Raw genomic sequence first — 57,671 nt, 5'->3', positions numbered from 1 at the left:
CTTCATCCTCTGTGCGTGGTTCCTCAAAAGCTCCCATCTCAGCTTCCTTTATTCCTTCGAAGTGGTATCCTGCCTCTGCACGCCGCAGATTGTACACAGCCTGGTTCCGCTTCCTGCGACGGTAACGGACCAACACAACAACCAGAAGGACTACCAGCAAAAGAACGCCGCCCATAATTAGATAATCCACCCATCCAAGGGGTGACATTGCCTGGTCTGCGTAAAGGGGAATCCCCTTGATATAGGTACTGCCCGAATACACATCCAGAGTTCCAATTTGCTGACCCTCTGTAATGGGGGCTAAAATCCGGACATGGTTACCCTTTTCCGCCAGCAAACGGTCGTCCCACTTTACCTGGACCGAATAGCTATCCTTTTCGGTGGTCAGTACTGTGGATGCTGCATCGCCCTTTGTGGATGCACTGATGCTAAAACCATCTAAAACACTGGCAAAGCTCACCATGGTTTTCACATAAGGACTCTGCCCGTCACTCCAGAGGATATGGGAATAATCCTTCAATGCGGTGTCCAGTGCTCCATCGGCCTGGGCGTAAATGTCCCTTTGGTCACTGGCTTTAAAGATCACGCCCACCAAGTGCATTTCCCCATTTTGTCCTGAAAAGACTAAGCAACGGCCAGCAGCTTCATCGTATCCTGTTTTCCCCCCCTTTGCATTGGGATTGTAGTAAGGATTCTCTGTTCCGGTCAAGTTCATGGCTTCTACCTGGCTGCGACTGATTTCTGAAACGGTTGGGTGGATCAGGATATTGCTATTCTCCCATTCATGGGCCTGTCCATTGCTGCTGACACAGGTGTAGGAGGGGGTGCTGGCCACTGCATTGATGGTCGACACCCCAAAGGCCGCCTTTGCAATTTGTGCCATTTCCCTGGGTGTCGTATAGTGATTGGCATCCACCAATCCGTGGGGATTGGCAAAATGCGTTTTTGTCAATCCTAAATCCTCTGCCTTTTTATTCATTAATCCAATGAAAACATCCAAGGCCGCATTCGTCCCCAGAGCTGGGTCATTTTGGGCCAAACGCCCAATATTGACGGCCATGGTCATTGCAGCGTCATTCCCCGATGGTAAAAGCAGTCCGTATAGAAGCTGCTCCCAGGTGTAGGTATCTCCCGGGGCCAAATCCGCAACGCTGCTATCAGCATCGATTTGGGTAATTTCTTCCCCCACCGTGACCCTTTCATTCAGTCGGTCCTTAATATAATCCATGGCCACTAAAGCGGTCATCAACTTAGTGGTGCTGGCCGGATTGTACCTGGAATCTTCATTTTGCTTGGCAAAGGCATCCCCGGTATCGGGGTCTAAAAGATAAACCCCTTCACCAGAGCCGAAGCTGGGCATTGCAGCCAGAACACTACCCGTCGATATAAAAAGAATTAAAAAAAGCAGGAGGGTGGCCAACGCCACCCGATTTTGTCGTTTAATCATTTAATATATTTTACCTCATTGAAATACTGGGCATTGGCCTCGACCATTTCTTCTCCACCAATAACACAGAGGATTTCTTTATCCATGGCTGATTTGACCATTTGGCTAAAATGACGTAAATCCTCCATTGTCGTCGCCAAAATTTCATCCCGTTCCTGCTGGAGGTCTTCCTGATCCGTTTGGTTGAAGTACATGGTATCACAGGCATCCGCCCATAGTGCTGCCGATAAAGGCGTATCCCGCCCACTGATGGTGCCAATAATATATTTTTCCATTTCCCGGTTAGAGATATCCAGGGATTGAATGTACTCCCAGGCACCGTTATAGGCATCGAAGGTTTTTCCAATATTAGGATCTCTATAGGAGGCAAAGTAAAGCTCTCCTGATTTATTCACCCCAAAGGATGCCCCATAGGCCCCACCTTGAACCCGTACCTTATTCCATAGATAATCCATGGACAAAACAGACTTCAGCACCAGCATGCTGCCACTATAATCGTAGCCCAGATTTCGAATATTAAATCCCTTGGAAACATATTGGACCTTGGCCGCAGTTTTAAAACCCTCATTCTGGATGGCCACTGGAAAGTGATAATCGTACAGTGTTGCCGGGGCATCCCGAAGGGCTCCTAAGTAGTTTCCCACCGCCTTTAACGCCTGGTTTTTATGTTTTTCTTCACAGGTTAGACTGATCGTAACCTGGGTCCGATTAAAGATCTGCTCCATGATAGTGGACAACTTGGCTGACAGCCCCTGGGCCTCTGCCTTAAAGTGATCATCCAGTTCTGCCAGAAAATGATAGAACTCGATCCCGCCGATTTCCTCGAAGAGACGGGCGGACTGGGAGTAATAGGATTGAAGGCGCTGGGTACTGATGACATGCCCTGCGGTCAGGAAGCGCTGCTCCTTGGCCATCCGGATTTCTCCAATAATATCAGACATCAGCTTATAATCGTCAAAGCGGGTTTTCAGGCTGATATTTTCCATTAAGGCTAACAGCTTCGGTACATTGGCGGCGGTTGCCTTTCCTTTGATGGTAAATTTTGCCGCGTACTCACCCAAGCCCTTAGTGCTGTCAAAGGTCTCAATGTTGGTGGCAATCCCCCCGGTGTAAATCTCAATTTCCTGATTAAGGGCATCTTCTGTATAATCCGCTGTTCCAAGATGACTCAGAAATTTATTGAGCACAGAGAGGTATTTTAAATCCTCCTGGGGAATACTGTGGATATCGAAAATCAGCTTAATATAGACAATTCCATTGGTTTCTCCCGGATGCCAAAGCAGGGGTACCCCTTCGTAAGTTTCCTCCTCCAGGACAATCTTCCGGGCCTCTGACTTGATTTCATCAATGCCCAGCTTGGGAATGGTGGCAAGGGCTTCTGGAGAATCCTCGGCATTCTGATGTTCTAAAAGATCCTGGGATGCTTTCACTAAATGCCCAAGCTCCTCTTCATTGAGGCTTGCCTTGAGTTCTGCCAACGCCTTAGCCATCGCCTGCTCATTGCGCTCAGAAAGCTCAGGATCCGGGGTAATGGCCACCAATGCCTGATGCTCATTCATCAGCAAATACCGGCTGATCATACCTTCAAATCCCCGGTTCAAGCTGCTCTGACGCAGACGCTCCACCACCTCGGTATATTTAAGATGAGACAAGGGATCACAGCCATATGGCCAGGTTTCCATCATTTCCAGGCCATACATCAGACCCCTGGGATAGGTTCCGAATTCCCCTTCCTTCAAGGTGAATTCAGCGCTGTTAATCCCAGCCTCCACATCCCTGGGATTGAGTCCCTCCTTTACCAGAGCTTCCAGGGTTTCCCTCACCGTTTTTACAAAAAGATCCCCCTGGGATTTATTTGTGTTTTTTAATACAATGGCAAAATAAGGCTGCTTCATGGAGCTGGCAAAGGAATAGTCCACTTCTTTACAAATATCCAGCTGAAGTAATGCCTTTTTAAGGGGTGCACCATTATGTCCCAGGAGAATATGTCCGAGGATGTCCATGGCTAAGAGATCATCAAAAGCGGTGGCTGCATCCATAACGAATCCAAGGGCCAGATAGTCCTTATCTGCCCCCTCTTCTTCTGCGGCAATGGGGTAAAGGGCCTCTGTCCGAACCATATCTTTAAAGGGCGGCTGGATCGGAATGTGATTATCCACCACCTGCTTTTTATATTTGGAAAGGTATTCCTCATCCAGATATTTCAGATGTTTCTCCATATCCCCATCTCCATACAGATAGATGTAGGCATTGGAGGGATGATAGAAGGTCTGATGAAAGGCCTTAAAATCCTCATAGCTTAACTGTGGGATACAATCCGGATGTCCCCCGGACTCCCCACTGTAAATGGTATCGGGATAAAGAGCCTTAAACAGCTCATAGTGGAGAATTTCCTCGGGGCTGGAATAAACACCCTTCATCTCATTATAGACCACCCCATTGTAGGTAATGGGATCCTCTGGGTTTTCAAGATGATAATGCCAGCCCTCCTGCATAAAGGTCCGGGGGCTATCGTAAATGGCAGGATTAAAGACCGCATCCAAATACACATCCATGAGGTTCATAAAATCCTTCTCGTTGGTGCTTGCAATGGGATAAACGGTTTTATCCGGGTAGGTCATGGCATTGAGGAAGGTGTTCAGGGAGCCCTTGGCCAGCTCCACAAAGGGTTCCTTCACCGGGTACTTCTTTGAGCCGCACAAAACAGAATGCTCCATAATATGTGCCACCCCAGTGCTATCTCCTGATGGGGTTTTAAACCCGATTTGGAACACCTTATTATCATCGCCATTGGAAATATAAATCAGTACCGCTCCGGTTTGCACATGGGTAAAAACCCGGGCGGTACCACCCACTTCCCTTATCTCTTCTTCACGGTCCAAACGGAATCCGTGGATTATTTCATTCTTTTTCAACGTATCCTCCAAATGTATTAATTTTCGTGATGCGAATCATCAAGGCTTTCTAAATAAGCACGAATCCGGGCTTCATCTCCCAAATCCGTGGGATTATAAAATTGGGTACCCAACAAATCGGTGGGCAGGTATTGCTGGGGAGTATAGTGCCCCGGGTAATCATGGGGATATTTATAGCTAATCCCCCGACCCAGTTTTTCGCTTCCGGAGTAATGACTGTCCCGGAGATGCATGGGCACCTCACCATCCGATTGATGGCGGGCAGCCTGGGCGGCGGCATCCAAGCCGGCGTAGCTGGCATTGCTCTTTGGCGAAGCCGCTATATAGGTGGTCGCCTGGGCCAAATTGATTCTTGCCTCGGGCAGGCCGATCATTTCTACAGCCCGGGCTGCTGCCGTCGCCACCAGAAGGGCCATGGGATTGGCATTTCCCACATCCTCCGATGCGGAAATCACCAGACGCCGGGCAATAAACTTTGGGTCTTCCCCGGCTCCCAGCATTTTCGCCAACCAAAATAGTGCGGCGTCAGGGTCTGAACCCCGAAGGCTTTTAATAAAAGCTGAAATGGTATCGTAATGATTATCGCCCTTCTTATCGTACTGTATTGCCCGGACCTGGATACACTCCTGGGCTGTCTCCAAATCAATGTAGATGGTCCCGGATTCATCCTTGTCCGCAGTGAGAACCCCAAGTTCAAGGGCCCCCAGGGCCTTGCGCACATCGCCCCCAGAGGCATTGGTCAGATGCAGCAGCGCATCCTCCTCAACGGACACTTTCATGCGCCCGTAGCCGTATTCCACGTCGGTGATGGCCCGGCGAAGAAGGGAAATGATATCCTCCGCCGACAGCTTTTTAAACTCGAACACCGTAGACCGGGACAGCAGGGGTGAATTGATTTCAAAATAGGGATTCTCTGTGGTCGCACCGATTAGGGTAACTAATCCCTGCTCCACACTGGGCAGCAGCGCGTCCTGCTGGGCCTTGTTAAAGCGATGGATTTCATCGATAAACAAAATGGTCTTTCGGCCATAAATCCCCAGGTTATCCTTTGCCTTATCCAACACCTCAATGATTTCTTTCTTTCCTGAGGTGACGGCGTTTAGTTCAAAGAAGGCTGCCTTAGTATGCTTGGCGATGATCTGCGCCAGGGTAGTTTTTCCTGTCCCCGGAGGGCCGTAGAACACCACGGATGATAGCTTATCAGCCATAATCAGTCGGTAGAGCAGTTTTCCCTTTCCGATGATTTGCTGCTGACCAACAAAATCATCCAGGGTCCGGGGGCGCATCCGTACCGCCAGGGGAGCGTTATCCTCAACGGTATTTTCAAAATTCATATCAAAAAAGGTTTTTTGCATTATTAATCCCATTCTTATCCAAAGAATGCTTGCTCCTTATGAGTTTACTTTTAAGATTATTATTATACCATATGCCCTTTATATTATAATGCGTTTAAGCCAAAAAATGAAAAAAGCTGTAACCCGAAGGCTACAGCTTGATATTCTTAAGAGAATAAATTGATGAACAGCGGTGCGAACACCAGAGAAACGATGGTCATCAGCTTGATTAAAATGTTGATGGACGGTCCAGAGGTATCCTTGAAGGGGTCACCAACGGTATCCCCAACAACAGCCGCTTTATGAGCATCAGAGCCTTTACCGCCATGAACACCGGATTCGATGTATTTTTTAGCGTTATCCCAGGCACCACCAGAGTTAGCCATCATAACGGCTAAAACGACACCCGTAACCAAAGACCCAGCCAATAAACCACCTAAAGCTTCAGGTCCTAAGAGAATCCCAACGGCTAAAGGTGCAACGATCGCCATAACTCCAGGCATGATCATCTTTTTCAGGGCAGCACCAGTGGAAATATCCACGCAGCTCTTGTAATCAGGCTTTGCGGTTCCTTCCATAATCCCAGGAATGGCCTTAAACTGGCGACGAACTTCTTCAATCATATCGTTGGCAGCATCGCCCACAGCTTCCATGGTCATTGCGGAGAACAGGAAGGGCAGCATCCCACCGATGAGTAAGCCAATGATAACCATTGGATCCAAAAGACTGATGTTGCTCAGGCTCACAGCCTGTGCATAGGAGGCAAAGAGTGCCAATGCCGTCAAAGCGGCAGACCCGATGGCAAAACCTTTACCAATGGCAGCAGTGGTATTCCCCACGGCATCCAACTGGTCGGTAATCTCCCGAACGTTTTCTGGCAGTTCCGACATTTCAGCAATCCCACCAGCATTATCAGCGATGGGGCCATAAGCATCGACTGCGATGGTCATCCCACAGGTGGAGAGCATCCCAACGGCTGCCATAGCAATCCCAAAGAGACCACCATCAGCCATGAACATGTTTCCTGCCCAATAGGCCAGGAAAATTGCTAAAGCAATACACAGTACCGGGAAGGCAGTGGAACGCATCCCAACCGCTAAACCAGAGATAATCGTCGTTGCAGAACCCGTTTCAGATTGCTGGGCAATATGCTGAACTGGCTTGTATTTTTCAGAGGTGTAATATTCAGTCAGCTGACCGATGGCTAAACCAACCACTAAACCAGCCACGATGGTTACAAATGGATAAATACTGCCTAACATATAGGTTGAAAGGAAGTAAGCAGCGATAATCAGGATAATCCCAGACACATAAGTCCCCATGTTGAGGGCTTTCTGAGGATTCCCACCTTCTTTGCCGCGAACGAAGAAGGTCCCAATAATGGAAGCAACAATCCCGATGGCAGCAATGAACATTGGGAAGAGCACCCCATCGGTGCCACCCAGGAGTACAACGCCCAGGGTCATGGCAGAGATGATCGAGCCCACGTAGGATTCAAAGAGGTCAGCGCCCATCCCCGCGACATCCCCAACGTTATCCCCAACGTTATCGGCGATAACAGCAGGGTTACGGGGGTCATCTTCCGGAATACCAGCTTCAACCTTACCGACAAGGTCAGCCCCAACATCAGCTGCTTTGGTGTAGATCCCACCACCCACACGACCAAAAAGCGCGATGGAGGAAGCCCCTAAACCGAAACCAGTAATAATAGCAGTACTCTGGAAAATCATATACACGATGCTCAGGCCGAAAAGACCAAGGCCGACAACACACATCCCCATAACAGCACCACCGGAAAAAGCGGTCGCCAGGGCTTTGTTCATGCCATCCTTCTGAGCCGCATTGGCCGTTCTGACATTAGCCCGGGTTGCAACCTGCATTCCAAAGAAACCAGCCAAAACAGAGAAAATCGCACCGACTAAAAAGGCGACAGCAGTCTGCCAGCCTAAGCCTGGTGTGACACATAAGACGACAAATAAAACAGCAACGAATACAACTAGCATCTTATATTCGCGGGTCAGGAAGGCCATTGCTCCTTCGTGGATGAAGGAAGCAATTTCTTTCATGCGTTCGGTACCAACTTCAACTTTGTTGACCCGATTGGCATAAAAAAGCGCTACCAATAAAGCTACAACTCCCACAACAGGAGCTATCCATAAATTCATCTGATTTTTTTCCCCCTTTACGGAATAAAAATTTCTCGATTAAGCAAAAAGTGAGTAAATGAAAGCGGATATCATAAATACAATTGCTGAACCAATGGTCACTTTTTCCAAAATGGCGTAAATGCCCTTTGCTTTCTTTCTGCCAAATAGTGTTTCCGCACCACCTTCGATGGTCCCCATCCCTGCTGACTTAGCCGGTGACAGTACAATACTGATGATCAGTGCAAAACTTGATATAATTAGCAGAACGATTAAAAATGTTTTCATTATCTCACCTCCGTTTTAACCGTGATTGTTATTTTATCACAGGGACATTGTCTTTTCAATATAAAAATGCACTGAAAATGTAATTTTTCAGTGCATTTTTGATGTGTAATCGAGTTTCACCCGCAGTCCTAGTTCAACTTCTCAATCAACGTTTTTCCGGTCATTTCCGCGGGAACAGGCATGTCCAGCAGGTCTAAAATTGTCGGAGCGATGTCTGCTAAACGCCCCCCATCCCGTAAGGTAACATCCCCCAGGCCAGCGATGACACATTCAACTGGATTAGTCGTGTGGGCTGTCCAGGGCTCTTTGGTTTCATAATCGACCATTTTTTCTGCATTGCCATGGTCGGCTGTCAAAATCACATTCCCGCCCTTTGCCAAAACAGCATCGATGACCTTAGCGGCACAGGTATCCACCGCTTCCACAGCTTTTTCTGCCGCAGGAATCACACCGGTATGTCCCACCATATCGCAATTTGCAAAATTGAGGATAATGGCTTTAAAGGCATCGGAATCAATGGCTTCCAGCACCTTATCCGTTACTTCGTAGGCACTCATTTCAGGCTGAAGATCATAAGTGGCCACCTTGGGGGATGGCACCAGCGTCCGTTCTTCCCCTTCATACTGCTTTTCGACACCACCGTTGAAGAAATAGGTCACATGGGCATATTTTTCCGTTTCCGCAATCCGCAGCTGAGGTACCCCATTCTTGCTCAAGTACTCACCCAGGGTATTCTCAATGGTTTGGGGCTTGAAGGCAATTTCAACCCCCTCAAAGCTGGCATCGTACTGAGTCATGCTAATCATAAATACCGGGAAGAAGCCTTTCCCCCGTTCAAAACCATCAAAATCGGCATCGATGAAGGTTCGGGTCAGCTCCCTGGCACGGTCTGGGCGGAAGTTGAAAAAGATCAGGGTATCGTTCGCTTTGATGGTTTTATCTTTTTCCGGAGCAATCACACAGGGCAGGATGAATTCATCGGTCACATCGCCGGCATAGGATTTTTCCATACAGGCCCCAGGGGTACTGGCGGTATCTCCTTCTCCAAGGACCAGGGCGTCGTAGGCCTTCTGAACCCGTTCCCAGCGATTATCACGATCCATGGCGTAATAACGGCCATCGATGGTCGCAATCTCACCAACACCCAATTCTGCCATTTTGGCTTCCAGAGCAGCAATGAACCCCGCGCCACTCATGGGTGCCGTATCCCGGCCATCCATGAAGCAATGGACATAAACCTTTGTGAGCCCCTCTTTCTTTGCCAGTTCCAACAGTGCAAAGAGGTGATTCAGATGGCTATGGACACCACCATCGGAGACCAGCCCCATGAGATGAAGTGCAGAATCGTGTTCCTTGCAATTCTTGATTCCAGCTAAAAAAGCCTCATTTTCAAAAAAATCCCCATCCTGAGTGGATTTGGTAATACGGGTAAGTTCCTGATATACAATCCGTCCTGCACCCAGGTTCAGATGCCCTACTTCGGAATTTCCCATTTGCCCATCGGGTAACCCAACCTCCATACCGGACGCACCGATAAAGGTGTGGGGATTGTTGTCGTAAAACGCATCTAAATGAGGGGTTAGTGCTTCCAGCACCGCATTCCCTTCAGTATTTTGAGTATAGCCAAAACCATCTAAAATAATGAGCGTTGTTAAATTTCCTCTCATAATACTCCTTTTCTTAATGCTTTAATGATCACCACTGATGATCATTACCGTTCTAATGAAAAGAGTGCAGAGCCAATCCCCCGCACTCTTTTTTTCAATTATACGCTAATCGCTCTGCGCATTCAATTACTTTGAATTGATTTTAAGTTAGTATTTAACAATTTTGGAGAAATCCGCAGTTAAGCTTGCGCCGCCGACTAATGCACCATCGATATTCGGCATCGCCATAAGTTCTGCCGCGTTGGCGGGCTTTACGCTTCCACCGTACTGAACACGAACCGCTTCTGCAGCGTCTTCACCATACATTTTTGCAATGGTCTTTCGGACCCAGCCACAGGCTTCATCCGCTTCTTCTTTGCTGGCAGTTTTGCCAGTGCCAATGGCCCAAATCGGTTCGTAAGCAACAACCACCTTGGCGATATCATCAATGTCTGCAAGGCCCTTTTCAATCTGACCCACGACCTTGGCTTCAGCCTGTCCGCTTTCCCGTTCGTCCAGGGTTTCGCCACAGCAAACGATGGGAACGAGTCCTAATTCCAAGGCCTTAATGGCCTTTTTATTCACAGCTTCATCCGTTTCGTTGTAGTATTCACGGCGTTCGGAATGGCCGATAACCACATACTTCACCCCAATGGCAGTCAGCATTTCACCGGCAATTTCACCAGTGTAGGCACCACTTTCGGCATAGTGCATATTCTGGGCACCAATACCGATATTCGTTCCTTCGGTCAGTGCGACGGCTTCCGGCAGATCGACATAGGGGGGGCAGAAAACAACTTCTGCCTCTGCACCGGCCACCAACGGCTTTAATTCTTCGATTAACGCCTTGGCACCTGTTATATCCTTGTTCATCTTCCAGTTACCTGCAATAATTGGTCTTCTTGACATTTTTTCTCTCCTATTATATAAAAACTGCTTATTTATCTTCCAGAACAGCGATTCCAGGGAGGACCTTGCCTTCCATGAATTCCAAGGAGGCACCACCACCGGTGGAAATATGGCTCATGCCCGCTTCAAAACCGAGCTGCTTCACAGCTGCTGCGGAGTCGCCACCGCCAATGATGGTAACAGCATTGGAATCTGCCATAGCCTGAGCCACTGCAATGGTTCCCTTGGCAAAGGCCGGGAATTCAAAGACACCCATGGGTCCGTTCCAAATGACGGTGGCTGCATCAACAATGGCATCGGCAAAGATTTTCTGGGTTTCCACTCCAATATCCAGGCCCATCTGATCGGCGGGGATGGCGTCGGCTTTAACATTGGTGGCAGGCGCATCGGCTGCGAATTTCGGTGCAACCACAACATCCACCGGCAACAAGAGCTTCACACCACGGCCTTCGGCCTTACGGATCAGCTCTTTAGCTAATTCCACCTTATCCTCTTCCAATAAGGATGTTCCAATTTCATAACCCTGTGCTTTTAAGAAAGTAAAGGCCATCCCACCACCGATGATGAGGGTATCCACCTTTTCCAGGAGATTATTGATCACGCCGATTTTATCGGATACCTTAGACCCTCCGAGGATGGCCACAAAGGGACGCTTGGGATCTTCTAAAGCCCCACCGATGAAGTCGAGCTCCTTCTGAATGAGGAATCCCGATACTGCGGGAAGATAATCGGCAACGCCTGCGGTGGATGCATGGGCACGGTGACAGGAACCAAAGGCATCATCCACAAAGACATCGGCCAGGCTGGCCAGTTCCTTTGCAAAGACGGCATCATTTTTCTTTTCCTCTGGTCTGAAGCGGGTGTTCTGGAGCAGTAAAATTTGACCGGGCTGCAGCTTTGCTGCGGCGTCCTTGGTCACTTCACCAACCACTTCTCCGTCATCGCTAAAAATAACCTGCTTACCCAGTACTTCTGATAAACGCTTGGCTACTGGCTCCAGGGAAAACTTAGGATCGGGCTCATTTTTAGGGCGTCCTAAATGGGACATGAGGATCAGAGATGCCCCTTGATCTAAAATATATTTGATGGTGGGCAATGCTGCCTGGATTCTGGTATCATCGGTGATCTCCATGGCCTCGTTGAAGGGCACATTGAAATCAGCACGCATCAGGACCTTTTTACCCTTTAAGTCGATATCTTTTACTGTTTTCTTCATATTGAACTAACCTCTTTCTTGTTTCTGGGGCTTTTAAAGTAATAAAGGGGCTCCAAAGGAGCCCCCGGTTAAATCCGCCGGTGGGCAGATTTGGTGCTATTGTTCTTTCTAAATTATGCTAATTCAGCAAAGTATTTAATGGTACGCACCATCTGGCTGGTGTAGGAGTTTTCATTATCGTACCAGGAAACAGCCTTGACTAAAGTGGTGCCATCGCCCATATCCATGGTGGTTGTCTGTGTTCCATCGAATAAGGAACCGAAGGTAATGCCGACGATATCTGAGGATACCAGTTCATCTTCAGTGTATCCGAAGGAAGCGTCAGAAGCAGCTTTCATGGCAGCGTTAACCTGATCAGCTGTCACAGTACCTTCAACGACAGCAACTAACTGGGTTAAGGAACCAGTGGGAACGGGCACACGCTGTGCACAGCCGTCTAATACACCGTTTAATTCCGGGATAACCAGACCAATGGCCTTAGCAGCACCAGTGGTATTGGGGACAATGTTAACCGCAGCAGCACGGGCTCTTCTTAAGTCACCCTTTGGATGAGGGCCATCAAGGGTCATCTGATCACCGGTGTATGCGTGGATGGTGGTCATATAGCCTTTTTTAATCTTTGCTAATTTATTCAGTGCATTGGCCATTGGTGCTAAGCAGTTTGTGGTACAGGATGCAGCTGAGATGACGGTATCATCAGCAGTCAGGACATCTTCATTAACACCGAAGACAACCGTCGGCAGATCGTTGCCGGCAGGTGCAGAAATAACGACCTTCTTGGCACCAGCTGCCAAATGAGCAGATGCTTTTTCTTTTGATGCAAAGAAACCGGTACATTCCAGAACGACATCAACATCTAATTCACCCCAGGGTAAATCCGCAGGATTCTTCTGAGCATAGATTTTGATTTCCTTCCCATCCACAACGATGGAATCTTCTTTGGCTTCAACAGTACTTGCTAAAGCGTAGGTTCCTTGTGCAGAGTCATATTTCAGCAGGTGTGCTAACATTCTAGGGCTGGTTAAATCATTGATTGCGACAACATCATATCCTTCAGCACCAAACATTTGTCTAAATGCTAAACGACCAATTCTACCAAAACCATTAATTGCAACTTTTACAGACATTTTATCTGCCTCCTTAAAAATAGAATACTTTGAAAACACAATTCATAAAATGCTTCATTTATAATTTTCGGATGATTTCCTTTGCGGCACTTTCATCCGTCATTAACACCATATTCGGTTTAACCCGGCTGACGCCGATAATGGCATCTGCCTTAGACACACCACCTGCCACTGCAATGGCGTGGGGGATCCGTTTATAGTTTTCAATACTGATTCCAATGGAGCTGGATGGTGAAATAACCTTACCATTGACATCGAAATAGTGTCCGAAGGCCTCTCCCACAGCACCCATATCCAGTATTCGTTGTTTTTCTTTTAATTTCAGGTTTCGCCAATCGGCTAATACATCCGCCCGACCAATCCCAAAGACAAAAACATCAATCTCATTCATTTTATCAAACACACGCTTGATTTCCGGATAGTCCTTTAACGCATCCAGCAGCCGATTATCAATATTATCCGGCAGGTGAAGGAGCTCGTAGTTGGCATGGAGCTTAAGCCCCATTTCTGCTACGACATTATTGGCTTGGGTCGAATGGCTCTTTCCAATCCCACCCCGGGCCGGGATAACATAGACATCCGGATAAATGGATTCCTTCATCTGCTCAGCCACCACGGCTGCACTGGCTCCGCCAGTAAGTGCCAAGGTATCTCTGTACTTAAGAATGGACAGAATGTATTGGGCGGCTGAACGGCCCATAAATTTAAGGACCTGATAATTCATATCCATATCTCCAGGAGATACGACCACCTTTTTAAGATGAAGTTTTTCTTCCAGCTCATGCTCCAGCTGCTCCAAACCATTATACGTGTATAACATTCGTTTTAGCTGAAGAATAATCTTTTTCCCCAGATCCGTCAGAACGACACCCTGACGCTCTACATTTAAGAGCTTCTGGTTTTGGAGGAACTCTATTTCGTTGCGCACCTGACGCTCACTCATATCGAGAACAAAAGCTAAATTCCGCCGACCGATGGGTTCCTCACTCTTGATGGTTGACAGGATGTTGTACCGCATCTCGATTAATGCACCGATTTCAGGCACGACCAATCGCTGCAAATCCACGAGATCTTTACTGATTTTTAAATTTTCTTCCACTGATCATCCACTTCCCATCCTCAGGTGAAAGGCCTGTTCAAATTTGTTCCCACCGGGACAATGTCATTATATCTCATTCATTTGTATAATACAAGACCTGCCCACAAAAAACAATACGAATTTCTTTTATCTTAAAATTCTTGTTAAACCTTGTGTTTTAGCCGCTTATTCATTAGTTCTCCTTTATTTTTACAAAAAAAAATGACAAAATTTTATCCCTTCTTTATCCATTCCCCCGTTTTTTCCGTCCCGCCGCATACAAAACCGATCCAATAATCTTCTGGCTCTAATCCGTCCCACAATCCTACCACTGCCTTCCACAAAGCAGCCCTTCGCCGCCAACAAAAATAATATTTCCTCTAAAAAACCAATGCGGCTTTAAAGGGTCGTGTTTCTGTGTTATCCTATTTATCAACAGACCCAATGCAGAAATAAAAACCAATCGTTTGAATCACACTATCGAGGCTATTCTATGAAAAACAACACGCGTAAAAGCACCAGCAATTTAACCGCTATTCCATGAATCGGAAAAAAATTGAACAGCATTTACTAAATATTGGGATTAAGACCATCGCTGACCTAAAGGGAAAAGACCCCGAAACATTATTTCAACAGGATTGTTCCTATAAGGGCTTTCAAGAGGACCGATGCCTTCTCTATGTTTTTCGGCTGGCTGTATATTATGACGATAACGAAACCCACGAACCCGAAAAGCTAAAGTGGTGGTATTAGATTACCCACGCTGTGACACCCTTTTAAAATAGGCTAGGGCACATGCCCCTATAAGGGTTTTATGGGTGTGCGAAATAGTATTGATAGCGGCTAAAAATGCTATTTTTAATATGCAAAAAGCCTCTTAAACTTTAAATTTTCCTTACCCCGCCCCCATGATACCATTTTATCTACGCTCTGCCTCAAAATCCTTTTTGAGTTCTTCCAGGTTTTGATAAGATAATGTCCCTCGTTTGTTCTTATGAAACATTCTTTCTCCAACTTATCAATTGATTAAATAGTATTATCAGAGTACTATAAATTAATACAGGCTCAAAAGGCAATAATTGTTATCATTGCAAACTTCGAAAAAATTCTACAAAAACTCATTGACAATATTTTTTAGTTGCTAAAATACAGGAGGCGATATTAAAATGAAGCAATACCATGAAATCTTAGAAAAGGTAATAGAGCTTACCAACGTTATGAACAAAACCAGCAAATGTGCTCGAGACTTTGGCGTGGGGATACTGTTGTATCCTGCTGAAATCCACACCATTGAAGCCATCGGAGCACATGAATCTATCAATGCAAATGCGCTTGCCAAATTATTGGGCATTACAAATGGAGCTGTAACACAAACCACGAACAAGCTCCTTCAAAAAGGACTTGTGGAAAAATTTAAAGTAGAAGGCAATCAGAAAGCTGTATATTTAAAACTAACAGCTCTTGGCAGAACCGCAGAACAGGCGCACGACCACTTCCATGCACAGTCCTACCAAAATGTAATAAAATATTTAAGCAGTCTTTCCCAAGAACACCGCGATGCTATTTTAGCATTTTTAGATGTGTATATAGAAAACCTACCCAGAAAATAAATAATACTTTAACCGTTCCCTCTAGTATTTTATTTAGCAGCTAAATAAAACTTGACGTTTTATTATTTAGCTGCTAAAATAAAAGCAAATAAAAATACTTACTAGGGAAGGAACTGATCCATTATGGAAATGAACGCACAAGTGAAGCCTCGCATTGATCTACACAACCGAGAGGAACTCAAGAATGTACTTCCACTTAGAACACCCTACATCGTCCATATTGACCCCTGTGATACATGCAATTTTCACTGCAAATTTTGCCCATCCGGTAACATTTCACTTTTGAAAAAAACACCAGGACGCGGTCATGGTCCAATGGACTTTGACTTATACAAATCCTTGATCGATTCAATGCACGATTTTAAAGATAAAATACAGGTTATCAGGCTCTACAAAGATGGGGAGCCGTTGCTCAATCCATACTTCCCAGATATGGTACGCTATGCAAAGGAGTCTGGTTGTTGCGAGCGTGTAGATACTACCACCAACGCATCGCTACTTACGCCAGCCTTAAGTCTAAAGATAATTGACGCAGGACTTGACCGTATTAATATTTCAGTAGAAGGAATCAATTCCGCACAATACGAGGATTTTTCACGATACAAACTTGATTATAACGCCTTTGTGAATAATATTTCTTTTTTCTATGAACACCGCAAGCAATGTGAAATGAATATTAAAATTAATGGGGATATTTTGACTGAAGCACAAGAGCAACAATTTTACGCTACCTTCGGAAATATAACCGACGGTATTTTTGTGGAACATATCATTGACTATTGGCCAAAATTCGAGCAAGAGCAAGTCGCGATCAACAAAGCCGTTGGGCTGTTGGGCGATGAAATTAAGGAGGTCCGTGTTTGCCCGTATGTGTTTTACGAAATGGCAATCAACTCTGATGGGTCTTATGGCCTTTGTCGCTTTGATTGGAACCACTCCATGCTGTTGGGTCGTGAACTCGGTGCATACATATCACCCCGACGCGTTTGGGATAGTACCCTTTTATGGGAGTTTCAAAATATGTTTCTGCGTGGTGAACGCACCACTCGTACCTATCTGCTGTGCGCAAAGTGCGGATTACTCAAGCAGGGAGCACCTGAGGATATTGACGAATTTTCCGAATTATTGCTTGAGCGCATGTAAGTCAGCAGCATTCTAGTAATCGCTGAATTTTCCACCATAGACGACCAAAAGGTATTATCTCAGTAGATATTTTCACCCAGGTTTCAATTAATCAAAAGCAAATATTCATTGATTCGGTGCAGTCCTAGATATAGAGGAAAAAACATTGAAATGCGTAGAATGAAAATACCCTCTATAATTTTGGATCAGCTACCCAGCGAACTGCTCTTAAAGGGTATTATATCAAGTGGTGGACAAAAAGAAAAACCTTGGACAATTCCAAGAAGAAGGGCAGCACAGAACGCCGGTAGCGAGCCAACGGGCCATGGCCTAGGCCTTTACCCTAGGATATATCCGCACCAGTCCGGCCGAAAGTTACACCCTCCCAAAGAAAGCGAAATACGACCCTCGGTAAGAATCTGTAAATGGTACGTTAAAGGGTAAACCTCCCATAATTCCAACATATAAAAAATCCCCTAAATCCTTATGGTTAGGGGCTTTCATTCATTCTTTGTATGGTGCCGAAGGTGGGACTCGAACCCACACGGTATTGCTACCAACGGATTTTGAGTCCGTCACGTCTGCCAATTCCATCACTTCGGCGAAACACATATGCTTTACGCTACGAACATAATAATAGCATACGTGATTTCGGATTTCAATCCCTAAATCTTATTTTTTTATGGTCGCCCTTCATGGTATTACATATTAATGCCCATGGATTTACGCATACTGCGCACCTCTGACACCGATAATTGACCCGGCGCTGTGGAATCCACCACAGTGGCAAAGCTAAGCGATCCCCCGGTATAGTCTGGAAAGATCCGGGTTATCCCCCCCATCGCCCCCATCAAAATACTGATTATAGGTGCATCGTGGAAGGCTCCTCCCCGAATAATCGCTGCTATCGCCTGTCGGACATCCTTTTGTGTTTTTGGCATCATGGCCAGCTTCAGAATGTCGGCACCATCCTGTACCATATCGCTGAAAATCGCTTCAATAGCTTCCTCTGATACACATTCGTCAAAGTGATGCCGGGATAAAATCAGGCCACCTTCTTTCTCAACCAGAGCTTTTTTTACCCCCGCCTTAAAAGCCGCAGAGCTATCCAGCTCAACATCGATATAATCTGCTCCATCACAGGCAATACAAGCTAAAATACAGGCCAGCCGATGGGCTTCATCCACTTGGGTGACGCCCCCTTCTAAGGGACTGCGGTAGGTATAAATCAACCCCACGCCTCCCCGCATCCCTTTTATTTTTGACAATAATTCTTGTTCTTCATTAAGGGTAATCGGTTCAAAATAATCCCGACGCCATTCTATAAAGTCGGGCTCAGCGGCTATGGCCACCTGAACCTGCTCCATCAACTCTTCAGCATTCCTCGGTGTGATCGGAACGCAAAGTGCGAAGGTATCTTTTTTTATCACCTTCATCATTTCACCGTAATGAGTTCATAGCTTTGACTCCCCAGACCAATTTCCTCCCCATGGGCCAGACATACCCGCCAATCAGTATCCGGGTGAGTGGCACAAAATCGATCACCGGTCACATCATGACTGTGGTCATGCTCTTTTAGCTGGTCATCCAAATAGCTTCCAGAGATGACCGGTGCCGCATTACAGGCATCAGCACAGGCCTGGTCCAGAGCCACAGGATCGGTGGATGCAAAGATCCCCACATCCTGAATAATTGGTAAATCATTTTCGGCATGACAATCACAGAAGGGAGAAACATCCATGACGAAGCTGATGTGGAATTGAGGGCGATCCTTCACCACGGCCAGGGTGTACTCAGCCATTTTTTTGTTAAGAATATCAAAGCTTTCATCATAAGGCGGTACGATGGCATCGAAGGCACAGACCCCCATACATCGGCCACAACCTACACAGACAGCGTGGTTGATGGCGGCATACCCATTGTCATAGCTGATGGCCCCAAAAGCGCAAATTTTACCACAGGCCTTACAATCCCGGCAGCGTTTAGCCAGCACCGACGGCTTCCCGGCTGCGTGCATTTCCATTTTTCCCCGACGGGAGCCTGAGCCCATTCCAATGTTTTTAATGGTCCCGCCAAAACCTGTATTCTCGTGACCTTTGAAATGGGTCATGGAAATCAGGATATCTGCATCCATAATGGCCCGGCCAATTTTAGCTTTGGTGACATATTCCCCGCCCACGGGGACCTCCACATCATCCGTCCCCTTTAGTCCATCGGCAATGATCATCTGGCAATGGGTGGTAAAGGGATTGTAACCATTTTCATAGGCCGCATCCAAATGCTCCAAGGCATCCTTCCGACGGCCGACATAGAGGGTGTTGCAGTCTGTCAAAAAGGGCTTTCCCCCTGCTTCCCGCACCAAATCAACAATCACCCGGGAGAAATTCGGACGAAGATAGGCGACGTTGCCAGGTTCCCCAAAATGAATTTTAATGGCCGTAAAGCGGTTTTCAAAATCCATTTCCATCAATCCGGCTTTTTTAACCAGCTTTTCCAGCTTCTGCAGCAGGGTTGCCCCGCCGCGGGTACGTAAATCTGTAAAATATACCTTACTCTTACTCATTCTGGTCTCCTCTTTATCAATTAATAGTTTAATTGTAGCGAAAAATTGTTAATTTGACCAGTATTTCCGTCAATTTCTGCTATCCCTGTATAATAGCGCTGGTATCGGCCATAACGACACTCCATAATAAGGCCGCATTGGGTTTCGGAATTTTTTTGAACCAGGATACGGTAGGTCGATCCCGCCTCACCGGATTGTAGCCCATCCGTCCCTTGATAATCGGGGTCCGTCGCTAAGGCCCAGCGACATTCCTCTGCCACACTTTTTCCAAGAAAAACACAGTGTTGATACTCCTGATAGGCGATGCCGTCCCTTAAATCCACCTGCATCCTGGTCAATAAAACAACACCCGTTCCCATCACTAAAGCAAGGATTACCAGCACCAATACCAGAACATAGCCGTCCTCATTCTTTTTGAAGGATGGCCTTTCCTCCTCCAGGATACCCAAAGGCCGCGTCATAGACCTGCTCCTTCCCATCCTGTTCCAAAACCAAATGCATTTCAATGATACCGGAAAATCCTCCGGTCTTATCCCTTTGAGCCTGTAACGTAAAATCGACCACGTCCCGGGCGAGCTGGCTATATTGACCTGGACCGATATCCACCAGATTACTTCGGTGGACCTTGCAGCGGTAGAGTGTCCCACTGGTGGGATCATGCCGATAATAATCCATATAAAGGGTTGGATTCTCCAAATCCATGAGGTAAACCCGTTCCCCCTTTATATAAAGGACATCGGATCGCTCAATTTGTTTTTGAACAACCAGATGAATTCGGCGAAAGGTGACTTCTGTCTCTGCATCGTATCGTAGTCCCGAGGCAATCTGATTAAAGAATGCCAGAGTAGACAGTGAAAGGAGCATCACCATTGCAATAAGGGCCAGGCTGACCATTAGCTCCACCAGGGTAAATCCAGAACTCGCTTTTCGTTGCCTAATCCGTGAATATTTTCCCACGATAACAGTGCGCTCCTCCCTCATGGGGGTAGATAAACACAACGGTAACCAGTCCACGATCCACCCCTTCTACCCGATAGGTCCAGGGTGGATATCGGCCTACTACCGTTGCGATGGTGGTCACGATCAATGTTTGATCCCTGGTGCTTAACTCCTGGAGGGCTGCCGCCGACTCATCCCGAATGGTATTGAGCTGGGTTCCCTCCTGGATTACGATCTGGCCAGCTCGTCGTCCGGCCAGAAGTACCCCGGTGAACGCTAACAATACCGTTATGACACAGCACAAAATTCCAAGGGCTACCACTGCCTCTACTAAAGTACTCCCTCTTCTACTGCGGCTTTTCATCGGACAAGTATACCCTCCCGCCACCAGGCTGCACCACCAGATAACGACTCTGTCCTCCCCTTCCTTTAAGCCAATAGGAATTGGAGATACTATTGGTCCCATCGGGAGAAAAGGCAATTTTAACCGCATCGGCTACTTTTATAGTCAGATGTTTAAAGACCATTGACCGCTGCTTCAATACGCCATTTTCATAGGTGCCTAAATATACTTTATTGGTATACAGCGTCACCGTCGCTCCCTTTCCATCTCCAGACATCATCCCCATCTCTTTCGTGACTAATATTTCTTTGAGTAATTGCTCACACTCCGCCTCAAATTGCTGATTTGTGAGATGCTTCCATACACCCACACCTATTCCCACCGTTCCCACTGTTAACAGAGAGAGGATGGATAGTGTGACAATGACCTCGGAGAGGGTGTAGCCAGAGTGATTGTCACGCCTCATTTTAAACGGTCGGAGTTGGGTTCGCACCCGCTTTCTCCACCGTCACTTTTCCTGTTTGACTATTATATTTAAAAACATTGTTGTTTTTAGATGTGATAGAAGACATATTTAAATACTCTTTCCCAGATGTTGATAACGTTATTACCACTTCATCAAAAGCCTCTTTTGTCCCACTTGCAGCTGTTACACCTGGCATTGCCCCCGTATCCGCCACATACACCTGTACCGCACTTTCTACCATGGCGGCATTGGTTTCATCCGTTTTCTGCTGGGCAGCGCCCAGGGCCTTGCTGTAAACCGGCACCGCAATCCCCGCCAACAGCCCGATAATGGCAAGGACAACCACCAATTCGGCCAGGGTGAATCCTCCCTTTTCCTTTAAAATACCTTGAACTCTTTTCATTATATTTCCTCCTGCTTTTATTGATAAACACGCCACTTGTTCACATGAACTCCAAGTAGCCTTCATACACTTGATAAATTGGTGCCATGAGTGAAACCGCAAAAAACATCACCATTAGCCCTAAACATAAAATGAGGGCGGGCTCCAACACTGTGGATAAATTCTTCATCCAGCGTTTGGATTCCTGGGTATAATAATCTGCCGCCCGATAAAGGGATTCCTCCAGGGTGCCCGCACGTTCCCCCACTGCCACCATTTGACAGAGGGCTCCCTTAAACAGTGGGGATTCATCAAAGCATTTCCCCAGGGCATGCCCCCGTCGAACCTTCTCCTTAATCCCTTGAAGCTCTGCTTTAAACAGACGATTGGTGAGTACCTCTGCCACGGTATCCAGACTGCTTAACATATCCACCCCATTGCCTAAGAGAATCCCAAGGGACTCTGCCAGCCGAAGACCCTGCATATAATAGATCAGCCGCCCAATAACAGGTACCTTAAGCACCCATCGATCCCACCAAAACCGAAAGCCTTCGTGGCGACGCGCTGCAAGGATGCCACCCACTAAAACGATCATTAATAAGAGTAAAACAGGCCATCCACTGGAGACAAATTCACTCATCCCCAGAAGCATTCGCGTTGGTGCCGGAACCTCCCCATCCAGTGAAACAATGGTCCCGATAATCGCCGGGAAAACCGTCGTCAGCAAAAACACCCCAACCGCCACTGCTACAACAATGACAATAACAGGATAAAGCAATGCCTGAATTAATCGACTTTTGAGATCCGCCTGATGATCATAATAATCGGTCAGTCCCTCTAAAACACGATCTAATCCACCACCACGTTCGGCTGCCTTTAGCATATTGATAACGAGTGGCGGGAAGCTTTTAGGGCTGGAGGCCGCACTGTCGGACAAACTGTTCCCCTGGCGTATTTTATTCGCTACCCGCCTTGCATCCTCTCCCAATTGGCGTCCCCTCCGTTCTGCCGCCAAGGTGTTAAAGGCATCCACTGGTGCAATCCCGGCACCTAAAAGCATTTGTAGCTGCTGACAAAAAAGCCCGAGGGCACGGGAAGAGGTGTGGGACCAAAAAACTTTGCCAGACCCTTTATCCGGCAATGCAACGCACCCCCTCTTCCAGGGAGGTGACACCTTGAAGAATCAGTGATCGTGCTCCCTGTCGAAAGGCGCCGTGTCCCCTGGATACACCACCTTGACCGTCTTCTCCAATCCCCCAAAACCCTGGATCAATGACCAGCAATTCAAAAATACCAATGCGTCCCAAATAGCCTGACCCTCCACAGCATTCACACCCCTTTGCACGATACAAAGACAAGGGACCCTTACCCTTTAGGTAGTGGCACTCTTTTTCTGATGCCAAATAGGACTCCTTACAGTAAGGACACAGCCGTCTTACAAGGCGCTGGGCCACCGCTCCCCGAAGAACCGCCCGAATTAAATACTCTGGAACCCCCATATCAAGCAGCCGTTCCCGGGAAGACCGGGCATCCATGGTGTGGAGTGTCGCCAGCACACGATGACCCGTTAATGCTGCCCGCACCGCGGTCATGGCCACGACATCATCCCGAAGCTCTCCAACGCAAATAATATCCGGGTCCTGGCGCAGTACGGACTTAAGGGCTTCCTGAATTGTCAAGCCGATCTCAGGATTAACTGGGATTTGTGTCACCCCCGGGATATTCATCTCCACAGGATCTTCAATGGATAGCATATGAACGCCCGAATCATTAAGCTGGGACATTACCGCATATAAGGTGGTTGTCTTCCCGCTCCCCGTCATTCCATTGAAGAGAATGAGCCCAGACTGATGGGTCAGCATCCGTCGTAGCCTTCTCTGATCCGCCCCCAGCATTCCAATCCCCGAAAGTGTATCCAGACCCTCCATACACCCCAAAAGACGCAAAACAAGGTTTTCACCATATTCTGTTGGCATCGTAGAGACTCGGATATCAATTCTTTTCTCCCCAAAGCAGTGACGGAATGCACCGTCCTGGGGTAAACGGGACTCCGTAATATCCATCTTTGAAAGAATCTTTATACGGGTAATCAATCGATCAAAATACTGACGGGGTTCTTCCTCTACAACATATAATTGCCCATCTATACGGTACCGAATCCGCATTCGATCAACAGAAAAGGGCTCCAGATGGATGTCTGAAGCCCTTCGATACACGGCATTTTCTATAATGGCATCCACACGCTCGATATAATAATCATCTGCATCCCTTGGATTTTTAGTCAGATTTGACTGCCATATTTTCTTTTCCATTTCATTCCCCTTTAAGTACTCCTGTAACTTAAGAGAATTATAAAACAATTTCCTTCATTCGTCAAGCGTTTTCATGTATAGTTCCGAATTTCAACTTTTTATGTCCATACCTATATACTAGCATCACTAGAGTTGGTTTTATGAACAAGTCTGTTTCCGCGACGATTGTAACTGCAATCCTGTTGGCGGCAATTTTAGACAATGTTCTTGGGATATTGGGCCTTGCACAGAGAGTGCTTGCCTTTGGACTCGTCAATGTCCATAATCTCCGTTGCTTGAGCTCTAGGAAAATCTCCATGGTCAAAAAGATGTGTCAGACGATCGGCGTTTACGGACCAACAGCACAATCGCCTGATGACGGATCACGCCCGCTAGCACCTTCTGTGTCCGATAATCATGGATACAGGTTGTCTGGGTATGCCAGGAGGGACAGATATGGAGTTTTTTTCCATTTGCAGATGGATGTGAACCACTCATGCTCATTTTTTCAAAAATAATAGATGCTGGGGTAGTTCTACCCCAATATTTACTATAAGACAAAAAAAACACCAACCCAAAGGTTGATGCGTAATATACGATGGCGGAGAAGGTTCGTCATATAAAAGCATCTCGCATTCAGCTTTTCCATTTTTTTCAATTTTTCAGACCCCATGTATCCCATGCTAAAAAACCCAATGCTATTAATCAAATCAACATCTGCCATTCCCTTCTATAATAAAGTATACGCAATACTTTAACGGTTTTGGGTTCTTCATTGACAGTATAAAATATAGTATAATTCTCTACCTGGATCTTACGGATTCCTATCATTTTAAATGGTTCTTCCGCTATAAGCGTATGCCGAAATGGAAAAGTTGATAAGGCTGAAATATTTTCCCTAAGCTTTATAAATAGCCCTTTCGCCGCTTCTGGTGCATGGAGATCATTACAGATATAGTTGAAAATTTCATCTAAATCTCGTTCTACAGAGGCTTCGATTAAAACCTTATAGTGATCCGAGGTCATATTTTTCCCATAAAGCATCAAACACATCGGCGGCATCGCGTTCCCGTCCCGCCTGTACATCTGCGATTCCCTCATTTAATAAACGGTGAAGGCTTTCTTTGGCCGTTAACCGTTCATATTCCGCATTGGATAAAACGACGAGATCCCCGGTACCATTCTTAGTTATGAATACCGGCTCATTATAGGTATGGCAGAAAGCAGATATCTCATTATATTTGTTCCTCAAGTCTGAACTTGGTCGTATTGTCGCCATAGTGGCACCTCCTCACCTTACTTAATATCAATATTATAGCATATTTTTGATATTAATCTTAAACATTTTACAATTATTATTCAATTTCTGATAACACCTTAGTCTTTTCTCGCCCGACAAACAATCCAAGGAGGGTAGCTATCTGGTTTAATACAAATTCCAAAGCAGTGAGACACTTCCTGTCTACCTCAATAGCGTACAATAATGTCACACCGGCTGAATAAGGAAAAATCGAGCGGTGGAAGGAGGTGATGCATCAAATTCATATCGACACGGTTATCGATCATAACCCATTCAAAATCACTTTATGTTTTTAATGAGAAAGGACTGAATCCATGAAAAAATTTATGCTCTTTTGTGTTGGTCTGTCAATCCTCGGAGTATTGTCCGGCTGCGGGGATTCAACCACAAACCTGAATCCCCCTTCCTATTCGGTCAATGCCGGCACCTATGCAGCTGCCCAATCAGTGGTTATGAACAAGCCCGAGGGCGAGGAAATCACCATCTATTATACGACGGATGGCTCTGATCCCACGGATCAAAGCACCCAGTACAATGGCAAAGCCATTCCCATCGAGAAGACAACTACCCTAAAGAGTATTGCCAAAGACAAAAAAGGGAATCAAAGCGCAGTGGCCACGGCCGATTATGTTATCAACATCCCTGTGGCGACACCGCAGCCGACACCGGAAACACCGACAGCGGCAGTCTCCACAACCTATGAAAATATTGGTGATATCTCAGGTCGTTATATTTCAAAGAAGAATACGGATTATGTCTATGAAACCCAAGTCTTTCTGGATCCCCAACACAATTATTTCGAATACTTCAATGGAGCGTTGGCGCAATACGTCAAAGGGACGGTGGAGTATGTTTTCCATGATACCTACCATCCCATGATTGAAATCAAGAATGTGGATACCCACGGAGATTTTTCCTTTGACACCATTCAAATCGAACCGGGTTCAAAGGGCGATGGTCAAATTGATATTTCCAACGTCAACGGACGCTCTTATCATTTATATTTTCTGGATAATAGCAGTATTGAGTATCTCATTGATAAATAAAAGTTCAGTTGATGATGAAAAAACGAGTACTTCAAGTCAAAAGTTTATCCCAATTCGAAAAACACCTAATCCGTAAATATCGCCAGCTAAACCATGAAAACAAACTCCGTGTCCAGGAACGGATTCAGGTATTATTGGAAATCCAAAGAGAGGATTCTAAATGAAAGTATTTGACCGTTGTTTTTGTAACGTCCCCAAAAGCTTGTCCGCATGTAAGCCCTATATTGAAGATGAGGTCATCCGAATGTTCCTGCTGGATTCAACGAAAATCAAATTCGTCATCATCGCGGAAACACTCCTTATCACCCTCCTCATCGGCGTATTAGCCCAAAAGGCTCATTTCTATGTCTACCCCATCGTTGATTATCAGCTTCTGGCCCTTTTCATCGTAATCATCGCCCTGCTGATCGTCCAATTCTATTTCATCGTCAGCGGCTTTCTGGTTTTTCAGTCCACGGGGATCTTCAACACCATCAATAACCAGCCCAAAGCACTGTTAACAGATGAAAAACAAGCGTGTCTCGATGACTTAATGAAAAACCTCAAAACCTTATGCCATCAGGTCGGCTTGAAAATCGCCACTGCCGAAGAATAATGCAAAAAACCCTCTGGTATCCGTTAAGGTGATGCCAGAGGGTCTGCTTTTTTATTTTTTTATCCGTTTGATATCCAATAAGGTCGCCATCCGTTCGTCCAGACGAATCTGGTCATCCTTGGGAAGGATACGAAATCGTTTAATGAGTTCCATCTCCTCATGGGTGATGCGGGTTTCATCCACCATGGGATTTTCAACATCAGAATAGCCAATGAGGTAATCAATACTCACCTGGAAAAGCTCAGCCATTGCCCAAAGCATGGCAAGAGAGGGTTCGGTCTGACCAGTTTCATACTTTGAAACCGCCGCAGACTGAAGCCCGAGGCGCTTTGCAAGTTGGCTTTGAGTTAGATTATTCTTTTTTCGAAGCTGCTTTAATCGCTGTTGAAAATCCATGGAACACCTTCCTTTATACTTTATAATAACAGAAGGTGGTCTAAAGGTTAACCAAGTATCTAAACCGGCAATTTATTTAATTTTTTATATCTTTTTAGGATTTTAATCACTTGTGTATATCGTTATTAGATTATATAATAGTAGCGAAGAAGATTACTCATTTTCATATAAGCTCGACATCATGTGGATGGTTTCCACCATCTCCTCCCGGTAAGCCTTGGGGCTCAACACTTCCAGGCAATCCTTTTGGGATAAAAGCCATCGCTTCACCCCTTCACCATAAACCTCAGCTTTGATCACGGCTTTACCCTCAGCCTCCTCAATAACCCGGGCCGTAGGGAGCCGATCTAGGACCGCCTCCAGGCTATCCCCCCAAAAAGCGAAAGTAATGGTGGTAAGCGGTCCTGTGTACATGAATTGAATGCGCTTGCGGAATTCCCCTTCCTGGAACCGATTGGTATAAGGGACACGGAAGGTTTCCTCCGTCAACACATACTCCCAAAAGCGGTCAATACGATAGATGGTGGTTTGTTTCTGGGCACCCCCTACCCGATGGGCAATCAAATAAAAGTAGTATTCACTAAAAATAAGCCCCAAGGGTTCAACGGCATAGCAGCGTTCCTTTCCATCCTGACGAATATAACGAACATTGGCAACCTGATGGTTTTTAATGCTCTGGGAAATTTCCCAGATAAAGTCGATAATTTTTTTACCATGACGGGGTTCGATGTAGTGGAAGCGCTCGTTCTCCAATAAGTATTTGATGGTGGCCTGATCCTCCGCCCCCATTAAAAGGGTGTCTAACAGACGGGACATCTCTTCCTTTGAAAAAGCCCGGGATTCCAGCAGAACCTTGCTGATAGCATAAATATCATAATCGGAAAAAGCCCCTTCCCGGATGCGGCGAAGCTCATAGGCTTTCATCCCTGTATTATAGCGGATTTCCTGCTCACCCCCTTCTTTAAAGAGGTAATCATTGAGATCCGCAATATCCCGCTGGATAGACCGCTTATCCACATCGTACAGCTCTGCCAGATGCTTCTTGGTCAGCTTCTCTCCCCGGCGAAACCGTTCATATAGGTTGAGCAAACGGAAGCTTTTATTGTCACCAATACTATTTTTCATTTCTTGCTCCTTTGGTGGGATGATAAGGGTATTGTAATAAATGGAGGTGGACAGGATTTTGTTTTTTTGATTCTTTCCTTTGATTTTAGCGTAATGGACAGGGATTGTCCATCCTATAATTATAGAATGATTCCAATAAAATTGATTAAAAGAGTGTAAAGTTGTGCAGAAATTCGATGAATCAAGGTAAAGTATGTTTCATTAACCCTAAATCATATGGAGGTCAAAATGGCATCACCAAAAGATACACATGGTCCTACTGTTAAAACTGGTCCTACTGCAGGGCAAAACCGTTCACGCGCTCAAAATGGTCAGTGGCGCAAAAAAAGGAATGATGCAGGAAAGAAAAGAAATACACCCGAAAAGTAAACGATTGGAGAAATGATTACATGAGTTTTTTAAATAAGGTAGTCAGTGGTCTTTTCCGATTTATTGTTAGTGGATTTGAACAAAACAATCAAACAATAAAAAACGAATTAAAGAAACAATCGAAAAAGGATCTGTCCGATAGTGACCGCGATTGTTTAGATGATTATGAGAATAAATTAGACGAATTCGAATATGTCACGCAAGATTTACGCAATCGAAAGAAAGCATTTGACGAAAAACACCGGAACTAATCGAGACGCATAGCACAACTGGCATCGTGCTTATTTCTGGCAACTTTATACTCTTTTAATCAATTTTAGAAATATTGAGCTGTAGATTATATCACTAAAGCCCATCTCCTCTCACAAAACAATCACTTGAATTATACCCATATACATTGAGCATATACAATCACTAATATTATTATATGTATTTTCTTATGTAAAAACAGGAGTTTAAAATGATTGGACTTGAGCAAAAAGGACTCTCCTAATCCAGATTTTTTTGTTAGAATCTGATTTTTTGAGCTGGTGATAAACAATATTGAGTTTATAGTTTTTTAGTTTAGTATGTATAAGTGATTGTAAACCTTTATCAATTAAGCTATAATTGATAATACAAATTTATCTCGATATTTCATAAATGAACATTACAGTGTATAGATAGACCAACTAAAAAAATCAACCTATCTTCAAAAAAGATGAGCAGAAGGTAATAGATAAAAATAGAAAAGAAGGCATCATGGATTGTCAACAGAAAACTAAACAACTTTTTTAAGGTTATTCAACCGGTACTCAACTGGGGTGAGATAGTCAAGAGAGAAATGAATTCTGTGTTTATTGAACCAATTCACATAATCAGCAACTTGAGTCTATCTAAATTCTTGAAGGTTTGATTTCTAACGAATTCGGTCTTGATGATTTTGAACGTTGCTTCCGCAACAGCATTGTCAAAAGGACACCCTTTATGGCTTAAGGATTTGGTTATATCAAAAACTTCCAAAGTTTCATCAATGCGCTGATTTTTGAACTCATTATATTAACCTAAATACAATACGGAGGAATAAATCGTGTCAAAAGAAAATGCTGTTTTATCTAAGAGTGACACTCTTGAAGATGAACTAATTAAATCGTATGATCTTAACGAATTAGAGGAGATATTGCAAAATGATCTCGAAAAAGAATTATCAGATTTGGAGTTCCTTAAGGAGGAAAAAGAACAGATAGGAAGTCCCGATGCTCTAGGTGAAACAATTAAAAATATTGTGTGGGAGCAATTCTTGAATCAAGTGGGTGTAACCGCAGGTGAAGATTTTATTGAGGAAAATAGAGGGTTAACACTAGATTTGCGTTCGGAGGCCCACATTCAAACAACAGAGAATTTTGCCGCTGGAAAAATAGCATCTCATAATACGGAGATTGACTATCAAAAACGTCATGATGATTGGCAAAGCAATTTTCAAAAAGATCCTAAAACTGAACACAAAACGGCTAATTATAAATATGATGAAGATGAGAAGGTATGGGAAAAGCATGATCCAAGAAGTGATTCTTGGAAAAAGGTATTAAACAAAGATGCTCGTGCTGATTTCGACAAAAATAGACCTACAGGAAGTAATACTGCAAATACTAATATGGATCATACAGTGTCAGCGGGAGAAATAATTCGTGATCCAGGTGCCAATGCCCATATGACACGTGAAGAACAAATATTATTTGCGAATAGTGAGAAAAATCTAAACTTGATGGACTCTGCAGCAAATCAGTCTAAAGGTGATTCTACAATGTCAGAATTCCTTGATAGTGAAAGAAATGGTCAAAAAGCTGCAGAACGTTTTGATATAGATGAGGAGGCGCTTCGAAAAAAAGAAGTTGAGGCCCGTAAAGAATATGAAAAACAGAAAAAAGAAGGGGAAGATCGCTCTATTAAAGCTGGAAAGAAATCACAGAAAGAAGAGGCTTTTCGTATTGGAGGAAATGCCCTTCGTGCTGTTGCAATGCAACTGTTAGCTGAATTAGTTAAAGAAATGATTGAAAAACTAATCAACTGGTTTAAGATGGCTAAAAGAAATATTGACTCTTTAATTGATAGCATAAAAATAGCTATAAAATCTTTTGTAAGCAAACTAAAAACGCACATGGTAAATGCGGGTAATACATTATTGACTACTGTTGCAACGGCAATCATTGGTCCTGTTGTGGGAACAATAAAAAAAGTTTGGATGATGCTTAAGCAAGGATGGAAATCTCTAAAAAATGCTGCTGCGTTTCTACTAGACCCTAAAAACAAGAGCATGCCGATGAGCCTTAAGCTACTTGAAGTTGGTAAAATTGTGATGGTTGGATTAAGTGGTGTAGGTGCATTAGCCTTGGGAGAAGCTATCGAGAAAGGGCTGCTAACTATACCAGTCTTTGCTGTAGAAATACCATTATTGGGTAGTTTAGCCAATATCGTTGGCATTTTCATGGGAGCAGTTGTTGCAGGAATTACCGGGGCAATTGTAATAAATTTGATTGAAAAAGCAACAGAAAAGAAAAGGAAACACTTAAATTCAGAATATCAAGTTGAAAAAAAGAATGAAGTCTTAAAGACGCAACAGGTACTTCAAGTTATAAATGAAACACAATTAAAAAATGAAAAGGTCAAGATCAGTTCAATTATTTCTGATAGACATAAAGATGCTGGTAATATTATGAAAGATGCATATAGCAACATAATGGAAGACTTTATTACTGACTTTTCCGATAGTGATGGATTAATCGTAATAGAAGAAGATATCAAAACAACTAGCGAAATTAATCGGATAAGTGATGATTTAGATGATTTACTTAATAGTTTAGATTAAAAGGGAGATGTTAATGATGAAAAAACAATTAGTATGTGCTGTAGTCGCAGGAGTAGCTGTAGGTACGATTTACTTGCTTTGCAAAAGCAAAAAGGAAAAAAATATATCCTTGAAGTCAATGGAAGAGGTAATAGAATCTGAATTAGAAATTAAGGAAGATCCTTCAGCTGAAAAACAGGATGCGATTCAAGAAATGTATGTTGCAAAGGAAAATAGTGCTCAATCTGTAGGAGAAAGACATACTGTGGCTGCTGGAATTATGGCTGATGCATTTTCAAATATAATGAGAGAGATAGAACCAGTTGAATTTGACGAAAAATTTGAAGATACAGTTGTTGATACCAAGGATATAGATACTATTAATAAATTAGATTTGTTGTCTAATGAACTTGATGAACTTGAAAAATAGGAGATCTGTTAGATAATGAATGAGTTGGATATAAAAAGACATAGTTTTGATTTGGCTAAAAAGCGCCTTAAGGAGTTTTCAGAAAAAAATATGGCAGAATTAGCAATTGATAGAGTGAAAACTGATGGCGATTTTTTTGGACTAGGAGACCACAAGGTCACTGGATATGAGCTAAATAATCGATTGGAATCCATTCAAGGTCATTTGATTGATATTAACTCGACAAACAATAAAACAATAAAAGAGTTTAGAGAAATATATAATGCTTTGAATGCTCTAGATAAGGATTATATAACGAGCATCGTTGCCAGTGTAAAGGCTATTGAAAAAACCAGTAATGATGTCAAAGCGCAGCAAGAAGTACTTAAACAGCATCATGATAAAATTGTTAATCAGCAGAACAAGTTGGATTTTCACCAAGTTGAGATTGATAAAAATGTTGATAACATGAAAAAAATCATTACAACATTAAAAGCTTTCAAAGAAAAGCTAGATGGATATAGGCATCTTACCGATATTGATAAAATATGGTCTGATTGTAATACTATTCGTAAGAACATTCAGGTGATTTCTGATAGCATAACTGCTTTATCCACGAGAACCACGAATGATATCGCAACTGCTAATTCGAAAAACAAGAATTTATTAGAGCAAGTGAACAACGAAATTTTTACACTTCGAAAAGAAGCAAAAACATATATGGATTTCTTCTCTGATTTATCTGAAAAGCTTGATGGTACAGCTAATCGCTTAGACGAGCAAATACCTATCATTGAATACAATTCAGAATTTGCCAGCCAGATGAACAGCATTACTCATTTGAATGAGGTGGATTTTATTTGGGAGGATGTTACTAAATCAAAGGAATCCATTAGCAAAATTGAAACTGAATTACAAACCGTAGATGTCAATATTCGTCAAATCCAAAATCACCTTAACCAAGTTGATGAATTTATTGCGGTTCTAAATGGCTATACACACTTGAAAGATATTGATAGCATGTGGGAAAATTTGTCTACCGTAAAAAAAGAGGTAGCAGGTTTGTTTAATGTTATTGATGACAGCAACAAAGTGCTTCAAGTGCATCAGAATAATTTGGAAAGATTATGCTACTCCAGCGAGAGTCAGCAAGATGAACTCAATAAAATATCGCAGAATCAAGATGAAGCAAAAAAATATGCAGAGGGTAACAGAAAATCAATTACTGAATTACAAGCATTTAAATGTAAAGTTGATTCTATAGAGCATATTACCGATATCGATTTTATGTGGGAACAAGAAAAAAATGTGAGAATTAACCTAGCAGAGGCTGATAATCGTATTGTTTCTTTGCAAGAAAAAACAACAGAAATAGATAAAGAGATTGCAGATAATACTGCAAAAATGCAAGACCAAGTTGCATCATTGGGGACAAGACTAAAATATTCTTATTACATTGCAGGTGGTGCTTTGGGACTTGTTATTGTTGAGTTAGTGCTTGCATTGACTGGGGTTATTTAATCTGATGGAAAAATATATTAATGCAATGAATACCACTGCCTCTACACTTGATGCACTAATATCTGCTGGAGGAGAAGTAACACGATATGCAAATGTGATAACGGAAGAAAATGATGATGAAAAATCAACGATTGAACTGCTGAAACGAATTAATCGAATAATTGATTCCAACAAGTACTCTAAAGAAACAAAGCAGGTTGCAGCATCTCTTAGAAATTGCATAATTGACTTTTATGGCTATAGGAAACTTTTAGATATCTGTAGTAATGAAAAGAAAAGCCGAGAAACAGAAGACAAACGCACCTTACAAGAATTGTTAGAAGAATTAAATTCACTTGTTGGTCTGGCTACTGTTAAAGGAAAAGTTGATGATTTAATAGCTTATCAAAAAGTGCAAAAACTTCGTAGCGAGAACAACTTGTATTCATCAAAAAACACATTGCACCTGGCTTTTACAGGAAATCCAGGCACTGGCAAAACAACTGTAGCAAGAATAGTGGGAAGAATCTATAAGGAAATAGGCTTATTATCTATGGGGCATTTTGTTGAGGTCTCTAGAACAGATTTAATTGCGGGTTATCAAGGTCAAACCGCATTAAAAGTCAAATCAGTTATAGAGAAAGCAAAAGGTGGAGTTCTGTTTATCGATGAGGCATATAGCATTACTGAAAATGAAAATTCTGATTCGTACGGAAAAGAGTGCCTTACTGAACTTACGAAGGCATTGGAAGATTACAGAGACGATTTGGTTGTCATTGTAGCAGGATACACAGAGCCAATGAGGAAATTTTTCGAATCTAACCCTGGCTTAAAATCTCGATTCAATACGTATATAGAATTTAATGATTATGATTCTGACGAATTAGATGCGATTCTTTTTTCTATGTGTCAGAAAAACGATTATCGCTTGGATGATGATGCAAAAGAGTTAGTACATTCATATTTTGAAAAACAAATCTCTAAAAAAGATGAGAATTTTTCTAATGGAAGATTAGCTAGAAATATCTATGATAATTTGGTTATGAATCATGCGAGAAGATTAGATAATGTTGCAAACCCAAGTAGGAATGATTTATCTACAATAAAGGTCGTGGATGTTCTACTTGATGAAAAGAAAGATTGTTCTTTTGACAATGAATAGTAGCGTATTATCATAAACGCACAGTCGAAACCCCAAGGAAAAGCTAAAACGATATTGTCTAAAAAAGTTGATATATTTGCCTCAAGGTTTTTTGCTAAACCGCCAAGGAAGAGCAGCAAAGTATCTTTGATGTTGTATAATTTTAGTTGACATCTGATTCACAAGGATTTAAGCTAATTAAAGAATCAGAAGGAGACGATAAAATGGCAAAGAATAGACAATATGATTCAGAATATAAGATACAGGCCGTGAAGCTAGCAAAAGAAATTAGTCAATCAACGGCAGCTAAGGAACTCGGCATTCCCAAGAATACACTGTATTCCTGGATGAGATCCTGCCGACTCGGCAAGTTAGACCTGGGGCCAGGTTCACAGACGCCAACAAGCGCTATGTCATTGACCGAGGAGCTCATCAGCCTGCGCCAGCACGTTAAGGTACAGGATAAAGAGATTCGTCGTCTTAAAGAATTCTGGAGGAAGCCAGCGCTTTTTTCGCCGCGAGCCGTCGGAAATCAGCAAGAACGAAAGAATGAAGTTCATTGCATCGAAGATAGCTGACGGCTCGAACAAAGGAAAACTCTCCCTTTATTGCCGCATTCTCCATATCAGTCGACAGGGATTTTATCAATACCTTCAGGTAAAAGACCACCCCTGGAAATACCAGCCCCTTGTTGATGCGATGATGGCGATTCTCAAGGAGGATGAGTGCAACGATACCTACGGCCGTATCCGGATGCGCGATGCGCTTCTCCTGAAGCAGCCAGAGAATATCGATATACCCAGTGAAAGGACGGTCTACCGTGTGATGGAGGAAGTCGGAATAAGCCACCGTCCTAAACGCAGGCCGAACGGAATCACCAAAGCCGATAAAGAAGCCCAGAAATCTGATGAACCGCTTACGAAGTGCGTCACGGACATAACACAGATCAAGGCAAAGGATGGCAAACTTTACATCTCCGCCATTTTCGACTGTTTCGATTTGAGTGTCCTTGGCCTCGCCATGGACAACAACATGAAGGCCCCCCTATGCGAAAGAACGCTGGAAAACGCCTATAAGGCCTATCCAGGGCTTGAAGGTGCTATCTGTCACAGTGACAGGGGAACGCAATACACCAGTAACTGCTATCGCAACGCACTCAAGAAATACCATATCACGCAGAGCATGAACAGTGCCGGTGGTCGTTGCCACGATAACGCCAGGTGCGAAAGCGTGTGGGCACGAATGAAATCCGAACTTTTGTATAACCGCTATGATACCGAAAAAATGACCATCGAAGAATTGAAAGTCTTGATTTGGAGATATTGAGTATTCCGGGGTGATTTCCATCACCTGTCCGGTTTCCGGAAATCACTATTCCGTTTTATAGGAAATCATAATACCGGGCATGGAAATCAGCATTCCACTAGCTTTATAATGGAGATATGCATTGGTTCCGCCGATGTAAATCCATTATAAGGAGGTCTGTATTTTATGACCAAATACCGTGAAATCCTAAGGCTTACAGCTTTAGGATTGTCGCAAAGGAACATCATACAAAGCTGTGGTGTTTCTCAAAAAACAATTGTGAAAGTTCAGCATCGTGCCAGAGAATTGAAGCTTCAATGGCCGTTAAATGCTACTCTCACAGATGAAGCGCTTGAGAAACTAATGTTTCCCAAAGGAAGTCAGGCAGTTAGACCAAAGCGCATGCCGGACTACGAGCACATCCGCAAAGAACTTCTCCGCAACGGAGTAAACAAAAAGCTCCTGTGGACAGAATACTTAGAAGACTGTCGCCTCAGCGGTGATGAGCCTCTTATGTATTCTCAGTTCTGCTTCCACATCCAGCAGGATGAACAGAAACGCCGTGCTACCATGCACATCAACCGCAAGCCTGGAGAGCAGGTCGAGGTTGACTGGGCTGGAGATCCAGCCCGAATCATTGACCCTGATACAGGAGAAATTACTGATGCTTTCCTGTTTGTCGGAGTCATGACTTATAGCCAGTATCCATACGTTGAAGCTTTTATCAATGAGAAACAGAACGCTTGGATCACAGCCCATATCCACATGTATGAATACTTTGGAGGTGTGGCAAGAATCCTTGTTCCGGATAACTGCAAAACCGCAGTGATCCATAACAAAAGCTGGTATGACCAGCAAGTCAATACTGTTTATCACGAGATGGCTGAGCACTATGGAACTGCCATTATCCCTGCCCGTGTAAGGGCACCAAAGGATAAACCAAATGCAGAAGGATCCGTTGGAAATATATCGACTTGGATCACTGCAGCATTACGCGATGAACAGTTCTTCTCTTTAGCAGAATTAAACCATGCCATTCGAGAAAAGCTGGAAGCTTTTACACATCGGCCATTCCAAAAGAAAGAGGGCAGCCGGTATGAAATCTTCCACGACGAAGAACTGCCATTGCTGGCACCACTACCGGCTACCCCATACGAACTGGCGGAATGGAAACAAGCCACCGTTCAGTTCAATTATCACATATCTTGCGCCGGAATGCTATACTCAGTTCCGTATGAATATATAAAACGCAAGGTAGATATCAGGGTTACAGACGGCACTATTGAAATCTTTTATAACCACAATCGTATTGCCTCCCATCGCCGTCTGTACGGACGCAAGGGACAATACAGTACAGTTACGGAGCATATGCCCAAAGACCATCAGGAGTACCTTGAATGGAATGGTGATCGTTTCCGTAAATGGGCTGAACGGATTGGCAGCAATACGTTCCAGGTTGTAAATGCGATTCTTTCCTCCCAACGTGTGGAGCAGCAGTCCTATCGCAGCTGTATGGGGCTTTTAAAGCTGGCCGACAAGTATTCTGTCGACCGGTTGGAGAAGGCCTGTAAAAAGGCTCTCAGCTATACAGCGAGTCCCAGCTACAAGAGCATCAAGAACATCCTTGCAGCGGGACAACAAGACAAGCTCATACCAGAAGCAGATGCGACACAAGCATCCGAATCCGTCACCACACAGAATAAACACGCCCTCACCCGAGGTGCTGACTATTACAGGAGGTAAGAACCATGACCAACCAAAGTACGATTGATAAGTTAATAGAAATGCGACTGACAGCTATGTCAGATGCATTCCTCCACCAGCGGAATGATTTCAAGATGAAAGAAATCTCTTTTGAAGATCGATTTGGAATGCTGGTAGACATCGAATACAGCAACCGAAAAAGCAACAGTCTGAAAAGACTGATCAGGAATGCCGGATTCGATCAGCCTGAGGCGTACATTGAAGATATCAACTACACTTCAGGTCGCAAGCTTAATCGAGACCTCATCAGAAGGCTTGCAACCTGCGAATATATCACTGAACACCGTAATCTCTTTATTACAGGTGCTACAGGCAGTGGAAAGACCTACATGGCCTGTGCATTTGGTATGGAAGCATGCAAACAACGATATAAGACCAAATATGTCAGGCTCCCGGATCTTCTGCTCGATTTGGAGATGTCCAGAAACGAAGGTACTTATAAAAAGATTCTAGCTAAGTATGCCAACCCGATTCTGCTCATCATTGATGAATGGCTCCTTCTGAAGCCAACGGAATCCGAAAAGCAGGATATCCTTGAACTGCTTCACAGACGTCGCCGTAAATCATCTACCATCTTTTGCTCACAGTATGATCAAAGTGGATGGTATGACCAGTTAGGCGGTGATGATAGCCCTCTGGCGGAAGCTATCCTGGATAGGATCAAACATGATGCTTATAAAATCAATATTATTCCCACAGATCCTACGAACTACAGGTCCATGAGGGAAGTATATGGACTGGATCAGTCCTTAAGCGAGTAAACTCGCATGTAACATGACACAGATGATTTCCTGTTCCGGACTACTGATTTCCTGTCCTCCGGAACAGCGATTTCATCGCACCGTAATAATCACGTCAAATCCTATTGCTTTCATTCTTTCTATAAATTCATCTCTAAATGAAGCTATTTTATTCTCATCTATTACAATAACTAAATTTTCTTTTGCACGAGAGCAGCCCACATAAAATAATTTATATGCCCATAAAGTCCCCCGAATTTTTGTTGATTTAAAGCACTCTTTTGCATTAGTTGAATTAGGATTACTTAAATACTTATCATAATATTTTTGTTGGCAAAACGAAAAATATTTATTATCCTTATACCTATTTTTTATATACTGAGCGTACTTTAAATACTCACCCTCATGAACACTATAGGTTTTAGCTGGTTTTAAATGCGTTAAATCAATTGATTTTATTTCAGATACATAATCATAATAGAAATTTTGAAAATCCGTCAGATTAACATCCTCAACACATAGCAAGCGAAAAAACTCATACATATAAACAATTGGATTTCGAGTTGAATCTTCAGCAATAAAACAAACATTATTATGACCTTCTCCTTTTACTCCATGCTGTGTAGAAACACTAGGAGCACCTAAATATGCATATAGTGCATGCAATTGAGACAACGAAACTTTCAACACTTCTTCATATTCTATAGCTTCCAGCAATGGGCGAAAAACATCCTTATTGCAATATTCATTATCAATTAAAAATTCACAAAATTCTTGTATGGTCATCGTTGAAGACTCATATATTTCCTCTAACCATTGAACTTTATCTGAGAAAATAATTTTATCATTATGAAATTCAATATTAGTAAATTCGCTGTTAAATATTTGCTTTTTTTCTCTGGCAAATTGAATGCTTTTACCATATGCAGCCATACTTACCATTTTGATAAAATCACAAATACAAAACAATATCCGAAATAATTTGTCTGGATTATCATTTGTCGTATCCGTCAACGCATCAACAGGCGTATATTGTGAAGGAAATTTATATGCTTTCATATCTGATAATGCCCTAAATAAATCGCCTGCTCCAATCTTTTCAAAGCGTTCTCGATTAAAAAGATATAACTGCATATAATCTTTAAATTGTTCAACAAAAGATTCCGAAAAAACATTTGTTATCATGACCGTAGGATTAACCTTCCCACAAGAATTGTTAGGTTGCTGGTAAAATTTCTCGTCATTATATAAGTTGTTGAGTATTCCCACAATATTTGAAGAACAGCGATAATTAATACTCAAATCCTCATTTTGGTTAAACTCACTAAGTATAGAATTAAAAGAACCATCATAATTATTGTATATCTCTTGCATTTTGTCTCCAAGCAAGTATAAGTTACTGCTTGTATTCAGCACTGATTGATAAAAAATATATAACACATCTGCAGATGTATCTTGATATTCATCAATAAAAATATATGCATATTTATTAGATAAACGTTTTTTTAACATCGCAAATTTTTCAAACATCTTGCGGCAGAAAAACAATATATCATCATGAGAAAGCCCTCCATAATAATAGCTACTATAGGCCTGCTCATTATAAAAAATTTTATGTACATTATTTTTAATAGTTTCAAAATCTAGTTTTCCAAACTTATCAATATATCTTACATTTTTGGAGTCTTTTTCACCATTATCAATCTGTGACTTTATCTTATTTTCAAATACCTGAATATATAAATCAATCACCTCAGGTTTTGAAAGATAAAGACCAACGAATTTGGAAAGAAACGAATGAATGGTATCTATTGTCACATTTTTACTATCAATTCTAGTATTCAATTCATCCTTTGCTCTATTTGTGTAAGTAATGCTCAGTATTCTACGATTAGGATATTGGGCGAGCAGATTAACAATCGAATTTTCAATGTATGTCGTTTTTCCACTACCTGCTGGTGCGTTAACCAAAAACATATTATTTATTTTCTTTACATCAGCCACATCAATCCCTCCCGTATATAATTTGGCAAAGCTTTTAAATGTAATTCCGATAAAATTATCGAATACATAAAATCTGTTTTATTGTTTTTATTCTCATTTAAAATATCTCTCACCGTTATATTCTTTTTTCTAGTTGGAATATATAATTTAATTTTATTATTCAGTATCTGCTTTTTCCACCAATCTACACTATTTATACTCTCTACTGTAATTCCTAGAAGTTTGCATAGCATGGCCTCTTCTAATGTACGAGTATATGCATCCCTCTCGCCTTGTGATACAACTTTAATCATTTCATCATCCGTATCTTTAATCCATAAATCAATATCTGTAACAGTAGGTTTTACTTTTATAATAGAATAATCAGGTTTTTTTATTTTAGGGCATGGTCTCTTTCGCAAATCTTCCTGTATTAAAGATATCTTTTCAATCTCCGCCTTTTCATAAAGACAATCTTTTCGATGTTGTCTACATTTATGTTCACAATACGATAAGATATCCCTCTTTAATATACTTAGAGTAACATAATCTTTATAATACTGAATCAAGCCTGCATTTGTAATTCCATCATCATATTTTATTTCATTGATTGATGTAAGTTTTTTGCAATAGTCAATATCTGTAATTATCAGCGTCCTTATTTTCAGGAAATGCACCAACTTTCTATACCAATGAGCATATGCACCACCAACTTGTACAAAAGAAATATATTGATTAGACAACCCTTCAAATTCTTTTGTTGACAGAAGTTTTTCAATATATAGTTTCTCCGTATCTCCTTCATACATAATTACTTTATTAGCAAATATTAAATCTGAATAATTTATAGAAAATAAAAATGAAAAAAACTGTCTTTCTTCTTCTGTATCTAGATTCTGTTTGAATAAATTCATGTCATAAACAGAACTTTTTAAAAGCTTATCAATCCTTATTACCCTAATATTTCTTAAATCGGAACACTTAATTATCTCACTAGAATGTGTTGTAATCATCCCCTGTACACGGTTATTATCCTCATTTAATAATATTTCATTTATAAATTCAATTAACATTCTTTCCATCTGAGGATGCATATGAGCTTCCGGTTCTTCAATAACAAAGATATCTACTACATCGGACTGATATTGTTGAACGAATGCTTCTACTTTTAAGCACATATATATCAGATTGCTTATCCCTAATCCCTGAGAAAACTCTTTAAGTTTAGTCCCATTTTCAAATTCAAAAAACGTCTGTAATGAAGATGATAAAAAGTCCAAGAGCAATTCATCAGAAATATCTGTTTGTAACGAAAATTCTCCTTTGTTATACTCAAAATATTTTTCAATATTCTCCAAAGCATTTTGTGCTTTTATTAAAGAATGTTCTTTAACTTTCTCATTAAGTTTTTGTTTCCTTAGACCACCTTTAATATCTTTAATTATTTGTTTCTTAAATTCTTCCCAATCCCTACTTCTTTTAAAATGACTAAGTAGTTCTTTACTTATCGAAAAATAATTGTCTGTTTTTTCGTCATTTAATAGACGCGTTGCATTTAAATAATTATAATTGAAAAGGGATTGAAATTCTCTTATCCCAATCGGTTCTATATTTTCATAATTTATATCGGCAAAATATACTCTATTTTCTAATGCCTCACTAAATATTTCTATCAAAAATTCTTCATACTCCACTTTTAATTCTGTTAACTTTACGCTGGTTTCCTTGGTTTTTCTATTTGATTTTAGTTCTTGTATTTCATGTTTTTTATCAAATAAATTTGTAGCATTCAAGCCAAGACATTTATTTAATTCGGCTATATTAATTTCATAGTTAAACAAAAAGAAAAAACCTGTACATGTGTCATTTAATTCCATTAAATAATCGGAAAATAAAGAAATACTTTCACTCTTGTCATACTGAACTTCTATCTTAATTTTAATAGCCGTCCACTTATTTTTATTCTCTATAGAAAATTCTTTCTTAATATTTTCTCTGAACTCTGTTTCATTTGCGGTAATATTATAAATTTTATCTATACTACATATAAAGTCATGCTGTAACTTTGAGAAATATTCCGCCGAAATATCCTCTTTTGAAAATTTTTTATCTTTAAAAATCCTTTTAAACAATTCAATAATCGACGTTTTTCCACTATTATTTGCACCCGCTAAAATTGTCAATTCCTCGTCAAAATTAATAACTGCATTCTGAAACTGTCTATAATTTATAATTGCCATCTTCTTAAGTTTCATCTCAACCCCTCCATATCAAAATTGAAGCTATTTAAATAACTTCAAAATACTTCAAAGCATCTTTTATTGCTTCTACCTTCTCTGGTGTCGGGTGCTTTCTCTCGTGTTTTAATTCCTCCACGGCGTTCGGTGCATCATACATTTGTAATCCCAATGACCGCTTTACCTCTGCTATGTAAGAAGTGTGTACCTTGAAGCCGTATTTTTCTTCAATATACTCCTTTATCATTTTGTAGGTCACTCGTTCCTTTGGCTTATAGGCTTCTGCCTTTTTCGCTATTTCTCCAAGTGGAACTTTGTCCTCACCCTCGCCAAACTCGACTTTTACGTTGATTACGCTGTCTGGCTTTTTGTGGGAAAGAAGTACCACCGTCTCCACATGCACCGTCCCCGGAAACATATCCACACATCGCACCTTTTCCACCTGATACCCGGCCTGCACGAAGAAGGGCAGATCCCGGGCCAGGGAGCTGGCTTTACAAGAAACATAAACAAAGGTGTCTGGGGCGAAGTCGATGATTTTAAAGATGGCCTTGGGGTGGATGCCATCCCGGGGCGGATCCAGGATGATGACATCGGGGCGGTCAATGAGCTCGGCCACCTTCTCCATAACATCCCCGGCGATGAAGGTGCAGTTGGTGAGACCATTACGCTTGGCATTGGCTTCTGCGGCGGTTACGGCTTCCTCCACCAGCTCGATGCCCACAACTTTTTTAGCAACGGGTGCCATGATTTGGGCGATGGTGCCAGTGCCGCAGTAGAGGTCGTAGAGAACCTCTGACGGAGTATCCCCAACGAAATCCCGCACCACGCTGTAGAGCTGCTCGGCCCCAAGGGTGTTAGTCTGGAAAAAGGAGAAGGTGGAAATTTCAAAATCCAGCCCCAGAATCCGGTCATGGAGGATATCCTGACCGTAGAGGACTTTCATATCATCAGCCTTGACCACGTCGGCCAGGCCATCATTGAGGGTGTGGAGGATGCCGACGATGGTCCCGGATAGGGGCAACCCCAGCAAAAGCGATGTGAAGGCCCCGGCATCCAGCTCGCCCTGGCTGGTGGTGACGAGGTTAATGAGGATTTCCCCGGTGGCTTTGCCCTTGCGCACGACGAGGTGGCGCAGGAAGCCTTCGTGGCGTCGCTTATGGAAGTAGGTGGTACTTCCCTCGGCGAACCACCCGACCACGGCGGTTTGGATGCTGCCAAAGTCGCCATCGACAATGGTGCAGTGGGGTGTGGGCAGGATGTTGTAGAAGCTCCCCTTTTCATGGAGGCCCAGGAGCAGGGGGCCATCCGGGGCATCATCCCCGAAGGAGTATTCCATTTTATTGCGGTAGCCGCAGACCTCGGGGCTGGGGACGATGGGTAGGGCATCGTAGCCGGTGATGCCAGCATCGGCCAGCAGGCCCATGACATAATCGTTCTTCATGGTCAGCTGATTTTCATAGGGCAGGTTCTGGAGGGAACATCCGCCGCAGCGCCCAAAGTGGGGGCAAGCCGGTACAATTTCCTCCGGAGCCTTTTGCAGGACCTCCAGAATCCGGCCTTCAATCTTTTTACTCCGTTTTTTCGTCACCATGATGCGAACCTTTTGGCCGGGAATGCCATCCTTGACCCAGCATTTGCGCATGTCGTCGCCGACAGGGACCAGGCCCCAAGCCTTACCAGGAAACACGGCCCCCTGGATTTCCATTTCGAAGTGATCACCTTTTTTCATCATATTATCTCTGCTTTCCATTGGGATTTTTATCCATTATTGTTTTAATGATGCCATTGTAACATAAAACCGTGTGAAGGGCGGTAGTGGAAGAGCCAGACAAGATAAAAAACGGCCTGGATTCTAAGAATCCAGGCCGCTGCTGATAAAAATCGGTATGAGCCCTCCCCATCTCAGAGCTGTTTGGTAATGGTCTGCAAAGAACCATCCGCCTGATAGCTGTATAGCGCCACGGTATCTGTATCCTCGGAAGTGATGACGGCAAAGATACAGGTGGCATCGGGATCATCCAGGTTATGATCGATCCAGGTTCCGGAATTGACATAGGTTTTTCCCATATCTGTTTTGCAATATCCCGGAGTATGCGTATGGCCGAACACGACCACTTCAACCTGTTCATCTGGATTTTCTAAGTACTCTTCCACAGCTTTTTGGGTATAGTAGGATGAATCAAGGGTTCCGGAAGCGGCTTCAATAAAGCTGTTCGGTCGCTTCACATCATTTAATTTCTGACGCTCGTCCCAGGTGCGCTGGATGTTTTTAAAGAGAACCGGCGCAGAAATGGTTCCATCCTCCTGCTGAGCCGGATAAAAATCCAGATAGGAATAGGCATCATCAAAGCCGGCGATGTGCATATCAAAGACTTTATCCTGTAAATCCACCTTAGGGGTACAACGTTCCGATACGCCTTTTAAAATGGAATAGTAGAGATAGGCACCGTATTGATCCACATCCGAAGGATCCGGGACCTGGGTAATGACCGGAAGATCCTTTTCAACCTTGGGATAGCCTTCCAGATAGGCAGTGGCACCATAGCGGGCATAGAAATAGCCCATGGGCAAGACGGTTTCATCATTCCCGCAGAGTTCCCGATTGGTCAGGGTATCCGGTGCACTGAAGGCATCGTACCGGTGGCCGTGCTCAATGACGATTTCCTTTCGCTTGCCCGTATAATATCGGCCTAAGCCCTGCTTTTCATGGATTTGCACGATGCCGGGCAACAGCTCATCCAAAAGTTCTGGCTTCATGGTTAAATCGTGGTTCCCTGCGACATAGACCACCGTCATGTCACTTTGAATGAGGTGGTTGAGGGCATCTATCACAGCCTGATTATTCGCCGCAGCATCACGATAGAACTGGTCTTCATCGGTATAGCTGGGGTAATCAACCGGAAGGAACCACGCATCCAGGAAATCACCAGCGATGACGAGTTCTTTGACATCGTCGGTTTTTTCCAACCGCTGCAGGAATTCAATGAGGAGGGCACGATTCTTTTGGGTTTCTGTATAACGATCATCCACACCTAAGTGCAGATCACTGATGACGACGGTTTTATCCCGCTGAGGATTTGCATCCCACATCGATTGATGGTTTATCATAGGATTCTCCTTTGCTTTTTTCGTTTCATCCTTAGAACGATGGTCTAACACACTCACGAAATCAAATTTAAATCAATGAGGGCAAATCGAAAAAAGCTACCAAAAGGATGAACCTTGGTAGCCTGGAAATGATGACAGTATTTGGAAATGCAGGCCGGAAACGGTGAAGCGTGCGGCGCGTAATTCGGGGGATACGTCGTGCTTCTAAAGGCATAGCGCTTATGAACCAAAGCATCGTCGTATTTCGCCGTTTTCTCCTAACCCGTATTTCATAATTCCAATCACGGTCACTGCTCCGCCCATCGTTCAGATGTATAAATCGCTACGGCGTCAACATTACCAATACGATGGTTCTTTGGAATCTATACAAATATTAGCACTAATTTTTAATGATTTCAATAGAGTCACCGTTACAATTCTGTCCTAAACGGCTACTATTTTGTTTTTTTTGACAAAGTACAAAAATTGTCATAAACCGTAAAGGAAACGCAAGATTTTGCTGTCAGCACCCCATAAATTCCATGGCATCACCTTCCTTTTTCGTGATATAGTCAATATAGAGGTTTTTTCTCTTCTGGAGATGAAGGAGGCGTTCCTATGGACATGAACAATATTTTAGGCTCGAATGAGGGCAAATTACGGATTATCCAGGAAACCGTGCCTGGTAAACAGGTTACCCTGGCCCATATCATCGCTGGTCCTGCGGCCATCGTATATCAGAAACTGGGGCTAAATCCCGCCATTGATTATTCCCAGGCGGCCATTGGCATCTTAAGCATGACACCACCGGAAATCGCGGTAATTGCTGGTGATATGGCCACCAAAACCGCAGCCATCGACATTGGATTTATTGACCGTTTCAGCGGCACCCTTATTTTTACTGGCCGGATTTCTGATGTTAACTCTGCCGTTAAGGCAATTCTGAATTATTTAAAAACAACCCTCGGGTTTACGGTGTGCGATATTACTAAAACCTGATTTTTTTACATTCTAAGAAGGCAGACCTATGAAGAAAATGGTACTCATCGGCCGCAGCGAATGCGGTAAAACGACCCTGAAGCAGGCACTGAAGGGCAAGAAGATTCAATACGAAAAAACCCAATATATCAATTACTTTGATGTCATTATCGATACTCCTGGGGAATATGCTGAAAATGCCAGCTTGGCCCGGGCCTTGGCTCTTTATGCCTATGAATCGGATGTGGTGGCCCTGCTGATTTCTGCCACAGAGCCTTATTCCCTGTACCCACCCGCCATCGATGGGGTCAGTACCCGACCAATTATCGGCATCGTGACCCAGATTGATTCTCCCTATGCCAATACAGAGCAGGCCATTCGCTGGCTGGAGCTCACCGGGGCCAATCCTATTTTTCCCATTAGCTCTTATACAGGCGAAGGCCTCTGGGATTTACTCACCTACCTCCGGGAGCCCGGGGATGAATTTCCCTTTACCAGGGCAGAACTGGAAACCCCACGGGAGGTGCTGTCCACCAAGTATGAGCCGCCGGCAATTGGTGAAGCCATTGAGGATATTTCCGATGAATCCAGCTTTTTAGATATTAATGATCGTATGATTATTTAGGTGCGAACGCTATGAAGTCATCCATCCGTCAGGATTGGGATGGCTTTTTTTGTTTTTTCCACTATTTTTAAAAATTACTTGACCTGTCGTAGTAATCAGTTTATACTAAAATTACTCCGACAGACATAGTATATCCGTCGGGGTAATGTAGGAGGATGAGATTATGATCGGAAGCGATGTGATCCGCGGATATAACGATACAATCATCCTGTATCTGCTCTGCCAGGGCGACTCTTATGGTTACGCCATCTCAAAGGAAATCCGGACCCGGACAGCGGGTGCCTATGTCATTAAGGAGACGACGCTGTATTCTGCCTTCAATCGATTGGAAAAGAACGGCTATATCGAATCTTACCCCGGCGGGGAGACCCAGGGTAAACGCCGAACGTATTACCATATCACAGACGCGGGGCGGTACTATTACCAGGAGAAATGCGACGAATGGAGCATCACAAAGGATGTTGTGGAGAAATTTATCATGTATTCATCATGTGAGGTATGAAGAAGTGGAAACCTTATTAAACTATTTGGATAATTTGTTTGCAAGCCTGCCCGATACCGAGGATGTTCGGCGGGCCAAGGCAGACCTCCAGGATTCCATGGAGGAACGCTATAACGAGCTCAAGGCTGCTGGAAAAAGCGAAAACGAGGCCATTGGGACGGTGATTTCAGAGTTTGGCAATATCGATGAGCTGAAACAACTCTTTGCTCCAGAGCCGGAGCCAAAGCCAGAACCCGAATCTCCCTTCGAAGCTCAGAAGGAAAGACCTGACCCCCAACCGACTCCGGAAACACCACCCGAGGATGGACCCGTGGTGGATATTGCCATGGCGGATGAATACCTGGAAGTTTCCCGGAAGACGGATATGATGGTGGGCATGGGCGTCTTTTTATGCATCGTATCCCCAGCCCTTTTGATTTTGATGGCTACCCTGATGCCCACAGACATAGGGGGAATCCTGGGGCTGATTCCCCTCTTCATCGGCGTGGCCATCGGAGTGGCGCTATTCATCTTTGCCGATCATCTGAAGGAGCCCTATAAATATCTCAATTCGGCCTTTATACCGGACCCTGAGATGATTACCTGGGTGGTCGAAAAGAAGGCTGAGGAATCCGGTGGATTTACCCTTGGCCTGACCAGCGGCATCTGTCTATGTGTCCTCAGTCCCTTGGCGGTCATACTGCCATCCGTCACAGAAAATGATCTGCTGATGGAACTGGGCGTGGTCCTTCTTCTACTGCTGGTTGCGGCAGGGGTCTTCCTCATCATCGTTTTTGGCAGTCAACGGGGCCATTACGGCAAACTAATCCAGGATGCCGATTATTACGACTGTGTCGCTGCTCCAACACCAAAGGTCCAGGAAACTGCCCGGGAGAAATCCTTTAAAGGGATGTACTGGCCCATCGTCACGGTACTTTACCTGGGTTCCAGCTTTCTGAGCGGGAACTGGGGGAGCAGCTGGATCATCTGGCCACTGGCGGCCATTTTATACAAAGCCATTCGAAATATGTTTTTTAAATAGCGATAAAAAAAGCCGTACACCCCATGGGCATACGGCTTTTTTTATCATATTTCGGTTTTGATTAGTCGTCTAAAACGATTGCATCAACCGGGCATTGATCAGCGCAAGCGCCGCATTCTGTACAGGTATCTTCATCGATTTCGTAGATGGAACCTTCAGAAATTGCTTCTACTGGGCACTGTTCTGCACAGGAACCGCAAGCGATACATTCATCAGTAATTTTGTAAGCCATTGGAAACACTCCTTTCAGTAACGATTTGATTTTATTATATCCTATGTACTCAGTAAATCAAGAAATAATTTTATCTTTTTATACTTTTTAATATCAATGTAAAAGCGCAAGAATTTATCAGCTATGCTATAATGAAAGTATCCCATTTGATCTGAGGTAATGCTATGTATCGAATACTCGTTGTGGAGGATGACGACTCAATTGCCGCATCCATTGCCACCCATTTATCCAGCTGGGGTTACAGCACCCGCTGCGCCACCTGTTTTTCTGCTGTCTTAGAGGATTTTAAGGCTTGGGATCCCCATCTGGTACTGCTGGATATTACCCTGCCCTTTTTTAATGGCTACCATTGGTGCCAGGAGATTCGAAAGATCTCCCGTGTCCCTATTATTTTTCTATCCTCCACTTCCGACGATATGAATATCGTCATGGCGATGAACATGGGTGCTGATGATTTTATCACCAAGCCTTTTGAGCTAACGGTGCTGACAGCTAAAATCGCTGCCCTGCTGCGCCGCTCCTACGATTTCATTGGGGAGTCCTCAGATCGGCTGTCCGTTCAGGGAGCCGTGCTTTCCACCAAGGAGATTACCCTATCCTATCAGGATGCCCGGCTGGAGCTGACCAAAAATGAATATCGGATTCTCCAGGTCCTTATGGAACATCCGGGAGAGGTGATTTCCAGGGATCAACTCATGGAAAAGCTCTGGGAGACTGATCTTTATATTGACGATAATACCCTAACCGTCAATGTTACCCGACTGCGAAAACGCCTGGCCGAAATTGGTTTAACAAATTTTATTACCACAAAGCGCGGCCTGGGCTATCTGGTGGAATAGTGCCATGGTCACTGCTTATTTGAAAAGCCGGAAGCTGGCGGTCCTGTTCTTCCTGCTGCCCATCCTCCTTTTTTCCCTGCTCTTTTTCCTTTATGGTCTACCCATGGAGCCCCTGACCTATGGGCTAATCCTGTACGTCCTTGGTGCTCTGGCTCTGGCCGCCTGGGACGGTGTGCGCTTTTATCAGGCCCATCATCAGCTGATACAGGCCCAGGCCTCCATTAAAGACAGCCTGGATGCCCTGCCCTCCCCAAAGGGGCAAATCGCCCAGGATTACCAAGACCTTTTAGTCCAGCTGTCCCTGGAAAAAAGCCGGCAGATTTCCACCGCAGACCAGCAGCTGTCGGACATCCGCGATTATTATACCCTCTGGGCCCATCAGATTAAGACCCCCATCGCCGCCATGGATTTAGTGCTCCAGACCGCGGGGGACGCTGGAAATGCCGCCGCCATGGCCGAGCTGTCGGAACAGCTTTTCCGGGTGGCGCAGTATGTGGACATGGTCCTCCAGTTCATCCGCACCGAGGGCACCACCCGGGATTATGTGTTTACCCAGACGCCCCTGGATAATATCCTCCGCCAGACGGTGCGCAAGTTCGCCCGGTCCTTCATAAGACGGCGCATCACGCTGTCCTACGAACCCCTTGGGGCCACGGTGCTCACCGATGGCAAGTGGCTGGGGGTGGTGCTTGAGCAGCTGCTGTCCAACGCCTTAAAATACGTTTCCCCCGGTGGCCACATCACCATCGCCATGGCTACCCCCGGCATTCTGACCATCGCCGACGACGGCATGGGCATCGATCCGGCAGATCTGCCCCGGGTGTTCGAGCGGGGCTTTACCGGCTTTAACGGGCGGGAAGATAAAAAATCCACGGGCATCGGCTTGTATTTAAGCAAACGCATCATGGACCAGCTGGGCCACGGTATTCGCTTGGAATCCAGCCCCGGCATAGGCACCACTCTCTATCTGGATTTAAAGAAGGAACCAACCCTTTATGACTAAAATCCACCGGCTTTGCATTTTCATCTTGCAGAGCCGGTCTTTTTTTGCTAAACTAGTTTAAGTTAAAACAATTTATTTTAAAACTATTAGGAGGACCCCATGGATTCGACCACTGTTCTGTTACAGATTCGCAGCGTCACCAAGGCTTACGATCAAGCCTTTTCCGCCCTTCGTATGGAAACGGGCTTAGGTCAGCGCGAAATTGATATCCTCGCTTTTTTAAAAAATAATCCCCAGAAGGATACGGCCAGGGATATTGTGGAGCTGCGCATGCTCCCCAAGGCCAATATATCCCTGGGGGTGGAGGTCCTCATTAAGCAGGGCCTGCTCACCCGAAGATCTGACGCGGCGGACCGAAGGCGAATCCACCTGGCGTTAACCAAGCCCGGTCACACCCTGGCCCAGCGTATCGTCACTGTCCAGGGAGAGTATTGGTCCGCCCTGCTGACGGATTTCACCCCCCAGGAAAAAGAGGCCATACTGACCTTCGGACATCGGATTTCTGCCAATGCCATGCGTTGGATGGAGGACCATTAAATGCAAAAGAATCAATCATCAGATGCCAATGCCTTTTTAGGGACCGCCCCAGTGGGCGGACTGCTTTTCAAGCTGGCCTTGCCTGCGGTAGCGGCCCAGCTCATCAATATGCTGTACAATATCGTGGACCGTATCTACATCGGCCACATCCCCGAGGTAGGGGCTCTGGCCCTCACCGGCGTAGGGGTCTGCCTGCCCATCATCATGGTGATTTCAGCCTTTGCTGCCCTCATCAGCATGGGGGGTGCCCCCCGGGCCTCTATTTTTATGGGAAAGGGGGACGATGCCGAGGCCGAGCGCATTTTGGGCAACAGCTTCACTCTCCAGGTGCTGCTTTCCGTGGTGCTGACAGTCCTCTTACTTGTGTTTAACCGACCGCTTCTGCTTTCCTTTGGGGCCAGCGATAATACCATCGACTACGCAGTGCGTTATATGGGCATCTACGCTCTGGGCACCATCTTCGTCCAGCTGACTCTGGGGATGAATGCCTTCATTACCGCCCAGGGGTTTGCCAAAACCGGGATGCTCACGGTGCTCATCGGGGCCATCTTCAATATTATTTTAGACCCGATTTTTATCTTTGTCTTTGATATGGGAGTCCAGGGTGCGGCACTGGCTACCATTATCTCCCAGGCGGTTTCTGCCATCTGGTGCCTGTCTTTCCTCTGCGGTAAAAAAACGGTGCTCCACCTGCGCAAAAGTAATTTTGGGCTTTCTCCCAGGGTCATTCTTCCCTGTATGGCCCTGGGGCTGGCCCCCTTTATCATGCAGGCCAGCGAGAGCGTCATCCAAGTGTGCTTTAATGCCTCCCTCCTGCACTACGGCGGAGATGTGGCCGTGGGGGCCATGACTATTTTAACCAGCGTCATGCAGTTCGCCATGCTGCCCCTACAGGGGCTGGCCCAGGGCGCCCAGCCCATCTCCAGCTATAATTTTGGCGCTGGCAACGCCCCACGGGTTAAGCGGACCTTCTGGCTGCTGCTTTGGGCCAGCCTGGTATACGCCGCCATCCTGTGGCTTGCCATCCTGCTCTTCCCCCAGGTTTTTGCCAGTATCTTTACCGCCGATGCTCAGCTGATCGCCTTTACCACCTGGGCCCTGCGGATTTACGGCGCAGCCATGGTGCTCATGGGGGCACAGATTGCCTGCCAGATGACCTTTATCTCCCTGGGCAATGCCATCGCTTCCATCATCGTGGCCATTATGCGTAAGTTTATCCTGCTCATCCCCCTGATTTATATCCTGCCCCAATACATTGCCAACCAGACCCTGGCGGTGTACCTGGCTGAGCCAGTGGCCGATACCCTGGCCGTGGCCTTTACCGTGGTCCTTTTCACCTTCCAATTTAAAAAGGCACTCAGGGGAATGGCCGGGCCTCAGCCCGACACAGTGTAAGGGCCCACTTATAATTATATTTTTATCCTTGCCCCTGAAAGGAAAACGTGTTACACTAAACAATAGTGGTAACCTGGGAGGTACGTCCTAACAGGAAACCTTAAAAACAATGTGAACGGCTGACTGGTTTGGGTACGTCCCGAACAGGAAGGTGTTACGAGACTTTGTGTGTGTATTTGCATTGCACCATTTTAAGCGTACAATTTTTAAAAGCTGTTGCATTATGAAAAGTAGCGCGGTGTCGGTTATCGGCCACTGCTTTTCGTCAATGGAACCGCTTTTTTTATATCCTTTCTTTTTTCCTTCTGCCGTCCATCCGAAACGAGGCGATATGGACACCATTCTCAAAAAAATTAAAGAGGGGCATCCCCCGGGGCAACAGGAACTCTCTCTCCTCCTTTCCCAGGCAGATGATGCCCTGCAAAGCCGTCTGGGAAAGTGGGCACGGACCGTCTGCACAACCCATTATGGCAAAGCCATCTACATCCGTGGACTCATCGAATTTACCAATTATTGCAAAAACGACTGTACCTACTGCGGCATCCGCCGCAGCAATACCAAGGTAGACCGCTACCGGCTTAGCCAGGACGACATCCTAAACTGCTGTGCGGCGGGCCACGCCCTGGGCTTTCGGACCTTCGTCCTCCAGGGTGGTGAGGACGGCTACTATACTGATGCGCGCATGACTGACATCGTCGCCGCCATCCGGAAGGCCTATCCAGACTGCGCCATCACCCTCTCCCTGGGAGAGCGCAGCCCGGAGTCCTACGCCCGGCTGAAAGCAGCTGGAGCCGATCGCTACCTCCTACGACAAGAAACCAGTGTGGACCGGCTGTACCGACAGCTCCATCCCCCGGAAATGGATGGTGCCCGGCGCCTGGCCTGCCAGCACATCCTGGCAGATTTAGGCTATCAGCTGGGCATGGGCTTTATGGTGGGGGCCCCGGGGCAGACCGTGGACGATCTGGCTGCGGAAATCCTCTACACCACAGCCCACAAGCCACAGATGATCGGCATCGGTCCCTTCATCCCCCATGCCGATACGCCCTTTGCCGCCGAAACCGCCGGTACCCTTAAGCAGACCCTCCTCTGTCTGTCCATTCTGCGGCTACTCAATCCCACCGCCTTAATCCCTGCCACCACCGCTCTGGGCACCATCCACCCCACGGGGCGGGAGCAGGGTATCCTGGCCGGGGCCAATGTGGTCATGCCCAACCTCTCCCCCCTAAATGTCCGGAAGCAGTACAGCCTCTACGATAACAAAATCTGTACCGGGGACGAGGCGGCCGAGTGCCTGAACTGCCTGGGTAAACGCATGGAAAGCATTGACCGTCACATCACCATCGCCCGGGGCGATGCCCTTAATTGACAAAAATCACAATTGAAAGGAAACAAAAAATGTACCCATACAATGTTAAATCCCCCAAGGCCGAAGAATTCATCAACCATGAAGAAATCGAAGCCACCCTGGCCTATGCCCAGGCCAACAAAAGCAACCGTACCCTCATCGAGGGGCTGATTAAGCGGGCGGCGGACTGCAAGGGACTGAGCCATCGGGAAGCCGCCGTGCTGCTGGAATGCGACCAGCCAGACCTCAATGAACGGATGTTTTCCCTGGCTAAGAAAATCAAGCAGGACTTCTACGGCAACCGCATCGTCATGTTTGCCCCCCTCTACCTCTCCAATTACTGCATCAACAGCTGCGTGTACTGCCCCTATCACCGCCAGAACAAACATATCCGAAGGAAAAAGCTGACCCAGGAAGAAATCCGTCAAGAGGTCATCGCCCTTCAGGATATGGGCCACAAACGCCTGGCCCTGGAAACCGGGGAGGACCCGAAAAACAACCCCATCGAGTACGTCCTGGAATCCATCGAAACCATCTACAGCATTAAGCATAAGAACGGGGCCATTCGCCGGGTGAACGTCAATATCGCCGCCACTACCGTGGAAAACTACAAAAAATTAAAGGACGCTGGCATCGGCACCTACATCCTCTTCCAGGAAACCTACCATAAAGAAAACTATGAAGCCCTCCACCCCGCAGGACCCAAGCACGACTACGCCTATCACACCGAGGCCATGGATCGGGCTATGGATGGGGGTATCGATGACGTGGGCTGTGGTGTCCTCTTCGGCTTAAACCTCTACCGCTACGATTTCGTAGGCCTGCTCATGCATGCCGAGCATCTGGAAGCGGCCAAGGGCGTGGGACCCCACACCATCTCCGTTCCCCGGATCCGCCCGGCGGACGATATCGATCCTGACACCTTCAGCAACGCCATCTCCGATGACATCTTCCAGAAAATCGTCGCCGTCATCCGCATCGCCGTGCCCTACACCGGGATGATCATCAGCACCCGGGAATCCCAGGCCACCCGGGAAAAGGTCCTGGACCTTGGCGTTTCCCAAATCTCCGGCGCCTCCTCCACTGCCGTGGGAGGGTATGTGGAAAAAGAAAAGCCCGAGGACAACTCCGCCCAGTTTGATGTCAACGACAACCGCACCCTGGACGAGGTGGTGAACTGGCTGCTAACCCTCGGCTATATCCCCAGCTTCTGCACCGCCTGCTACCGGGAGGGCCGTACCGGCGACCGCTTCATGAGCTTAGTGAAAAACGGCCAGATTGCCAACTGCTGCCACCCCAACGCCCTCATGACCTTAAAGGAGTACCTCATGGATTACGCCAGCGCCGACACCCGGACCAAGGGTGAAGCCATGATTGCCGCTGAGCTATCCAACATCCCCAAGGACAAAGTCCGGAGCATCGCCGCCGAGCGCCTGGATATGATTGAAAACGGGATTCGGGACTTTCGGTTTTAATATAAGCGCCCAATAAAAAAGGAACCTTAATCGGGTTCCACATCCCTTGAAAAATCATATAAACGTGCTATAATATGGGTAGAGAGTGACCGCTTTAGGCGGTTGCCAGCAGTTGGATTTAGACTACCCTTTCGTCCAAGAGTCGGGTAGTCTTTTTTTCAGCCTTACTTTTTTACATAAGTAAGGAGCAGAACGACGAATGTACTAAACGCCAGCATTATAACAATACTTTCGTAAACACTCATTGCACCACCCCCTTTCATGATGAAAGCAGGCAACTACCCTCCACGGTCACTCATTTGCATTATAGCACGTTCCTTCACAAAAAGAAAGGAACATCATTCTATGAGCCTCAACAACACCCCCGCCGCCGAGCGGGTCCACATCGGTATCTTTGGCCGGCGCAATGCCGGGAAATCCAGCCTGATCAACGCCATCACCGGCCAGAATTTAGCCATTGTCTCAGATGTCCAGGGCACCACCACCGATCCGGTTTTTAAAACCATGGAGCTTCTGCCCCTGGGGCCTGTCATCATCATCGATACCCCGGGCTTAGACGACACCGGAGAATTAGGGGCTCTGCGGGTGGAAAAGGGCCGGCAAATCCTCAATAAAACCGATATCGCCGTGCTGGTAGTGGATGCTGTCATGGGCCTTTCCCCTGAGGATGTCTCCATCCTTACCCGTATCCAGGAAAAGAAGATTCCCTACGTTATCGTTCAAAATAAAAGCGATACTCTAAGGGGTGGTGCCCTTCCCCAAGGGGATGACACCCTGGCGGTTAGTGCCCTGACGGGAGAGGGAATCCATGCCCTAAAGGAGCGTATCGCCCATCTCCTCCCGGACGAAAAAAAGCAGGTCCCTTTAGTGGCGGACCTGCTATGTCCTGGGGATTTTGTTCTCCTGGTGATTCCCATTGATAAATCTGCCCCCAAGGGCCGTCTGATCCTGCCCCAGCAGCAGGTCATTCGGGATGCCCTGGAAGTTGGAGCCACAGCCATGATGGTCCGGGAATCGGAACTGTCCGATACCCTGGCCCAGATGGGTAAGGCTCCCAGGCTGGTGGTGACGGACAGCCAGGTTTTCAAAAGTGTCTCTGCCATGGTCCCCCCGGAAATCCCCCTAACCTCCTTCTCCATCCTCTTCGCCCGGTATAAGGGTGACCTGGCCACCTGCCTGGATGGCCTTCGCGGCCTTTCGGATTTACAGAATGGGGATACCATCTTAATCAGCGAGGGCTGTACCCATCACCGCCAATGTGAGGATATCGGCACGGTAAAGGTGCCAAGGTGGATTCGGGAATATACCGGGGCGGCCATTGATTTCAAATTTACCAGCGGTGTTGAATTCCCCGAGGATCTGTCTCCCTACAAGCTGGTGGTCCACTGCGGTGCCTGTACCCTGAATACCCGGGAGGTCCACCATCGCATGGCCGTAGCCCGGGCCCAGGGTATCCCCTTTACCAACTACGGCATTCTGATCTCCCATATCAACGGCATCGTCAAACGATGCGTCGCCCCCCTTGGCATGCTTTAGAAAAAACCGTGGCCCTTCGCCACGGTTTAGACTGTCGACAAACCCAGGGAAGGGAGCGGATAAAAATACGAGAACCCCGGTTGCCCCTGCGGGCTGGCATTATGGGCTTTCTATCAAATTAAGACAGTAAGCCTGCTATTAAACCCGATCAAAACCGAAGGTTTTGTGCACTGACGAACGAGAGGTCTCTCTTTGTTCGTCAGCGCCTTGCGGTGCTATCCAAATCTTTGATTTGGGATATAGCACCCATGCAACGCTTGTCCAAGAGCCAAAGGCGATTGGCAACAAGCGACTGCTGGGGTCCGGGGTGAATCTTTTTTATCCGCTCCCTGACCGCGCGACACCACGTTGTCTACGCCCTGAACCGTGGCCCTTCGCCACGGTTTTTTACGTTAATCCCTTTTGCGCCACCACGCTATGCAGCTTATTACCTTTAAAGTAATAAATCACGAACACCACCGAGCGGACGGCCCAGTCCAGGATCATGGCCAGCCAGGTTCCCCAGACCCCCAGGCCCATTCCCTGGGCAAAAACAT

Annotated in this window: 55 protein-coding genes, 1 tRNA gene and 1 pseudogene (1 of these 57 running past the window's edge); 26 read left to right on the top strand and 31 right to left on the bottom strand. The window is 45.1% G+C overall.

Annotation, left to right across the window (positions count from 1 at the left end):
* The 10 genes from BLU30_RS03725 to BLU30_RS03680 all read right to left on the bottom strand — a co-directional run.
* Positions 1-1,447 carry the 5' portion of a D-alanyl-D-alanine carboxypeptidase family protein gene (locus tag BLU30_RS03725; RefSeq protein WP_090243609.1) on the bottom strand. Its footprint begins 131 nt before the window's first position, so only the first 1,447 of its 1,578 coding nucleotides appear in the window; the start codon lies at positions 1,445-1,447; its stop codon lies beyond the left edge, outside the window.
* Positions 1,444-4,362 (bottom strand): insulinase family protein, encoded by a 2,919-nt coding sequence (locus BLU30_RS03720; RefSeq protein WP_090243607.1) that lies wholly within the window; start codon positions 4,360-4,362, stop codon positions 1,444-1,446. The genes BLU30_RS03725 and BLU30_RS03720 overlap by 4 nt, the downstream gene beginning before the upstream one ends.
* Before the next feature lie 17 nt (positions 4,363-4,379).
* A complete protein-coding gene (locus BLU30_RS03715) occupies positions 4,380-5,717 on the bottom strand; it encodes a replication-associated recombination protein A (protein ID WP_090243605.1) in 1,338 nt (445 codons plus the stop codon).
* A gap of 146 nt (positions 5,718-5,863) precedes the next feature.
* A complete protein-coding gene (locus BLU30_RS03710) occupies positions 5,864-7,861 on the bottom strand; it encodes a sodium-translocating pyrophosphatase (RefSeq protein ID WP_090243603.1) in 1,998 nt (665 codons plus the stop codon).
* Positions 7,862-7,900: 39 nt separating this feature from the next.
* Complete coding sequence (gene secG, locus BLU30_RS03705; RefSeq protein ID WP_090243601.1) at positions 7,901-8,128, bottom strand: preprotein translocase subunit SecG; 228 nt, start codon at positions 8,126-8,128, stop codon at positions 7,901-7,903.
* 128 nt (positions 8,129-8,256) lie between these two features.
* Positions 8,257-9,795 (bottom strand): 2,3-bisphosphoglycerate-independent phosphoglycerate mutase, encoded by a 1,539-nt coding sequence (gene gpmI / locus BLU30_RS03700; protein WP_090243599.1) that lies wholly within the window; start codon positions 9,793-9,795, stop codon positions 8,257-8,259.
* Between the two features lie 147 nt (positions 9,796-9,942).
* Positions 9,943-10,683: a triose-phosphate isomerase gene (tpiA, locus tag BLU30_RS03695; RefSeq protein WP_090243597.1), complete on the bottom strand. Its 741-nt coding sequence runs from the start codon at positions 10,681-10,683 to the stop codon at positions 9,943-9,945.
* Positions 10,684-10,711: 28 nt separating this feature from the next.
* On the bottom strand, positions 10,712-11,899 hold the full coding sequence (locus BLU30_RS03690; protein ID WP_090243595.1) for a phosphoglycerate kinase: 1,188 nt from the start codon (positions 11,897-11,899) through the stop codon (positions 10,712-10,714).
* 113 nt (positions 11,900-12,012) lie between these two features.
* Positions 12,013-13,026: a type I glyceraldehyde-3-phosphate dehydrogenase gene (gene gap / locus BLU30_RS03685; RefSeq protein WP_090243593.1), complete on the bottom strand. Its 1,014-nt coding sequence runs from the start codon at positions 13,024-13,026 to the stop codon at positions 12,013-12,015.
* A 58-nt stretch (positions 13,027-13,084) separates the two neighbouring features.
* Entirely contained in the window at positions 13,085-14,125 is a 1,041-nt protein-coding gene (locus BLU30_RS03680) for a sugar-binding transcriptional regulator (protein ID WP_090243592.1), read from the bottom strand.
* A gap of 519 nt (positions 14,126-14,644) precedes the next feature.
* Here BLU30_RS03680 and BLU30_RS03675 point away from each other — a divergent pair.
* The 3 genes from BLU30_RS03675 (at position 14,645) to BLU30_RS03665 (ending at position 16,857) form a co-directional block, all read left to right on the top strand.
* Entirely contained in the window at positions 14,645-14,857 is a 213-nt protein-coding gene (locus BLU30_RS03675; protein WP_242873495.1) for a helix-hairpin-helix domain-containing protein, read from the top strand.
* 413 nt (positions 14,858-15,270) lie between these two features.
* On the top strand, positions 15,271-15,714 hold the full coding sequence (locus BLU30_RS03670) for a MarR family winged helix-turn-helix transcriptional regulator (RefSeq protein ID WP_090243590.1): 444 nt from the start codon (positions 15,271-15,273) through the stop codon (positions 15,712-15,714).
* 123 nt (positions 15,715-15,837) lie between these two features.
* On the top strand, positions 15,838-16,857 hold the full coding sequence (locus tag BLU30_RS03665; protein WP_207647986.1) for a radical SAM/SPASM domain-containing protein: 1,020 nt from the start codon (positions 15,838-15,840) through the stop codon (positions 16,855-16,857).
* 495 nt (positions 16,858-17,352) lie between these two features.
* On the opposite strand, the gene BLU30_RS03660 is transcribed toward BLU30_RS03665, so the two are convergent.
* From BLU30_RS03660 to BLU30_RS03600, 12 genes are all read right to left on the bottom strand, one after another.
* Positions 17,353-17,439: transfer RNA gene (locus tag BLU30_RS03660), tRNA-Leu, on the bottom strand.
* Between the two features lie 98 nt (positions 17,440-17,537).
* Positions 17,538-18,272, bottom strand: coding sequence for a type I 3-dehydroquinate dehydratase (gene aroD / locus BLU30_RS03655; protein ID WP_278286237.1), 735 nt, complete (start codon positions 18,270-18,272; stop codon positions 17,538-17,540).
* Entirely contained in the window at positions 18,272-19,399 is a 1,128-nt protein-coding gene (locus BLU30_RS03650; protein ID WP_090243586.1) for a DUF362 domain-containing protein, read from the bottom strand. The genes aroD and BLU30_RS03650 overlap by 1 nt, the downstream gene beginning before the upstream one ends.
* Before the next feature lie 20 nt (positions 19,400-19,419).
* Positions 19,420-19,860 (bottom strand): hypothetical protein, encoded by a 441-nt coding sequence (locus BLU30_RS03645; protein WP_090243584.1) that lies wholly within the window; start codon positions 19,858-19,860, stop codon positions 19,420-19,422.
* Positions 19,805-20,356 carry a PulJ/GspJ family protein gene (locus BLU30_RS03640; protein WP_176770816.1) on the bottom strand — a complete coding sequence of 184 codons (552 nt, stop codon included), beginning with the start codon at positions 20,354-20,356 and terminating at the stop codon, positions 19,805-19,807. The genes BLU30_RS03645 and BLU30_RS03640 overlap by 56 nt, the downstream gene beginning before the upstream one ends.
* Entirely contained in the window at positions 20,334-20,702 is a 369-nt protein-coding gene (locus tag BLU30_RS03635; RefSeq protein WP_143024199.1) for a type II secretion system protein, read from the bottom strand. Before BLU30_RS03635 ends, BLU30_RS03640 begins: the two co-directional genes overlap by 23 nt.
* On the bottom strand, positions 20,686-21,174 hold the full coding sequence (locus tag BLU30_RS03630; protein ID WP_143024198.1) for a prepilin-type N-terminal cleavage/methylation domain-containing protein: 489 nt from the start codon (positions 21,172-21,174) through the stop codon (positions 20,686-20,688). The genes BLU30_RS03635 and BLU30_RS03630 overlap by 17 nt, the downstream gene beginning before the upstream one ends.
* Positions 21,149-21,550, bottom strand: a complete 402-nt coding sequence (locus BLU30_RS03625; RefSeq protein WP_090243574.1) for a competence type IV pilus major pilin ComGC — start codon at positions 21,548-21,550, stop codon at positions 21,149-21,151. The genes BLU30_RS03630 and BLU30_RS03625 overlap by 26 nt, the downstream gene beginning before the upstream one ends.
* Before the next feature lie 40 nt (positions 21,551-21,590).
* Positions 21,591-22,703, bottom strand: a complete 1,113-nt coding sequence (locus BLU30_RS03620) for a type II secretion system F family protein (RefSeq protein WP_278286236.1) — start codon at positions 22,701-22,703, stop codon at positions 21,591-21,593.
* Complete coding sequence (locus BLU30_RS03615) at positions 22,660-23,841, bottom strand: GspE/PulE family protein (protein ID WP_090243570.1); 1,182 nt, start codon at positions 23,839-23,841, stop codon at positions 22,660-22,662. Before BLU30_RS03615 ends, BLU30_RS03620 begins: the two co-directional genes overlap by 44 nt.
* A gap of 684 nt (positions 23,842-24,525) precedes the next feature.
* A complete protein-coding gene (locus tag BLU30_RS14710) occupies positions 24,526-24,846 on the bottom strand; it encodes a type II toxin-antitoxin system RelE/ParE family toxin (RefSeq protein WP_422717891.1) in 321 nt (106 codons plus the stop codon).
* Positions 24,827-25,099: a type II toxin-antitoxin system prevent-host-death family antitoxin gene (locus BLU30_RS03600; protein ID WP_090243562.1), complete on the bottom strand. Its 273-nt coding sequence runs from the start codon at positions 25,097-25,099 to the stop codon at positions 24,827-24,829. The genes BLU30_RS14710 and BLU30_RS03600 overlap by 20 nt, the downstream gene beginning before the upstream one ends.
* Positions 25,100-25,434: 335 nt before the next feature.
* Between BLU30_RS03600 and BLU30_RS03595 the strand changes: the two genes are divergently transcribed.
* Entirely contained in the window at positions 25,435-26,166 is a 732-nt protein-coding gene (locus BLU30_RS03595) for a chitobiase/beta-hexosaminidase C-terminal domain-containing protein (protein WP_090243560.1), read from the top strand.
* A gap of 160 nt (positions 26,167-26,326) precedes the next feature.
* On the top strand, positions 26,327-26,761 hold the full coding sequence (locus BLU30_RS03590; protein ID WP_090243558.1) for a hypothetical protein: 435 nt from the start codon (positions 26,327-26,329) through the stop codon (positions 26,759-26,761).
* A gap of 51 nt (positions 26,762-26,812) precedes the next feature.
* Here the strand turns inward: BLU30_RS03590 and BLU30_RS03585 are convergent, their stop codons facing one another.
* Positions 26,813-27,157, bottom strand: a complete 345-nt coding sequence (locus BLU30_RS03585; protein ID WP_090243556.1) for a helix-turn-helix domain-containing protein — start codon at positions 27,155-27,157, stop codon at positions 26,813-26,815.
* Between the two features lie 153 nt (positions 27,158-27,310).
* A complete protein-coding gene (locus BLU30_RS03580; protein WP_090243554.1) occupies positions 27,311-28,282 on the bottom strand; it encodes a helix-turn-helix transcriptional regulator in 972 nt (323 codons plus the stop codon).
* Between the two features lie 228 nt (positions 28,283-28,510).
* Here BLU30_RS03580 and BLU30_RS14205 point away from each other — a divergent pair, with 228 nt between their 5' ends.
* Together BLU30_RS14205 and BLU30_RS03575 are read left to right on the top strand one after the other, a co-directional pair.
* Positions 28,511-28,651 (top strand): hypothetical protein, encoded by a 141-nt coding sequence (locus tag BLU30_RS14205; RefSeq protein WP_176770814.1) that lies wholly within the window; start codon positions 28,511-28,513, stop codon positions 28,649-28,651.
* Between the two features lie 20 nt (positions 28,652-28,671).
* Positions 28,672-28,902 carry a hypothetical protein gene (locus tag BLU30_RS03575; RefSeq protein ID WP_090243552.1) on the top strand — a complete coding sequence of 77 codons (231 nt, stop codon included), beginning with the start codon at positions 28,672-28,674 and terminating at the stop codon, positions 28,900-28,902.
* A gap of 509 nt (positions 28,903-29,411) precedes the next feature.
* Here BLU30_RS03575 and BLU30_RS14475 read toward each other — a convergent pair.
* Positions 29,412-29,686, bottom strand: a pseudogene (locus tag BLU30_RS14475) (IS3 family transposase); the annotation flags it as partial.
* A 34-nt stretch (positions 29,687-29,720) separates the two neighbouring features.
* On the opposite strand from BLU30_RS14475, the gene BLU30_RS03565 reads away from it, so the two are divergent.
* From BLU30_RS03565 to istB, 8 genes are all read left to right on the top strand, one after another.
* On the top strand, positions 29,721-31,496 hold the full coding sequence (locus tag BLU30_RS03565) for an AI-2E family transporter (RefSeq protein WP_090243549.1): 1,776 nt from the start codon (positions 29,721-29,723) through the stop codon (positions 31,494-31,496).
* A gap of 13 nt (positions 31,497-31,509) precedes the next feature.
* Positions 31,510-31,905 carry a hypothetical protein gene (locus BLU30_RS03560; RefSeq protein ID WP_090243547.1) on the top strand — a complete coding sequence of 132 codons (396 nt, stop codon included), beginning with the start codon at positions 31,510-31,512 and terminating at the stop codon, positions 31,903-31,905.
* Between the two features lie 15 nt (positions 31,906-31,920).
* The gene (locus BLU30_RS03555; RefSeq protein ID WP_090243545.1) at positions 31,921-33,405 is read left to right on the top strand and encodes a coiled-coil domain-containing protein; all 1,485 of its coding nucleotides are present in this window, start codon (positions 31,921-31,923) and stop codon (positions 33,403-33,405) included.
* Positions 33,406-33,409: 4 nt separating this feature from the next.
* Positions 33,410-34,546: an AAA family ATPase gene (locus tag BLU30_RS03550; RefSeq protein ID WP_090243543.1), complete on the top strand. Its 1,137-nt coding sequence runs from the start codon at positions 33,410-33,412 to the stop codon at positions 34,544-34,546.
* Between the two features lie 203 nt (positions 34,547-34,749).
* On the top strand, positions 34,750-35,103 hold the full coding sequence (locus BLU30_RS03545; protein WP_242873494.1) for a transposase: 354 nt from the start codon (positions 34,750-34,752) through the stop codon (positions 35,101-35,103).
* Positions 35,075-35,851, top strand: coding sequence for an IS3 family transposase (locus tag BLU30_RS03540; RefSeq protein WP_242873493.1), 777 nt, complete (start codon positions 35,075-35,077; stop codon positions 35,849-35,851). Before BLU30_RS03545 ends, BLU30_RS03540 begins: the two co-directional genes overlap by 29 nt.
* Positions 35,852-36,016: 165 nt before the next feature.
* Positions 36,017-37,573: an IS21 family transposase gene (gene istA / locus BLU30_RS03535; protein ID WP_090243541.1), complete on the top strand. Its 1,557-nt coding sequence runs from the start codon at positions 36,017-36,019 to the stop codon at positions 37,571-37,573.
* A gap of 5 nt (positions 37,574-37,578) precedes the next feature.
* Positions 37,579-38,355, top strand: coding sequence for an IS21-like element helper ATPase IstB (istB, locus tag BLU30_RS03530; RefSeq protein ID WP_090243539.1), 777 nt, complete (start codon positions 37,579-37,581; stop codon positions 38,353-38,355).
* 72 nt (positions 38,356-38,427) lie between these two features.
* Here istB and BLU30_RS03525 read toward each other — a convergent pair whose 3' ends face one another.
* The 4 genes from BLU30_RS03525 to BLU30_RS03510 all read right to left on the bottom strand — a co-directional run bounded on the left by BLU30_RS03525 (position 38,428) and on the right by BLU30_RS03510 (position 45,665).
* The gene (locus BLU30_RS03525; protein ID WP_090243537.1) at positions 38,428-40,338 is read right to left on the bottom strand and encodes a UvrD-helicase domain-containing protein; all 1,911 of its coding nucleotides are present in this window, start codon (positions 40,336-40,338) and stop codon (positions 38,428-38,430) included.
* The gene (locus BLU30_RS03520; protein ID WP_090243535.1) at positions 40,326-42,572 is read right to left on the bottom strand and encodes an AAA family ATPase; all 2,247 of its coding nucleotides are present in this window, start codon (positions 42,570-42,572) and stop codon (positions 40,326-40,328) included. The genes BLU30_RS03525 and BLU30_RS03520 overlap by 13 nt, the downstream gene beginning before the upstream one ends.
* Positions 42,573-42,603: 31 nt before the next feature.
* Entirely contained in the window at positions 42,604-44,289 is a 1,686-nt protein-coding gene (gene rlmD / locus BLU30_RS03515; RefSeq protein ID WP_340148118.1) for a 23S rRNA (uracil(1939)-C(5))-methyltransferase RlmD, read from the bottom strand.
* A gap of 170 nt (positions 44,290-44,459) precedes the next feature.
* Entirely contained in the window at positions 44,460-45,665 is a 1,206-nt protein-coding gene (locus BLU30_RS03510) for a metallophosphoesterase (RefSeq protein WP_090243533.1), read from the bottom strand.
* A 597-nt stretch (positions 45,666-46,262) separates the two neighbouring features.
* Between BLU30_RS03510 and BLU30_RS03505 the strand changes: the two genes are divergently transcribed.
* The 4 genes from BLU30_RS03505 (at position 46,263) to BLU30_RS03490 (ending at position 48,770) form a co-directional block, all read left to right on the top strand.
* The gene (locus BLU30_RS03505; RefSeq protein ID WP_090243531.1) at positions 46,263-46,643 is read left to right on the top strand and encodes a BMC domain-containing protein; all 381 of its coding nucleotides are present in this window, start codon (positions 46,263-46,265) and stop codon (positions 46,641-46,643) included.
* 28 nt (positions 46,644-46,671) lie between these two features.
* Complete coding sequence (locus BLU30_RS03500) at positions 46,672-47,247, top strand: EutP/PduV family microcompartment system protein (RefSeq protein ID WP_090243529.1); 576 nt, start codon at positions 46,672-46,674, stop codon at positions 47,245-47,247.
* Between the two features lie 163 nt (positions 47,248-47,410).
* Complete coding sequence (locus BLU30_RS03495; protein WP_090243527.1) at positions 47,411-47,749, top strand: PadR family transcriptional regulator; 339 nt, start codon at positions 47,411-47,413, stop codon at positions 47,747-47,749.
* Positions 47,750-47,753: 4 nt separating this feature from the next.
* Positions 47,754-48,770, top strand: coding sequence for a permease prefix domain 1-containing protein (locus BLU30_RS03490; RefSeq protein WP_143024196.1), 1,017 nt, complete (start codon positions 47,754-47,756; stop codon positions 48,768-48,770).
* Positions 48,771-48,831: 61 nt separating this feature from the next.
* Here the strand turns inward: BLU30_RS03490 and BLU30_RS03485 are convergent, their stop codons facing one another.
* Positions 48,832-49,002 (bottom strand): DUF362 domain-containing protein, encoded by a 171-nt coding sequence (locus BLU30_RS03485; protein WP_090243523.1) that lies wholly within the window; start codon positions 49,000-49,002, stop codon positions 48,832-48,834.
* Positions 49,003-49,166: 164 nt separating this feature from the next.
* On the opposite strand from BLU30_RS03485, the gene BLU30_RS03480 reads away from it, so the two are divergent.
* The 6 genes from BLU30_RS03480 (at position 49,167) to hydG (ending at position 55,599) form a co-directional block, all read left to right on the top strand.
* A complete protein-coding gene (locus BLU30_RS03480) occupies positions 49,167-49,841 on the top strand; it encodes a response regulator transcription factor (protein ID WP_090243521.1) in 675 nt (224 codons plus the stop codon).
* 4 nt (positions 49,842-49,845) lie between these two features.
* A complete protein-coding gene (locus BLU30_RS03475; protein WP_090243518.1) occupies positions 49,846-50,844 on the top strand; it encodes a sensor histidine kinase in 999 nt (332 codons plus the stop codon).
* 99 nt (positions 50,845-50,943) lie between these two features.
* Positions 50,944-51,381, top strand: a complete 438-nt coding sequence (locus BLU30_RS03470) for a MarR family transcriptional regulator (protein WP_090243517.1) — start codon at positions 50,944-50,946, stop codon at positions 51,379-51,381.
* On the top strand, positions 51,382-52,776 hold the full coding sequence (locus BLU30_RS03465; RefSeq protein ID WP_090243515.1) for an MATE family efflux transporter: 1,395 nt from the start codon (positions 51,382-51,384) through the stop codon (positions 52,774-52,776). It begins immediately after the preceding gene.
* Between the two features lie 331 nt (positions 52,777-53,107).
* Positions 53,108-54,145, top strand: coding sequence for a [FeFe] hydrogenase H-cluster radical SAM maturase HydE (hydE, locus tag BLU30_RS03460; RefSeq protein ID WP_090243513.1), 1,038 nt, complete (start codon positions 53,108-53,110; stop codon positions 54,143-54,145).
* 29 nt (positions 54,146-54,174) lie between these two features.
* On the top strand, positions 54,175-55,599 hold the full coding sequence (hydG, locus tag BLU30_RS03455) for a [FeFe] hydrogenase H-cluster radical SAM maturase HydG (RefSeq protein ID WP_090243511.1): 1,425 nt from the start codon (positions 54,175-54,177) through the stop codon (positions 55,597-55,599).
* A 164-nt stretch (positions 55,600-55,763) separates the two neighbouring features.
* On the opposite strand, the gene BLU30_RS14705 is transcribed toward hydG, so the two are convergent.
* Positions 55,764-55,844 (bottom strand): putative holin-like toxin, encoded by an 81-nt coding sequence (locus tag BLU30_RS14705; RefSeq protein ID WP_422717890.1) that lies wholly within the window; start codon positions 55,842-55,844, stop codon positions 55,764-55,766.
* Between the two features lie 100 nt (positions 55,845-55,944).
* Between BLU30_RS14705 and hydF the strand changes: the two genes are divergently transcribed.
* Entirely contained in the window at positions 55,945-57,135 is a 1,191-nt protein-coding gene (gene hydF, locus BLU30_RS03450; RefSeq protein WP_090243509.1) for a [FeFe] hydrogenase H-cluster maturation GTPase HydF, read from the top strand.
* The last annotated feature ends 536 nt before the right edge of the window (positions 57,136-57,671 follow it).

It is taken from the genome of Eubacterium barkeri, from assembly GCF_900107125.1.
In the GTDB taxonomy this organism is placed as follows: Bacteria; Bacillota; Clostridia; order Eubacteriales; family Eubacteriaceae; genus Eubacterium_O; species Eubacterium_O barkeri.
Note: the sequence above shows the minus strand (reverse complement) of the source record. Positions and strands in the feature narration are given on the sequence as shown.

Bases quoted from the DNA above. Each gene is read 5' to 3' on its own strand.
- BLU30_RS03715 (WP_090243605.1), bottom strand. From the start codon at position 5,717: ATGCAAAAAACCTTTTTTGATATGAATTTTGAAAATACCGTTGAGGAT.
- BLU30_RS03710 (WP_090243603.1), bottom strand. From the start codon at position 7,861: ATGAATTTATGGATAGCTCCTGTTGTGGGAGTTGTAGCTTTATTGGTA.
- secG (WP_090243601.1), bottom strand. From the start codon at position 8,128: ATGAAAACATTTTTAATCGTTCTGCTAATTATATCAAGTTTTGCACTG.
- gpmI (WP_090243599.1), bottom strand. From the start codon at position 9,795: ATGAGAGGAAATTTAACAACGCTCATTATTTTAGATGGTTTTGGCTAT.
- tpiA (WP_090243597.1), bottom strand. From the start codon at position 10,683: ATGTCAAGAAGACCAATTATTGCAGGTAACTGGAAGATGAACAAGGAT.
- BLU30_RS03690 (WP_090243595.1), bottom strand. From the start codon at position 11,899: ATGAAGAAAACAGTAAAAGATATCGACTTAAAGGGTAAAAAGGTCCTG.
- gap (WP_090243593.1), bottom strand. From the start codon at position 13,026: ATGTCTGTAAAAGTTGCAATTAATGGTTTTGGTAGAATTGGTCGTTTA.
- BLU30_RS03675 (WP_242873495.1), top strand. From the start codon at position 14,645: ATGAATCGGAAAAAAATTGAACAGCATTTACTAAATATTGGGATTAAG.
- BLU30_RS03670 (WP_090243590.1), top strand. From the start codon at position 15,271: ATGAAGCAATACCATGAAATCTTAGAAAAGGTAATAGAGCTTACCAAC.
- BLU30_RS03665 (WP_207647986.1), top strand. From the start codon at position 15,838: ATGGAAATGAACGCACAAGTGAAGCCTCGCATTGATCTACACAACCGA.
- aroD (WP_278286237.1), bottom strand. From the start codon at position 18,272: ATGAAGGTGATAAAAAAAGATACCTTCGCACTTTGCGTTCCGATCACA.
- BLU30_RS03650 (WP_090243586.1), bottom strand. From the start codon at position 19,399: ATGAGTAAGAGTAAGGTATATTTTACAGATTTACGTACCCGCGGCGGG.
- BLU30_RS03645 (WP_090243584.1), bottom strand. From the start codon at position 19,860: ATGACGCGGCCTTTGGGTATCCTGGAGGAGGAAAGGCCATCCTTCAAA.
- BLU30_RS03635 (WP_143024199.1), bottom strand. From the start codon at position 20,702: ATGAAAAGCCGCAGTAGAAGAGGGAGTACTTTAGTAGAGGCAGTGGTA.
- BLU30_RS03625 (WP_090243574.1), bottom strand. From the start codon at position 21,550: ATGAAAAGAGTTCAAGGTATTTTAAAGGAAAAGGGAGGATTCACCCTG.
- BLU30_RS03615 (WP_090243570.1), bottom strand. From the start codon at position 23,841: ATGGAAAAGAAAATATGGCAGTCAAATCTGACTAAAAATCCAAGGGAT.
- BLU30_RS14710 (WP_422717891.1), bottom strand. From the start codon at position 24,846: ATGACCTCGGATCACTATAAGGTTTTAATCGAAGCCTCTGTAGAACGA.
- BLU30_RS03600 (WP_090243562.1), bottom strand. From the start codon at position 25,099: ATGGCGACAATACGACCAAGTTCAGACTTGAGGAACAAATATAATGAG.
- BLU30_RS03595 (WP_090243560.1), top strand. From the start codon at position 25,435: ATGAAAAAATTTATGCTCTTTTGTGTTGGTCTGTCAATCCTCGGAGTA.
- BLU30_RS03590 (WP_090243558.1), top strand. From the start codon at position 26,327: ATGAAAGTATTTGACCGTTGTTTTTGTAACGTCCCCAAAAGCTTGTCC.
- BLU30_RS03585 (WP_090243556.1), bottom strand. From the start codon at position 27,157: ATGGATTTTCAACAGCGATTAAAGCAGCTTCGAAAAAAGAATAATCTA.
- BLU30_RS03580 (WP_090243554.1), bottom strand. From the start codon at position 28,282: ATGAAAAATAGTATTGGTGACAATAAAAGCTTCCGTTTGCTCAACCTA.
- BLU30_RS14205 (WP_176770814.1), top strand. From the start codon at position 28,511: ATGGCATCACCAAAAGATACACATGGTCCTACTGTTAAAACTGGTCCT.
- BLU30_RS03575 (WP_090243552.1), top strand. From the start codon at position 28,672: ATGAGTTTTTTAAATAAGGTAGTCAGTGGTCTTTTCCGATTTATTGTT.
- BLU30_RS03560 (WP_090243547.1), top strand. From the start codon at position 31,510: ATGATGAAAAAACAATTAGTATGTGCTGTAGTCGCAGGAGTAGCTGTA.
- BLU30_RS03555 (WP_090243545.1), top strand. From the start codon at position 31,921: ATGAATGAGTTGGATATAAAAAGACATAGTTTTGATTTGGCTAAAAAG.
- BLU30_RS03550 (WP_090243543.1), top strand. From the start codon at position 33,410: ATGGAAAAATATATTAATGCAATGAATACCACTGCCTCTACACTTGAT.
- BLU30_RS03545 (WP_242873494.1), top strand. From the start codon at position 34,750: ATGGCAAAGAATAGACAATATGATTCAGAATATAAGATACAGGCCGTG.
- BLU30_RS03540 (WP_242873493.1), top strand. From the start codon at position 35,075: ATGAAGTTCATTGCATCGAAGATAGCTGACGGCTCGAACAAAGGAAAA.
- istA (WP_090243541.1), top strand. From the start codon at position 36,017: ATGACCAAATACCGTGAAATCCTAAGGCTTACAGCTTTAGGATTGTCG.
- istB (WP_090243539.1), top strand. From the start codon at position 37,579: ATGACCAACCAAAGTACGATTGATAAGTTAATAGAAATGCGACTGACA.
- BLU30_RS03520 (WP_090243535.1), bottom strand. From the start codon at position 42,572: ATGAAACTTAAGAAGATGGCAATTATAAATTATAGACAGTTTCAGAAT.
- rlmD (WP_340148118.1), bottom strand. From the start codon at position 44,289: ATGATGAAAAAAGGTGATCACTTCGAAATGGAAATCCAGGGGGCCGTG.
- BLU30_RS03510 (WP_090243533.1), bottom strand. From the start codon at position 45,665: ATGATAAACCATCAATCGATGTGGGATGCAAATCCTCAGCGGGATAAA.
- BLU30_RS03505 (WP_090243531.1), top strand. From the start codon at position 46,263: ATGGACATGAACAATATTTTAGGCTCGAATGAGGGCAAATTACGGATT.
- BLU30_RS03500 (WP_090243529.1), top strand. From the start codon at position 46,672: ATGAAGAAAATGGTACTCATCGGCCGCAGCGAATGCGGTAAAACGACC.
- BLU30_RS03495 (WP_090243527.1), top strand. From the start codon at position 47,411: ATGATCGGAAGCGATGTGATCCGCGGATATAACGATACAATCATCCTG.
- BLU30_RS03485 (WP_090243523.1), bottom strand. From the start codon at position 49,002: ATGGCTTACAAAATTACTGATGAATGTATCGCTTGCGGTTCCTGTGCA.
- BLU30_RS03480 (WP_090243521.1), top strand. From the start codon at position 49,167: ATGTATCGAATACTCGTTGTGGAGGATGACGACTCAATTGCCGCATCC.
- BLU30_RS03475 (WP_090243518.1), top strand. From the start codon at position 49,846: ATGGTCACTGCTTATTTGAAAAGCCGGAAGCTGGCGGTCCTGTTCTTC.
- BLU30_RS03470 (WP_090243517.1), top strand. From the start codon at position 50,944: ATGGATTCGACCACTGTTCTGTTACAGATTCGCAGCGTCACCAAGGCT.
- BLU30_RS03465 (WP_090243515.1), top strand. From the start codon at position 51,382: ATGCAAAAGAATCAATCATCAGATGCCAATGCCTTTTTAGGGACCGCC.
- hydE (WP_090243513.1), top strand. From the start codon at position 53,108: ATGGACACCATTCTCAAAAAAATTAAAGAGGGGCATCCCCCGGGGCAA.
- hydG (WP_090243511.1), top strand. From the start codon at position 54,175: ATGTACCCATACAATGTTAAATCCCCCAAGGCCGAAGAATTCATCAAC.
- BLU30_RS14705 (WP_422717890.1), bottom strand. From the start codon at position 55,844: ATGAGTGTTTACGAAAGTATTGTTATAATGCTGGCGTTTAGTACATTC.
- hydF (WP_090243509.1), top strand. From the start codon at position 55,945: ATGAGCCTCAACAACACCCCCGCCGCCGAGCGGGTCCACATCGGTATC.